The sequence below is a fragment of the Rhodococcus sp. 06-221-2 genome (assembly GCF_002258365.1).
Classification (GTDB): Bacteria; Actinomycetota; Actinomycetes; order Mycobacteriales; family Mycobacteriaceae; genus Rhodococcoides; species Rhodococcoides fascians.
Map to the genome: position 1 here is coordinate 1 of NZ_NOYJ01000031.1, position 49,133 is coordinate 49,133.

48 protein-coding genes are annotated in these 49,133 nt (G+C 65.0%); 23 read left to right on the forward strand and 25 right to left on the reverse strand.

Annotated elements, in window-relative coordinates:
• Positions 1-150: 150 nt before the first annotated feature.
• Positions 151-1,005: a universal stress protein gene (locus CH281_RS19030; RefSeq protein WP_027496427.1), complete on the reverse strand. Its 855-nt coding sequence runs from the start codon at positions 1,003-1,005 to the stop codon at positions 151-153.
• A gap of 19 nt (positions 1,006-1,024) precedes the next feature.
• On the reverse strand, positions 1,025-2,527 hold the full coding sequence (locus CH281_RS19035) for an APC family permease (protein ID WP_032383960.1): 1,503 nt from the start codon (positions 2,525-2,527) through the stop codon (positions 1,025-1,027).
• Between the two features lie 244 nt (positions 2,528-2,771).
• Here CH281_RS19035 and CH281_RS19040 point away from each other — a divergent pair, with 244 nt between their 5' ends.
• Positions 2,772-3,896 carry an adenosine deaminase gene (locus CH281_RS19040; RefSeq protein ID WP_052055112.1) on the forward strand — a complete coding sequence of 375 codons (1,125 nt, stop codon included), beginning with the start codon at positions 2,772-2,774 and terminating at the stop codon, positions 3,894-3,896.
• Between the two features lie 30 nt (positions 3,897-3,926).
• Here CH281_RS19040 and CH281_RS19045 read toward each other — a convergent pair whose 3' ends face one another.
• The 5 genes from CH281_RS19045 to CH281_RS19060 are packed head-to-tail and all read right to left on the reverse strand — an operon-like array spanning position 3,927 to position 7,387.
• Positions 3,927-5,207, reverse strand: coding sequence for a hypothetical protein (locus CH281_RS19045; RefSeq protein WP_032366669.1), 1,281 nt, complete (start codon positions 5,205-5,207; stop codon positions 3,927-3,929).
• A gap of 15 nt (positions 5,208-5,222) precedes the next feature.
• Entirely contained in the window at positions 5,223-5,549 is a 327-nt protein-coding gene (locus CH281_RS26965) for a YbaB/EbfC family nucleoid-associated protein (protein WP_052055111.1), read from the reverse strand.
• Positions 5,546-5,884 (reverse strand): hypothetical protein, encoded by a 339-nt coding sequence (locus tag CH281_RS19050; protein WP_032366668.1) that lies wholly within the window; start codon positions 5,882-5,884, stop codon positions 5,546-5,548. The genes CH281_RS26965 and CH281_RS19050 overlap by 4 nt, the downstream gene beginning before the upstream one ends.
• 42 nt (positions 5,885-5,926) lie before the next feature.
• The gene (locus CH281_RS19055; protein WP_032366667.1) at positions 5,927-7,048 is read right to left on the reverse strand and encodes a C40 family peptidase; all 1,122 of its coding nucleotides are present in this window, start codon (positions 7,046-7,048) and stop codon (positions 5,927-5,929) included.
• 6 nt (positions 7,049-7,054) lie between these two features.
• On the reverse strand, positions 7,055-7,387 hold the full coding sequence (locus CH281_RS19060; RefSeq protein WP_080730081.1) for a type VII secretion target: 333 nt from the start codon (positions 7,385-7,387) through the stop codon (positions 7,055-7,057).
• Between the two features lie 176 nt (positions 7,388-7,563).
• On the opposite strand from CH281_RS19060, the gene upp reads away from it, so the two are divergent.
• Entirely contained in the window at positions 7,564-8,187 is a 624-nt protein-coding gene (gene upp, locus CH281_RS19065; protein ID WP_032383959.1) for a uracil phosphoribosyltransferase, read from the forward strand.
• Between the two features lie 32 nt (positions 8,188-8,219).
• Positions 8,220-9,110 carry a DUF2797 domain-containing protein gene (locus tag CH281_RS19070; protein WP_256983795.1) on the forward strand — a complete coding sequence of 297 codons (891 nt, stop codon included), beginning with the start codon at positions 8,220-8,222 and terminating at the stop codon, positions 9,108-9,110.
• 1 nt (position 9,111) lies between these two features.
• Here the strand turns inward: CH281_RS19070 and CH281_RS19075 are convergent, their stop codons facing one another.
• Together CH281_RS19075 and CH281_RS19080 are read right to left on the reverse strand one after the other, a co-directional pair.
• Positions 9,112-10,713 carry a phospho-sugar mutase gene (locus CH281_RS19075; RefSeq protein WP_094695374.1) on the reverse strand — a complete coding sequence of 534 codons (1,602 nt, stop codon included), beginning with the start codon at positions 10,711-10,713 and terminating at the stop codon, positions 9,112-9,114.
• Positions 10,710-11,537 carry a purine-nucleoside phosphorylase gene (locus CH281_RS19080; protein WP_048319886.1) on the reverse strand — a complete coding sequence of 276 codons (828 nt, stop codon included), beginning with the start codon at positions 11,535-11,537 and terminating at the stop codon, positions 10,710-10,712. Before CH281_RS19080 ends, CH281_RS19075 begins: the two co-directional genes overlap by 4 nt.
• A gap of 85 nt (positions 11,538-11,622) precedes the next feature.
• On the opposite strand from CH281_RS19080, the gene CH281_RS19085 reads away from it, so the two are divergent.
• From CH281_RS19085 to CH281_RS19100, 4 genes are all read left to right on the forward strand, one after another.
• Entirely contained in the window at positions 11,623-12,327 is a 705-nt protein-coding gene (locus CH281_RS19085) for an enoyl-CoA hydratase-related protein (protein WP_032366665.1), read from the forward strand.
• A 104-nt stretch (positions 12,328-12,431) separates the two neighbouring features.
• Positions 12,432-13,607, forward strand: a complete 1,176-nt coding sequence (locus tag CH281_RS19090; protein ID WP_048319884.1) for a M20 family metallopeptidase — start codon at positions 12,432-12,434, stop codon at positions 13,605-13,607.
• Positions 13,608-13,663: 56 nt separating this feature from the next.
• On the forward strand, positions 13,664-14,827 hold the full coding sequence (locus CH281_RS19095) for a M20 family metallopeptidase (protein ID WP_027496439.1): 1,164 nt from the start codon (positions 13,664-13,666) through the stop codon (positions 14,825-14,827).
• Between the two features lie 13 nt (positions 14,828-14,840).
• Positions 14,841-15,305, forward strand: a complete 465-nt coding sequence (locus tag CH281_RS19100; protein WP_032366664.1) for a TrmO family methyltransferase domain-containing protein — start codon at positions 14,841-14,843, stop codon at positions 15,303-15,305.
• 13 nt (positions 15,306-15,318) lie between these two features.
• Here the strand turns inward: CH281_RS19100 and CH281_RS19105 are convergent, their stop codons facing one another.
• Positions 15,319-15,783, reverse strand: coding sequence for a gamma-glutamylcyclotransferase (locus tag CH281_RS19105; RefSeq protein WP_094695375.1), 465 nt, complete (start codon positions 15,781-15,783; stop codon positions 15,319-15,321).
• A gap of 181 nt (positions 15,784-15,964) precedes the next feature.
• On the opposite strand from CH281_RS19105, the gene CH281_RS19110 reads away from it, so the two are divergent.
• The 3 genes from CH281_RS19110 to CH281_RS19120 all read left to right on the forward strand — a co-directional run bounded on the left by CH281_RS19110 (position 15,965) and on the right by CH281_RS19120 (position 20,571).
• A complete protein-coding gene (locus CH281_RS19110) occupies positions 15,965-17,368 on the forward strand; it encodes an NAD(P)H-quinone dehydrogenase (RefSeq protein WP_027496441.1) in 1,404 nt (467 codons plus the stop codon).
• Positions 17,369-17,508: 140 nt separating this feature from the next.
• A complete protein-coding gene (locus CH281_RS19115) occupies positions 17,509-18,741 on the forward strand; it encodes an aminotransferase-like domain-containing protein (RefSeq protein WP_094695376.1) in 1,233 nt (410 codons plus the stop codon).
• 99 nt (positions 18,742-18,840) lie between these two features.
• Positions 18,841-20,571, forward strand: coding sequence for a glycerol-3-phosphate dehydrogenase/oxidase (locus tag CH281_RS19120; RefSeq protein WP_027496443.1), 1,731 nt, complete (start codon positions 18,841-18,843; stop codon positions 20,569-20,571).
• A 163-nt stretch (positions 20,572-20,734) separates the two neighbouring features.
• Here the strand turns inward: CH281_RS19120 and CH281_RS19125 are convergent, their stop codons facing one another.
• Both CH281_RS19125 and CH281_RS19130 read right to left on the reverse strand, forming a co-directional pair.
• Positions 20,735-21,508 carry a DNA-formamidopyrimidine glycosylase family protein gene (locus CH281_RS19125; RefSeq protein ID WP_027496444.1) on the reverse strand — a complete coding sequence of 258 codons (774 nt, stop codon included), beginning with the start codon at positions 21,506-21,508 and terminating at the stop codon, positions 20,735-20,737.
• A gap of 51 nt (positions 21,509-21,559) precedes the next feature.
• Positions 21,560-26,101, reverse strand: coding sequence for an ATP-dependent helicase (locus CH281_RS19130; protein WP_094695377.1), 4,542 nt, complete (start codon positions 26,099-26,101; stop codon positions 21,560-21,562).
• 95 nt (positions 26,102-26,196) lie between these two features.
• Between CH281_RS19130 and CH281_RS19135 the strand changes: the two genes are divergently transcribed.
• Together CH281_RS19135 and CH281_RS19140 are read left to right on the forward strand one after the other, a co-directional pair.
• Complete coding sequence (locus tag CH281_RS19135; protein WP_027496446.1) at positions 26,197-26,448, forward strand: hypothetical protein; 252 nt, start codon at positions 26,197-26,199, stop codon at positions 26,446-26,448.
• Between the two features lie 101 nt (positions 26,449-26,549).
• Positions 26,550-27,077 carry a J-domain-containing protein gene (locus CH281_RS19140; protein ID WP_027496447.1) on the forward strand — a complete coding sequence of 176 codons (528 nt, stop codon included), beginning with the start codon at positions 26,550-26,552 and terminating at the stop codon, positions 27,075-27,077.
• Here CH281_RS19140 and CH281_RS19145 read toward each other — a convergent pair.
• Together CH281_RS19145 and CH281_RS19150 are read right to left on the reverse strand one after the other, a co-directional pair.
• Positions 27,061-28,626, reverse strand: a complete 1,566-nt coding sequence (locus CH281_RS19145) for an NAD-dependent epimerase/dehydratase family protein (RefSeq protein WP_027496448.1) — start codon at positions 28,624-28,626, stop codon at positions 27,061-27,063. The two genes, CH281_RS19140 and CH281_RS19145, sit on opposite strands and share 17 nt — an antisense overlap.
• Positions 28,623-29,852 carry an aminotransferase class I/II-fold pyridoxal phosphate-dependent enzyme gene (locus CH281_RS19150; RefSeq protein WP_032366662.1) on the reverse strand — a complete coding sequence of 410 codons (1,230 nt, stop codon included), beginning with the start codon at positions 29,850-29,852 and terminating at the stop codon, positions 28,623-28,625. The genes CH281_RS19145 and CH281_RS19150 overlap by 4 nt, the downstream gene beginning before the upstream one ends.
• Before the next feature lie 377 nt (positions 29,853-30,229).
• On the opposite strand from CH281_RS19150, the gene CH281_RS19155 reads away from it, so the two are divergent.
• Positions 30,230-31,348, forward strand: coding sequence for an acyl-CoA dehydrogenase family protein (locus tag CH281_RS19155; RefSeq protein WP_032366661.1), 1,119 nt, complete (start codon positions 30,230-30,232; stop codon positions 31,346-31,348).
• Positions 31,349-31,351: 3 nt separating this feature from the next.
• Here the strand turns inward: CH281_RS19155 and CH281_RS19160 are convergent, their stop codons facing one another.
• Entirely contained in the window at positions 31,352-31,957 is a 606-nt protein-coding gene (locus tag CH281_RS19160; protein WP_094695378.1) for a ribulose 1,5-bisphosphate carboxylase large subunit, read from the reverse strand.
• Positions 31,958-32,011: 54 nt separating this feature from the next.
• Here CH281_RS19160 and CH281_RS19165 point away from each other — a divergent pair, with 54 nt between their 5' ends.
• The 3 genes from CH281_RS19165 to CH281_RS19175 all read left to right on the forward strand — a co-directional run bounded on the left by CH281_RS19165 (position 32,012) and on the right by CH281_RS19175 (position 34,407).
• On the forward strand, positions 32,012-33,196 hold the full coding sequence (locus CH281_RS19165) for an NAD(P)H-binding protein (protein ID WP_027496452.1): 1,185 nt from the start codon (positions 32,012-32,014) through the stop codon (positions 33,194-33,196).
• Positions 33,196-33,906 carry a CPBP family intramembrane glutamic endopeptidase gene (locus tag CH281_RS19170; RefSeq protein ID WP_094695379.1) on the forward strand — a complete coding sequence of 237 codons (711 nt, stop codon included), beginning with the start codon at positions 33,196-33,198 and terminating at the stop codon, positions 33,904-33,906. Before CH281_RS19165 ends, CH281_RS19170 begins: the two co-directional genes overlap by 1 nt.
• A 63-nt stretch (positions 33,907-33,969) precedes the next feature.
• A complete protein-coding gene (locus CH281_RS19175) occupies positions 33,970-34,407 on the forward strand; it encodes an Lrp/AsnC family transcriptional regulator (RefSeq protein ID WP_027496454.1) in 438 nt (145 codons plus the stop codon).
• On the opposite strand, the gene CH281_RS19180 is transcribed toward CH281_RS19175, so the two are convergent.
• A complete protein-coding gene (locus tag CH281_RS19180; RefSeq protein ID WP_094695380.1) occupies positions 34,379-37,093 on the reverse strand; it encodes a molybdopterin-dependent oxidoreductase in 2,715 nt (904 codons plus the stop codon). The genes CH281_RS19175 and CH281_RS19180 overlap by 29 nt on opposite strands.
• Entirely contained in the window at positions 37,090-37,902 is an 813-nt protein-coding gene (locus CH281_RS19185) for an FAD binding domain-containing protein (protein ID WP_032401223.1), read from the reverse strand. Before CH281_RS19185 ends, CH281_RS19180 begins: the two co-directional genes overlap by 4 nt.
• Before the next feature lie 179 nt (positions 37,903-38,081).
• On the opposite strand from CH281_RS19185, the gene CH281_RS19190 reads away from it, so the two are divergent.
• Together CH281_RS19190 and CH281_RS19195 are read left to right on the forward strand one after the other, a co-directional pair.
• Positions 38,082-39,650 (forward strand): PucR family transcriptional regulator, encoded by a 1,569-nt coding sequence (locus CH281_RS19190; RefSeq protein ID WP_027496457.1) that lies wholly within the window; start codon positions 38,082-38,084, stop codon positions 39,648-39,650.
• 7 nt (positions 39,651-39,657) lie between these two features.
• On the forward strand, positions 39,658-40,293 hold the full coding sequence (locus tag CH281_RS19195; RefSeq protein WP_032372722.1) for a DUF2461 domain-containing protein: 636 nt from the start codon (positions 39,658-39,660) through the stop codon (positions 40,291-40,293).
• 10 nt (positions 40,294-40,303) lie between these two features.
• Here the strand turns inward: CH281_RS19195 and pucL are convergent, their stop codons facing one another.
• From pucL to uraD (CH281_RS19215), 4 genes are read right to left on the reverse strand one after another with little or no spacing between them, the layout of a single operon-like run.
• Positions 40,304-41,224, reverse strand: a complete 921-nt coding sequence (gene pucL, locus CH281_RS19200; RefSeq protein ID WP_032408087.1) for a factor-independent urate hydroxylase — start codon at positions 41,222-41,224, stop codon at positions 40,304-40,306.
• A gap of 1 nt (position 41,225) precedes the next feature.
• Entirely contained in the window at positions 41,226-41,552 is a 327-nt protein-coding gene (uraH, locus tag CH281_RS19205; RefSeq protein WP_032372721.1) for a hydroxyisourate hydrolase, read from the reverse strand.
• Complete coding sequence (gene uraD / locus CH281_RS19210) at positions 41,549-42,052, reverse strand: 2-oxo-4-hydroxy-4-carboxy-5-ureidoimidazoline decarboxylase (protein ID WP_027496461.1); 504 nt, start codon at positions 42,050-42,052, stop codon at positions 41,549-41,551. The genes uraH and uraD (CH281_RS19210) overlap by 4 nt, the downstream gene beginning before the upstream one ends.
• 10 nt (positions 42,053-42,062) lie before the next feature.
• The gene (gene uraD / locus CH281_RS19215; protein ID WP_094695381.1) at positions 42,063-43,967 is read right to left on the reverse strand and encodes a 2-oxo-4-hydroxy-4-carboxy-5-ureidoimidazoline decarboxylase; all 1,905 of its coding nucleotides are present in this window, start codon (positions 43,965-43,967) and stop codon (positions 42,063-42,065) included.
• Positions 43,968-44,144: 177 nt separating this feature from the next.
• Between uraD (CH281_RS19215) and CH281_RS19220 the strand changes: the two genes are divergently transcribed.
• Positions 44,145-44,678 carry a nucleotidyltransferase family protein gene (locus tag CH281_RS19220; RefSeq protein ID WP_032387142.1) on the forward strand — a complete coding sequence of 178 codons (534 nt, stop codon included), beginning with the start codon at positions 44,145-44,147 and terminating at the stop codon, positions 44,676-44,678.
• Here CH281_RS19220 and CH281_RS19225 read toward each other — a convergent pair whose 3' ends face one another.
• Entirely contained in the window at positions 44,679-45,182 is a 504-nt protein-coding gene (locus CH281_RS19225) for an alpha/beta fold hydrolase (RefSeq protein WP_094695382.1), read from the reverse strand.
• Positions 45,183-45,350: 168 nt separating this feature from the next.
• Between CH281_RS19225 and CH281_RS19230 the strand changes: the two genes are divergently transcribed.
• The 4 genes from CH281_RS19230 to CH281_RS19245 are packed head-to-tail and all read left to right on the forward strand — an operon-like array spanning position 45,351 to position 47,839.
• Positions 45,351-45,752, forward strand: coding sequence for a VOC family protein (locus CH281_RS19230; protein WP_057474284.1), 402 nt, complete (start codon positions 45,351-45,353; stop codon positions 45,750-45,752).
• 5 nt (positions 45,753-45,757) lie between these two features.
• Positions 45,758-46,399 carry a class I SAM-dependent DNA methyltransferase gene (locus tag CH281_RS19235; RefSeq protein WP_256983803.1) on the forward strand — a complete coding sequence of 214 codons (642 nt, stop codon included), beginning with the start codon at positions 45,758-45,760 and terminating at the stop codon, positions 46,397-46,399.
• Between the two features lie 27 nt (positions 46,400-46,426).
• Positions 46,427-47,254 carry a hypothetical protein gene (locus CH281_RS19240; protein ID WP_094695383.1) on the forward strand — a complete coding sequence of 276 codons (828 nt, stop codon included), beginning with the start codon at positions 46,427-46,429 and terminating at the stop codon, positions 47,252-47,254.
• A gap of 15 nt (positions 47,255-47,269) precedes the next feature.
• A complete protein-coding gene (locus CH281_RS19245; protein ID WP_306427558.1) occupies positions 47,270-47,839 on the forward strand; it encodes an AAA family ATPase in 570 nt (189 codons plus the stop codon).
• A gap of 10 nt (positions 47,840-47,849) precedes the next feature.
• Here CH281_RS19245 and CH281_RS19250 read toward each other — a convergent pair whose 3' ends face one another.
• The 3 genes from CH281_RS19250 to CH281_RS26650 form a co-directional block, all read right to left on the reverse strand.
• Positions 47,850-48,536, reverse strand: coding sequence for a haloacid dehalogenase type II (locus CH281_RS19250; protein WP_094695384.1), 687 nt, complete (start codon positions 48,534-48,536; stop codon positions 47,850-47,852).
• The gene (locus CH281_RS19255; RefSeq protein WP_032390035.1) at positions 48,533-48,949 is read right to left on the reverse strand and encodes a DUF1707 SHOCT-like domain-containing protein; all 417 of its coding nucleotides are present in this window, start codon (positions 48,947-48,949) and stop codon (positions 48,533-48,535) included. The genes CH281_RS19250 and CH281_RS19255 overlap by 4 nt, the downstream gene beginning before the upstream one ends.
• An 83-nt stretch (positions 48,950-49,032) precedes the next feature.
• Positions 49,033-49,133, reverse strand: a 101-nt coding sequence (locus CH281_RS26650; protein WP_141214481.1) for a biotin/lipoyl-containing protein, incomplete at its 5' end; no start/stop codon positions are given.

The following is a 49,133-nucleotide window of genomic DNA, read 5'->3' on the forward strand; positions in this document are numbered from 1 at the left end:
AACAGGAAGCGGTGGCACACACGACGGTGCGTGCCACCGCTTCACCATGCCGTCGTTGACAGGCCGACCTCCATATGAGAGCGGCTGCGCCGCACGTGCGTGGAAACTCGGGCTCTGCTACGCATTTCCACTCACATGCGGCGAAGCCGCTCACTCGTGCGGAACGACGACCACCGGCACCGGGGCAGCACGCAGAATCTTGGCGGCACTCGAGCCCAGGAACACCCGCTTGGGGGTCGCCAGCCGACTCGAGCCGAGCAACAACACATCGCCCGGCTTCCACTCGAGGTTGCCCACGGCCTCGTCCAGTGTCGACCCGTCGGCCACCACGGATTCCAGGCCCTCGATGCCGGGGAGAGTGCGGGCCGCGAGTTCCAGATTCTCCTGTGCGGCAGCGACTTGCCGTCGACGCGTGTCCAGTGAAGTCTCGTCGCTCGGGGTTCCGGTCGATTCCAGAGAGACCAGCGAGACCAATCGAAGAGGCACGTGCGCAGCGCTGGCGAGAGTGAAAGCGAACGGCAACGGGTTCGGGGCGGATGACCGGGTGGGGACGGCGACGGTGAGATCGGTGATCGGTGCGCTGGAGAGCCGGTAGCCCCGAGGGGCAAGTGCCAACGGAACTTCCGAGGCGTGCAGAAGCTGACCGGCGACCGAGCCGATCGAATGTCGGTTCAGCAGGCCGTCACTGGCACCGCCGACAACGATCATGTCGGCATCGGAGTTCACGGCGAAGTCGATCAGGGCGCGGGCGAACGACTCGTGGCCGATCACGTGCGTGGTCACCTCGATACCCGACGGGACCTGGGCGGCCGCGTCGTCCACCCAGCCCTTTGCCTTGGCCTCGAGGATCTTTCGATACGGTCCACTGCCTTCCATGACAGGTTCGTCGACGGCCATGACCAGCACGATGTCGATGGACGCGTCGAGGGCGCGGGCGAGGGCGGTGGCCAGGGCTACGCCGTCGTCGCCGCTGGGGGTGGCGAGGTAGCCGACGGTGATCTTCATGAGTTTCGGTCCTTCTCTTCTAGTAAGTGTCCGGAACCTTGACTTCGGTGGACGCGGTGAGTGTCTTGCCCTGGAAGAAATCCTTGTTACCCACGAAGCAGAGCAGCATCAGTGGGATTCCGAGTACCAGCATTCCGACACCGAGGACGAACACTCCGCCGATCGGACCGTAGACGGTGTAACCGTAGTCGGGCTTGATCATGTCGACTGCGCTCTGCACGAACGCCCACGTCATGGACAGCCCGCCGAGAAGTGGAAAGATGCCGCGCATGAACAGGTTTCGGGCGGACGAGAACAGTGTCCGACGGAAGTACCACGTGCACGCGTATGCGGTGATGCCGTAGTAGAACGCGACCGCGAGCCCGAGCGATGCCACAGAATCCTGCAGCGCGTTGGCGCTGACGAAGGTGAGCACAAGGTAGAACATCAGGGCTGCGGCACCCATCACGAGCGTGCCGAAGCCGGGCGTCATGTACTTGGGGTGCACGCTGGCGAACCGCTTGGGGATTGCCTCGTACACGGCCATCGACAGTGTTCCGCGGGCCGTGGGCAGGATGGTCGTCTGTGTAGAGGACAGCGCCGAGATGGACACCGTCAACAGCAGCAGCGACGCGACGATCGAGCCGGCGACCGGATCGCCGAGAATGGTGAGCACATCGTCGACGTTGTCCGGGTTGTTCAGACCGATACCCGTCTCTCCGAACCCCGCGAACGACTGCACGGCGTATCCGACGAGCACGTAGGTCGCGACGAGAATCAGCGTCGTGATCACTGCGGCCCGTCCCGGCGTCTTCTCCGAGTCCTTCGTTTCCTCGCCGACGGCAAGGCAGGCATCCCATCCCCAGTAGATGAAGATGCACAGGATGATGGCCTGGGCCGCGTCGGACATCGTCACCCCGGTGGGCACCAACCAGCTCCATTGCGGCGTGATGGCCTGCGGACCGGCCGTACCTGTCCCCACCTTGACCAGTGCCGTCACCGACACTCCGATGAGTACGCCGAACTGGACGACCAGCAACACGTTCTGCATGCGTTCGCTGATGAGGATGCCGCGAAAACTGACGTAGGTCATCGCGACGATGAAGAACGAACCGAGGGCGACCTTGGCCGCGGTGGACTCCGCCAAGTCCGACAGGCCGAGGAACTCGAACAGGTAGATGGCTGCGATCTCGGCGACGTTGGCCAGCACGATGATCGCCGAGACGGCCAGCCCCCACCCGGCCATCCAACCGACCCAGGGCCCGAAGGCCTTGGTGCCCCAGGTGAACGACGTCCCGCAATCAGGTGTGTCGCGCCCGAGCTCGCGGTAGGCGAAGGCGGTGAGCAGCATCGGAACGAAGGCGATGAGAAACATCGACGGTGCTTTGTCGCCGACGGCCAGAACGACGTAGCCGAGGGTGGCGGCGAGACTGTAGGCCGGGGCCACCGCCGACAGTCCGATGACGATGTTGCCGACCAACCCGAGCGCGCCGGTGTTGAGTCCCTTGCCCGGAATGGTGTTGGGCGGTTCCGCAATCGACATAGGTCTCTCCGAGGTTCGAGTCGACCGAGGCGTCGGAAGGGGACCCGACAGAATCGGTCGCGTGTGATGGATGAACACTACGATTTCCGTCGCCGATTCGCTGTGTATCGACGGAATAGTTTTCATCGGAGTAACAATGCAACGAAATAGGTCGCGGAAGCGGCGGACGTCGGGGGAATCCGCGGACTCGCCGAGTGGCGATGACAGGCGCGCGTCTCCGCACGACGCGCGCTACCGTCGACACATGAGCACCGCGGAGAACACTCAGTCCTCGATCGGTGGCAGTGCGCCACTCGATCTCGCGTCCATCAGGTCGGCTCCGAAGGCGTTGCTCCACGATCATCTCGACGGCGGACTCCGACCGCAGACCGTGCTCGAACTGGCCGACGAATGCGGATACGACGGGTTACCCGCGACCGACGGTGCCGCTCTGGGGGAGTGGTTCCGCGACGCAGCGGACAGCGGATCGCTCGAGCGCTACCTCGAGACCTTCGCGCACACCGTGGCCGTCATGCAAACCCCCGAGGGGTTGTTCAGGGTGGCGCGCGAGTGCGCCGAGGATCTGGCCGACGACGGCGTCGTGTACGCCGAGGTGCGCTTCGCGCCGGAACAGCACCTCGAACGCGGGCTGACCCTCGATGAGGTCGTCACCCACACCCTCGCCGGTTTCGAGGCGGGCATTTCCGCAGCCAAGGTTCGGGGCAAGAACATCACCATAGGCACCCTGCTGACGGCCATGCGGCACGCCGCACGTTCACGAGAGATAGCGGAACTGACGGTGCGTTTCCGTGACCGCGGGGTGGTGGGCTTCGACATCGCCGGGGCCGAGGCGGGCTTTCCTCCCAGCCGCCATCTCGACGCCTTCGAATACATGCGAGCCAGCAACGCGCACTTCACTATTCACGCGGGCGAGGCCTTCGGTCTGCCGTCCATCCAGGAAGCAGTGGCGTTCTGCGGGACCGACCGGCTCGGACACGGAGTGCGGATCACCGACGACATCACCACGAACTCCGACGGCACGCCGTCACTCGGTCTGTTGGCCGCGTACGTCCGCGACACCAGGATGCCTCTGGAGTTGTGCCCCAGTTCCAACGTGCAGACCGGTGCCGTCGAATCGTTGGCGACGCACCCCTTCGATCTGCTCGCACGACTGCGGTTTCGCGTCACCGTGAACACCGACAACCGATTGATGAGCGACACCTCGATGAGCCAAGAAATGGTCAAACTGGTGGATACGTTCGGCTACGGGTGGAGTGACCTCGAGCGATTCACCATCAATGCGATGAAGTCCGCATTCCTGCCGTTCGACGAGCGATTGGCGTTGATCGACGACGTCATCAAGCCCGGCTACGCGGTGCTGATCGGCTGACGAGCGAGCGCGCGGCCGGACGGGAACGCCCTACTTCTTGCGGAGACGGCTCTCGAACTCCCGCTCGAGGGCGCGCCAGGCCTCGGCCTCGACGTCGAACGGTGCGCTCGGGGCCAGCCGATCGGGACTGGGCTCGAGGGTGTACGAGACGTACCAGCCCAACGGTGTGGACGTGGCGAGGGCCTCGTCCACCGAGCTGTCGCCGGCGAAATCGGCTGCATCGGTGAACAATTCGACGGCAAGATCGAGCTGGTCGACGTCCACCGCGGTGGGCCCGTCGGCAAGGTCGTCGGCGAGTCCGGGCAGTACGTAGACGTTGTCGTCGGTGATCGTGATGTCCAGGGAGCCGTCGATCGCGGCGGTCTGAACATCGGAGTAGGTGCTGACCTGCGCCAGATCGTGATCGTGATCGTCGGCGAGATAGCGAGCCAGCGACCGCTCGGACCCGAACACGCTGATGGCGCCACCGCGGCCGAGGAAGACGGGCTTGTCGCCGAGGTAGCACCGCAGGGTGTACAGCGTGTCGTCGGACGTGATGATGCGAATGGGATCGATACCGACGGTGGTCCAGAACGTCTCCTCCGCCGCGGCAGCGGCGATGGGATCTCGGTCGACGTCGTCCTCGTCGCTCTCTGCGTCGTCGCCGGACTCTTCGTCCTCGGTGTCGTCGTCGATGTCGTCCGTTGCGTCGTCTGCATCGACGGCGTTCTCCGCAGCCGCGGTGATCTCCGCGTCGGCGACGGCAACGGCGGCGCTGTCGACGTCGGGGGAGGTCACGATGGAATCGACTGCGTCGAGGACTTCGTCCCAATGCTTCGCCACTGCTGCGCCGATGCGGTCCCACAGCTCGGCACCTTCACGGCCGAGAAAGTTCTCGACGCCACCGGCCACCGCTCCAACGAACGGATTGGTTCCGAAAAAGCTTGTGACGGGCCGTAGTTCGCAGACATCACCGATGGACGAGACAATGTCGAAGGTGGCCTGCAGTTCGGCGAGAACGTCGGCTTCGGGGTCTGCAGCCACCAACTCGGGGACTGCGACGAGGTCGAACCGATGCAGCTCGTCGGGCTCGAGTTCGTAGGCCGCGAGAGCGGACACCACCGGCCACGACGGGTGGTCGACGAGGTCGTTGTCGTCGTCGGATCGGACGAATGCGGCGAGCTCGGCAACCGTGGCGAATCCGTAGAGATCTTCCTCGTGTCCGAGGAATGCCTCCCATTCGTCGTCGCCTTCTCGCCACTCCGGTGCCCACAGAGTCGAGAAGTCACCGGCGGTCAGACCGAGTTCGATCGGGATGATGTCTCCAGCCATGGCGCGAAGCCTATCTCAGGAGTCTGTGAACGAAGCCTGCAGACTTTGCAGGATGGTCTCGCGCAGGTCCAACGCTGCGGACGCCGCCTCGGCAGCTGTGAGAACGATGGTCGACGCGAGTTCGCGGGCAGTCACCGATCCGAGATCCTCCGCGAGATCGAGACCGACCATGGCCCCGGTACCGTCCGCGACGACGGTCACGAGCCCGTTGGGTGAGGCCACTCGAATCCTGATGTGGTCGACGCGCTCCTGTGTCTCACGCAATCCGTCGAGCCGGTGTCGGGCTTTGTCGATCACGTTGTCGATCACGGTGTCGAGATCGGTGGGGTGAGAGTGGGTCATACCGGTCGCAACCAACTCGTGGGTGCCGGTTCTTCGGCCAGATCGTCGTTCGCGTCGGCGGCCACTCGGGCGTCGGTCGGCAGACCCAGGCGGTCCAGGATGTCGGCGGGAACCCCGTCCTCGGCCAACCGGATTCGGCGCTGTGCCCGAGCGGCTGTGGTCGCCCGCGTGCATCGATCCAGGATCGTCGACGCCAATGCTGTTCCCCCGAAACGTAGTTCACCTTCGTCGATAGCGATTGCGATCGGCACTCCATGCTCGGTGGCGCGAACGGATACCGAGCCGGATCGAGTTGCCGATACCGCGCTGACGACGGTGGTGTTCGCGTCCGTCATCGACTTCCTCTCATTCGGTCTGCCTCTCGTTCGGTCCGACCGTTATTGGGTCGGACGGTAGAAGCCCTTGAATGCCATGTCGCTGTTGGTCGTTCTGATCGGTCCTACCTGCACCGGGTCTCCCGCCTCGACGAGCTGGCCGTTGCCGATGACCATCGCTACGTGGCCGTCCCACACCGCGAGATCGCCGGGCTGTACGTCACCGGCCGCGACCGACGAGCCGATGTCCTGTTCCTGCGCCAGCCGGGGGATGTCGACGCCCTGCTGTGCGTACGCCCATTGGGTCAACCCACTGCAGTCCAGTCCGGTGCCCGGCGTCGTACCGCCCCAGGCGTAGGGGACGCCCTGCTGCGTCAGCGCGCTGCGAACGGCACCTGCGGCTTCGGCGTTGGGGGCGGTGACGGTGCTCCCGTCGGGCAATCGCACCTCTACTCCTCGGTCGGCGTCCCCGGCGCCGGGCGAATCCATCGCCGAATTGCCCAAGAAGTGCTGTGCTCCACCGGCTCCGGGGGAGTCCGGCGTGCCGCCGGTTTGTGAGAGCGACTGCGCGAACGTCTTCGCCAGCTTCTCCCCGGTCTCGATCACCTGAGCCGTTGCAGGTGAGGTCATCAGGTTCGAGGGCGAGCCCGGCACCGCTGCCGGGCCGGAGTCGATGGGTGCGGGGACCGCGGGTGGGGAGGCCAGCTCGCCGGCTGTCGCAGCGTGCACGGCCAGTTCGGCGCGCACACGCGCGACCACCGCCAGGGCACGCTCGAGGTGCTCGATCGCGGCCGAGATCAGCATCGTCTGCCCGATCGGGGTGGCAATGATCGGTCCTGCGGAGAGGGCGATGCCCACGAACGACTGCACTATTGCCTGTAGTTCGACGAAACCCTGCTCGGTATCCCGACATGCCCGATCGACGACGGCGGCGATATCGTCCGCGTGATCGGCAAGGGCCAGAGCACTCGCATGAGCGTTCTCGGCGTACCGAAGTGCGGCGTCCGCGGCCTCGCCGTTCCAGGTCGAACCAAGTTCGGTGATCGCGATGCGGCCGATTCCTTGGGCGGCCTCGATCGCAGCCGACGACAGTCGCAACACATCCGCGGGGCCTCCGGAGGGAACGGTACCGCCGCCGAAGGCACCGAGCAGCTCGACGATGGGGCGAGAGAGTAGATCGATCATCGCCGCTTACCGAGCGTCCGGTGCGCGACCGGCAGAACGGGCCGTGACGGCCGCCCCGGTTGCGTCGTCGGTGCGGGCGTACGACACCGCAGCATCGGTGGCCGCAGAACCGAGGCTCGCCACAGCTCCCGCCAGGCGAACGACCGCATCGGTATGCGCCAGATGGGTTCCGGTCACGGTGGCCAGAAATTCCTGCCCGATCAGGCCGAACACCGGTGCCAACACGGCGGGCCCGCAGGCAGCGGCGGCAGCGCCGGCCGCCGCGATCTGCTCGGCCATGGTCGACGCCGCTGCGCCGTAGGCGAGCACCCCCTCGGTCTCGACGACGAGTTCGTCCATGAGTCCCCCTGAAATCGCGTGCGTTCGCGCAGTCGCCGAATGCGACGCCCAACTGGTTCGACGCGAGTGCGGGCACATCGGTTCCCACGACTTGCCGTTCGCCGTGCGTCTCGGCGATCTCCTCCGGTGGGGCTCATCGTGTGGGCCTCATGGTGCTGGGCCTTATCCTGTGAGACATGGATACACACGTGGTCGACCACCCACTGGCCGCCGCCCTGCTCACCACCATGCGGGACGAGCGGAGCGACAACGCCACGTTCCGAACTGCGCTCCGCCAGCTCACCCACATGCTGGTGTACGAGGCCACCAGGGACGCCGACATCGACACGTTCGAGGTACGTACTCCCGTCGCAGTCACCCAGGGCACCCGGTTGGCTCATCCGCCGCTGCTCGTGCCCGTACTGCGTGCCGGTCTCGGCATGGTGGAGAAGGCGAGCGGTCTGATTCCACAGTCTCGCGTCGGGTTCGTCGGGATGGCCAGGGACGAGCAGACGCATCAGCCGGTGCCCTACATGGAGTCCTTGCCCGACGACCTGTCCCAGACTCCGGTCTATGTGCTCGACCCCATGCTGGCGACCGGTGGATCGATGGTGCACACGATCGAGCTGCTCGTCGGACGCGGCGCAACCGATGTCACTGCCATCTGCGTCGTGGCCGCCCCCGAAGGTGTCGCAGCGCTCGAAGCATCGGGACTCCCGGTGCGACTCGTTGCCGCGAGCATCGACGACGGACTCAACGAGAATGCCTTCATCGTCCCGGGCCTCGGCGACGCGGGCGACCGTCAGTTCGGACCCCGCTGATTCGCTCCGGTGCAACCCTGCTCGCGCTCGGGGTGTCCTGGCCCTCCGCCGGGCCCGACACCCCGCGGTTGCGCCTGCTCGACATCGACACCGAGCAGGTCGAGTTCCAGGAGCTGGTGGGTAACACACTGAGCTACCGCGCTCTCGGCGGTGCGGCAGACCGATACTGCACGGGCCGAACGGCATTCACTGCGGACGGGCCGCCGCGGTACGTTCCGTGCCCGGGCCGGGAGCCGGCCGTCGGATCGAGCCAGTGTGCACGGTGCGCGGACAAGGACGTGTTTCGTTTCGTTCATACCGTGCACCGCAGCGGATTCGTCTCCCGCGATCTGGAAAAGCATGTCATGGCACCGCATTGGCTCTACCTGGCGGCATTTGCCAACGGCACATTCAAGATCGGGACAGCCGCGCAGACTCGCAAATGGGGTCGGCTGGCCGAGCAGGGGGCTATCTGTGCGCAGTACGTCGCGTACGCGGACGACGGCAAGGCCGTGCGTGTCGCCGAGGACCTGGTGACCGAAAGGCTCGGACTACGGCAGGCCGTACGGTCGGCGACGAAGGCAGCATCGCTCTGCGTGCCACTCGATCTCGACCGGTTGGAGGCAGGCACTGCCGCGCGTGCGGAGCAGGTCCGTCAGCTGTTGAGCGACGCCGCGATCGGTGGATGTCGGCCGATCGCGGAGCGGTGGACTCCGCCTGCAGGGCGGGAAACATTGAGCGAGAACGATACTCGGGTTGCCTACCCCGCCGATGTCGCAACCGGCTCTCATGGACTGCAGATCAGGACATGCGTCGGGCAGGCAGTGATCGCCTCGGTCGACGAGCAGACCTACGTCGCGGATCTAGCGGCATTGAAGGGTCGGCGCATCGAACTCGGTGCCTTCTCGTCCGATCTGCCTGCGGTGCAGTCGGCACTGTTCTGAGTTACAGCTCTTTTGCGAACGCGGAGAGCTGGGCCAGGAGTTCGTCCGCCGTCGCTCTCGCCCTCGCCAGATCCTGCCGGTCCGAGACGGGCTCGACGACCTCGAGGTACGCCTTGAGCTTGGGTTCGGTCCCGGACGGTCGCACGATGACCCGGAGTCCGGATCCCGCGATTTCGACTGCGTCGGTGCGCAACTCGTCGTCCCGGTCGGCGTAGTCCATGACAGTCACCGTGCGTCCGGCCAGCTCGGTCGGCGGCGTGCTGCGCAGTCGGCGCATCATGTCCCCGATGTCGGTGAGATCCTGCACTCGGCGCGAGACCTGCGCACCGCTGTGGACTCCGAATTCGACGGCGAGGTCGTCGAGTACGTCGAGTAGCGTGCGTCCGTCCTGCTTCAGCGCTGCCGCGAGGTCCGCCAGTACGACGGCGGCAGAAATCCCGTCCTTGTCTCGCACCACATTCGGATCTACGCAGTGACCGATCGCTTCTTCGTAGGCGTACACGAGGCCGTCTCCGGCGCGCACGAGCCATTTGAAACCCGTCAGTGTGCGGGCATAGCGCGCGCCGCGGGCCGTTGCCAGTGCCGAGAGCAGCTGCGAGGACACGATGGTGTTGGCCACCAGTGAGCCGGGCGGTGCGTCACGCAACAGGTAGTCGGCCAGCAGAGCGCCGGTTTCGTCCCCGGTCAGCATCCGCCAACCGTGAGCGTCTCGGACTCCGACTGCGCAGCGATCGGCATCGGGGTCGAGTGCCACGGCGAGGTCGGCGTCGGTCTCGGCCGCCAGCGCGAGAACCGCGTCCGCAGCACCCGGCTCTTCCGGGTTGGGGAAGGTCACCGTCGGGAAGGACGGGTCGGGCTCGAACTGCTCCTCGACCACCCGGATGTCGCGGAACCCAGCGCCGCGCAGTGCCGCCACGGCGAGTTCTCCGCCGACGCCGTGCAGTGCGGTCAGGGCGATACGAACATCGCGTGATCTCGAACGGGGCAGTCTCACAACCGAATCGAGGTAGCGCGACGCGATGTCCGAGCCGCTGGGCTCGACGGCTGTGCGAGGCACGTCGACTGCATCGGCGCTGGCCTCGATGAGCGCCTCGATCTGGGCATCGCTCGGCGGAACCAACTGCGACCCGCCCCGCAGGTACACCTTGTACCCGTTGTCGGCGGCGGGGTTGTGCGATGCGGTGATCTGCACCCCCAGCTCGGCATCGAGCGCCCGTACGGCGAAGGCGACAACGGGCGTGGGGAGTGGTCGAGGCAGAAGGACCACCGAAAATCCCTGCGCGGCCAACGTTTCCGCCGCTGCGAAGGCGAACTGTTCCGAACCGGTGCGCGCGTCACGGCCCACCACGACGGTGGATCCGCCGAGGCCCTGCCCGAGCAGCCACGCTGCGATGCCGGCGGTTGCTCGCACGACCACGGCGACGTTCATGCCGTTCGGGCCGGCGCGCACCGGCCCTCGGAGGCCGGCGGTGCCGAAGGTCAACGGACCGCTGAATCGGTCCGCGAGTTCGGAATCGGAGAGGCCGTCGAGTTCGTCGCGGCTCGCCGGATCGGGATCTCCCGCGATCCAGCGTTGCACACGCTCGGTGAGATCCTCGATCACAGTCGGGTGACCAACTCGTGCAGCAGAGCGCCCATCCGAGCTGCCGAATCCTTGCCCGCAGCGAGCACTTCGGAGTGATCGAGGTGTTCTCCGGTCATACCGGCAGCGAGGTTGGTGACCAACGAAATTCCCAGCACGCGAGCACCCTTTGCACGGGCGGCGATCGTCTCGTGCACCGTCGACATGCCCACCAGATCTGCACCGAACGTGCGCAGCATCTTGATTTCGGCAGGCGTCTCGTAGTGAGGGCCCGGCAGTCCCGCGTAGACGCCGTCCTCGAGAGACGGATCGATCTCGGCCGCGAGAGCGCGGAGTTCGGGTGAGTAGGCACCTACGAGATCGACGAATTCGGCGCCGACGAGCGGCGAACGGGCGGTCAGGTTGAGGTGATCGGAAATCAGAACCGGTTGGCCGACGCTCATGCCTTCACGGATGCCGCCGGCGGCGTTGGTGAGGACGACGGTCGTCGCGCCTGCCGCGATCGCGGTGCGGACCGGGTGCACGACGCGTCGGAGGTCGTGGCCCTCGTAGGCGTGCGTACGGCCCTGAAGTAACAGAGTGTGGGTTCCGCCCACGTCCACCGAGGTGATCGTGCCGGAGTGGCCCGACGCGGACGGCGGTGCGAAGCCGGGGAGATCGGCCATGCGCACGGTCGCGGTGGGGGAGCCGAAGACATCTGCGGCCGCCTGCCAGCCGGAGCCGAGGACGATGGCGACGGTATGGGTGTCGATGCCGGTCGCTGCAGCGAGAGCATCGGCGGCGGTGCGCGCCGCCGCATCGGGATCGGTCACGGGATCGGTTGCTCGTGCGTCGGAAGTTGCCACGATGAACAACAGTATGAGATCGCTGCGATGGATGTGGAACCGAGACGGTGCGACCGGGAAGTTACCGCCGAGTAGTATCCGCTGCATGCCTTATCTCGAACGCGACGGTGATGTCCACATCTTGTTCCTCGGTGCCCAGGAGGGCGCGGGCAATCCAGAGAACAGGTTCCACCCCGACTGGATAGATGCTGTCCATGCACTGCTCGACGAGGTCGAGGCATCGACCGGTCCGGCCGCGCTGGTCACCACCTCGGCAGGCAAGTTCTACAGCAACGGACTCGATACCGATTGGCTGTTCGCGAACCTGGACCGGATCACCTGGTACCTCGACCGCGTGCACACGCTCTACACGCGGCTGCTGGCGTTCCCGATGCCCACGGTCGCAGCGGTGCAGGGCCATGCGTTCGGTGCCGGCGCGATGTTCGCAACATCGCAGGATTTCCGCATCCAGCGCGCAGACCGAGGCTTCTACTGCCTGCCGGAGGTCAACCTCAACATGCCGTTCACCGTCGGCATGTCTGCCCTGATCAACTCCAGGCTGCCCAAGCAGACCGCCGTCGAGGCGATGCTGACCGGCCGTCGTTACGGCGGGGCCGATGCGGTGGCCGCAGGAATCGTCGAGGCCACCGCGTCCGAGGAATCGGTGGTCTCCGACGCCGTTGCCAAGGCGGCGGCGCTGACCAGCACCCGGGGAGCGAACCTGGCCGGCATCAAGAGTCGGATGCACGTGGACCTGCTCGCTGCGCTGACGACGCCGACGGACGACAGCAACTTCAGCTTCGGCAACTAGCCCGTCCGGCACTGTTCGGGCTCGGAGTCGGCACAGCCGTTCCGACACGCCGCCGCGCTAGTGACACACTGTCTCTCGTGATCGACGAACCGAACAGTGCCGCCGTGGGCGAGGAGATCGGCCGCGCGCTCGCTCACGCAACCGACGAACTGGTTGCGCTGTCGCACTCGATTCACGCAGAACCGGAACTGGCGTTCGAGGAATATCGCAGCGTTGCGAAGGTCCTCGACACGCTTCGCGCCCACCATTTCGAGATCGAATCCGGGGTCGCCGGCATCGACACCGCATTCACCGCGTCGGTGGGTAGCGGCGAGCTCGTGATCGGAATCTGCGCGGAGTACGACGCGTTGCCCGAGATCGGTCATGCCTGCGGCCACAACATCATCGCCGCGTCTGCGGTGGGTGCCGCCCTGGCGCTCGCGCCGGTGGCCGATGCTCTCGGGATCACGGTCCGAGTGCTCGGCACCCCTGCCGAGGAAACCGGCGGCGGCAAGGTGCTGATGCTCGAGCGCGGCGTCTTCGACGACATCGGCGCCGCACTGATGGTGCATCCGGGCCCGTTCGACATCGTGGGCGCGACGTCGCTGGCATTGGCCGACGTTGCCGTCAAATTCACCGGCCGCGCTGCCCATGCGTCGGCCGCCCCCGAGTGGGGAATCAACGCGGGCGATGCCGTCACCGTCGCACAGGTGGCGCTCGGGCTCATTCGGCAGCACCTCTCGCCCGGCCAGCAACTGCACGGCATCGTCAGCGACGGCGGCGTCGCGCCGAACATCGTGCCCGGACATGCCGAGCTGCTCTACTATCTTCGCGCGAACAGCACCGAGTCACTCGAGGCGCTGACGAAGAAGACGTTCGCCTGTTTCGAGGCGGGTGCCATTGCCACCGGATGCACACACGAAATCCGCACGGTGTCGCCGACGTACGCGGCCCTGACCCCGGATTCGTGGCTGGTGGCGGCATTTCGTCAGGAAATCGAATCATTGGGACGGTCGCCCTTGGCACCGGATTTGGAAGGATTTCGCCCGTTGGGCAGCACTGACATGGGAAACGTGACGAATGTTCTACCCGGAATCCACCCCGTCGTCGGCCTCGATGCCGGAGGGGCGGTGACGCATCAACCGGAGTTCGCCGCAGCGTGTGTCACCGAGTCCGCCGATCGTGCACTGCTCGACGGTGCTCTCGCCCTCGCCGGAACGGCCGCTCGCGCCGCAGCCGATCCACAGACCCGGGCGCGTCTGCTCGACGGTGTGAACGCTCGATCGGCGGTGCAGCGATGAGCGCAGGCGAAGAGGCAGAAGTTCGGATGAGCGCAGGCGAAGAGGCAGAAGTTCGGATGAGTTCACGTGAAGCCGCGATCGATCGGTGGATTCAGGCTCACACAGAAGATCTGTCCCTGTGGCGTCGGCACATTCACGCCCATCCGGAACTGGCCCGTCGTGAATTCGCTACGACGGCGTTCGTCATGGAGCAGCTCTCGGCGGCAGGCCTGTCACCCAAACCTCTGCCCGGCGGGACGGGCTTGATCTGCGATATCGGTCCCGACGGCCCGCGCGTCGCGCTGCGCGCGGACATGGACGCGTTGCCGCTGCAGGAGATCACCGGTGCGCCGTACACGTCGACGGTTCCCGGCGTGTCCCACGCGTGCGGGCACGATGCGCACACCACGGTGCTGCTGGCGACCGGACTCGCGCTGGCGTCGCTGCCGGACCTGCAGTACGGGGTTCGGCTGATTTTCCAGCCTGCCGAGGAGGTCATGCCGGGCGGTGCACTCGACGCCGTTGCCGCGGGTGCGCTCGACGGGGTGTCGAAGATTTTCGCGTTGCACTGCGATCCGCGGCTCGAGGTGGGGCAGGTGGGAGTGCGTGTCGGGGCCATCACCTCCGCCGCCGACACCGTCGAATTGCGTCTGGACTCGCCGGGCGGGCACACGTCGAGGCCGCATCTGACGACCGATCTGGTCTACGCGTTGGGGACCGTCATCACCGGGCTGCCGGGCATGTTGAGCAGACGAATCGATCCGCGAACCAGCACGGTCATGGTCTGGGGCGCGGTCGTGGCGGGGCAGGCCCCCAACGCCATTCCGCAGACCGGCATGCTCACCGGAACAGTACGGACCGGCGACCACGAAACGTGGGCACTGCTCGAGCCGCTCGTTTCCGAGATCGTCACCGGTCTGCTGGCACCGACCGGGGTGCGCTTCGAGCTGCACTACCGTCGCGGCGTACCGCCTGTGGTGAACGACCCGGCGTCCACGGCCACCTTCGAGAAGGCCATCGGCCGAGTCGGTCCGACAGCATTGGCCGACACGGCGCAGTCCGGTGGCGGCGAGGACTTCTCGTGGTACCTGGAGAACGTGCCGGGAGCGATGGCCCGACTGGGCGTGTGGTCGGGGACCGGTCCGCAACTCGACATCCATCAGCCGACATTCGACCTCGACGAGCGAGCCTTGGCCGTGGGTGTGAAGGTGATGACCGGAATCGCATTGGACCCGAACTAGCGGAGGGGTAACCGTGGATTTCGCGGTCTCACCGATCGGGGTCGTTCGCTCCGATCGCGCAGAGGTGGTGGACGACAACTGGGGTGCAGTCGTGTCCGTGATCGAACTGGACGAGACCGTGCTGGACGCCGATGCGACTCTCGGGCTCGAGGAGTTCTCTCACCTCGAGGTCGTCTATCGGTTCCACCTGTGCGATCCGGACTCGACGACACTCGGCTCGCGCCACCCCCGCGGTGATACGACGCTCCGTCGGGTTGGCGTCTTGGCGCAACGCGTCAAGGACCGGCCGAATCACCTCGGAGTGTCGCGGTGCGAGATCGTCGAGGTCCAAGGTCTGCGCATCCGGGTCCGCGGTCTCGACGCGATCGACGGGTCACCGATATTCGACGTCAAGCCGTTCCTTCAGTCCATGGTTCCGACACGTGAAGACGTGACCGAGCCGGCCTGGGTGGCGTCGGTGATGAAGAACTACTTCTGATCTGTCCTTCTGGCTACGAGGTTGTACCGGGCCCTACGTTGCGGCTGTTCCTGGTGCGCAGGTCGCGCACGTATTCGGCTGGGGCACCGGCAATTTCGGCGGCCTCGGCCATGACTCCGAGGTAGCGTGCCGACGGTAGGCCACCCTCGTAGGCGTCGAGAACGTAGAGCCACGCCAGGACCGGCTCGCCTCCGGTCTCGATGCGCAGCCGGATCTTGCGGTGGATGCCGAGCTCCGAGCCCTCCCACCGATCCAGGCTCTCCTCGTCCTCGTCGGAGACGTCGTAGAGCACCACGAAGACCTGTGAGTCCGGCTCCTCGACGATCGTGGCGAGCGCGCCCTCCCAGCCGATGTCGCCACCGCCGAAGGTCAAGCGCCACCCGTGCAGCCACCCGGTTCCCGACAGCGGTGAGTGGGGGCAACGCTGCAACATCTGCTCCGGATGCATGTTCGATCCGTAGGCGGCATAAATTGGCACGTCGGCCAGCCTAAACCGTATCGCCGCCCGTTGACGCCCCGTGGTGGTGTTTCGGTGCGTCGTCGCAGGTACGCCGAGCGACGGGTGGAGTGAAGCTAGCCTTACCGACGCGCGGAACCGGACACTGCAATACCGTTGACGTGACACAGTACAAAGATTTCAGCACGCGAGAAGAGGATCAATGACCCGGATTGTGATCATCGGTGGTGGTCCGGCAGGGTACGAAGCAGCATTGGTGGCGGCGCAGCACGGCGGACAGGTGACGCTCGTCGATTCCGACGGCATCGGTGGCGCCTGCGTTCTGTGGGACTGCGTGCCGTCGAAGACGTTCATCGCCTCGACCGGCATTCGCACCGAGATGCGTCGCGCGAGCGACCTCGGAATCTCACTCGACCCATCACAGGCAGCGGTCGCGCTGCCCCAGATTCATTCGCGAGTGAAGAGCCTCGCGCAGGCGCAGTCCACCGACATCGCGCACCGGGTCACCTCGGTGGGCGTCGAAATACTGGCCGGTCGCGCCGAGATGATCGACACGCACGTCGGATTGGCCTCGCACCAGATCAAGGCGGTGTTGGCCGACGGCGAGGAGCGAATTCTCGACGCCGATGTCGTCCTCGTCGCCACCGGAGCGCGCCCCCGCGTCGTCAAGGGTGCCGAGCCGGACGGCGAACGCATTCTCAACTGGCGGCAGTTGTACGACCTCGAAGCACTGCCAGAACACCTTGTCGTCGTGGGATCCGGTGTGACCGGTGCCGAGTTCGTCTCGGCCTACACCGAGATGGGCGTCAAGGTCACCGCGGTATCGAGCCGCGATCGCGTCCTCCCGCACGAGGACGAGGACGCTGCCCTTGTGCTCGAAGACGCGTTCAACGAACGTGGCGTCACCCTCGTCAAGCATGCCCGCGCAGACTCGGTCGTCCGCACCGACGACGGTATCGTCGTCACGCTGTCCGACGGGCGCACCGTCGAGGGCAGCCACGCGCTGATGACCGTCGGTTCCGTTCCAAACACCTCCGGTCTCGGACTCGAAAAGGTGGGCATCGAACTCGACAAGGGTGGATACCTGCGTGTCGACCGCGTGTCTCGTACTGCGGTCGCGGGCATCTACGCGGCGGGTGACTGCACGGGTCTGCTGCCGTTGGCGTCGGTGGCCGCGATGCAGGGACGCATCGCGATGTACCACGCCCTGGGCCAGGCCGTCAGTCCCATCAAGCTCAAGACCGTGGCGTCGGCGGTGTTCACGCGGCCCGAGATCGCATCGGTCGGCGTCGCACAGTCCGCGATCGATGCAGGCGACGTACCGGCACGCACGGTGATGTTGCCGTTGACGACCAACCCGCGAGCGAAGATGAGTGGTCTCAAGCGTGGTTTCGTCAAGATTTTCTGTCGCCCCGCCACCGGTGTGGTCATCGGTGGCGTGGTGGTTGCTCCGAGCGCATCGGAGTTGATTCTTCCGATCGCGATGGCCGTGCAGAACAATCTGTCGGTGAACGACCTGGCCAACACGTTCTCGGTCTATCCGTCGCTGTCGGGTTCGGTCATCGAGGCCGCGCGTCAGTTGATGGCGCACGACGACCTGGACTGATTTCACAATGTGAGAAGTGCGTTTCATATTCCGGACGCACATGACATAGTCGAGAGAGCGGACACACCCGTCCGCTATCTCTTCGACTCTGCGGATCCGCGGGCCGTTCTTCCCGTCCCTGCTGCCCTGGAGTCTCTTTCGTGTCTTCGATTCATCCGCCTGCCGGCTTGGCCCGACGCACCGCAACACTCGACAGCTCGGCCATCCGCGACCTTCTGGCCCTGACCGCTCGCGACGAGATCATCAGCCTGGCCGGCGGTTTACCGGCCGCAGATCTCATACCGGTCGACCGCATCGCTGCCGCAGCGGACGCAGTGCTGCGACACTCCGACGCAGTGCAGTACTGCGAGACCTCCGGCCACCGAGCCCTGCGCCGCGTCATTGCAGCCAGGGAAACCCTCGCACGCGAAGGGGGTACCGTTCCGGTGGAATCCGTCGTCGTGACGCACGGATCGCAGCAGGCCCTGACACTGCTCGCGCAGGCGCTGATCGACCCGGGTGCCGTCGTGGTGGTCGACGAACCGGCGTATACCGGAGCGCTGCAGGTGTTTTCGATTGCCGAGGCACAGATCGAATCCATCCCCATCACCGATGGCGGGATGGATGTCGACGAGCTCGAAGCGCGGCTGCTCGCCGGCCTGCGGCCCGCGGTGGTCCATACGGTCGCCAACTTCCACAACCCCCGCGGCGTGACGATGACCGAGGCTCGCCGTCGCCGACTCGCGGCCCTGGCCGACCGGTACGGATTCTGGATCATCGAGGACGATCCGTACGGCGAGATCTGGTTCGACACAATCGAATCCGGACCGCCCCCGTTGCCGATCGCGTGTCACAGCGATCGGGTCGTCACGTTGTCGAGCGCGTCGAAGATCCTGGCACCGACTCTGCGCGTGGGATGGTTCGTTGCCCCGCCCCGAGTGTGCGCGGCGGTGGAACTGCTCAAACAGGGTGCCGATCTGTGCGGTTCCTCGCTGACACAGCTGATGGCAGCGGACATGCTGGGCGACACCGGGTGGCTGGCGGACCACCTGACCGATCTTCGGCGTGAGTACGGTTGTCGCGCAGACGCATTGACGAGCGTTCTGTCCGGGGAATTCGGTTCGGCGCTGGACGTCTCGCGACCCACAGGTGGAATGTTCGCATGGGCGACCTTTCGCGACGGGACCGATACCACCGAGCTGCTCGCTGCGGCGCTCGCGCACGGCGTCGCGTTCGTGCCGGGTAGCGCGTTCGTGCGCGCTGCAACGTCCACGTCGGCCGAGTACTTCCGCCACTCGCTGAGGTTGAGCTTCGCCGGCTCCACACCGGAGGTGCTGAACGAGGCAGTGCGGCGGCTGAGCGCGGCACATACGTCGATGACACGGCGAAGCTGAACCGCGACCAGCCTGCGCTGGTTCTGCGCTCGGCCGACCTGGGGCGGTAGCCTGACGTGGGAGATATCGTGAGGAATTTTCGAGGACAGGGAGCGCCCAGTGAGCAACCGATCGAACACGAAGTTCCTCGGACCCACCCAACGGGTGGAGGCGTGGGACCAGCTCGGACGCGAACAATTCGACGTCGTGGTCGTCGGCGGTGGCGTCGTGGGTTCGGGTGCCGCGCTCGACGCCGCAACACGAGGCCTGAAGGTAGCGCTCGTGGAGGCGCGTGACTACGCGTCGGGCACGTCCTCTCGCTCGTCCAAGATGTTCCACGGTGGCCTTCGCTACCTCGAACAACTCGAGTTCGGACTCGTCCGTGAGGCGCTGCACGAACGTGAACTCTCGCTCTCCACACTCGCGCCGCATCTGGTCAAACCGCTGAAATTCCTGTTCCCCCTCACCCATCGGGGGTGGGAGCGCCCGTACATCGCGGCGGGTATCTTTCTGTACGACCGGATGGGCGGTGCCAAATCGGTTCCGCAACAGAAGCATCTGACCCGTTCGGGTGCCCTGCGGATGTCGCCCGGCCTCAAACGGAAATCGCTGATCGGCGGAATTCGGTACTACGACACCGTCGTCGACGACGCGCGGCACACGATGACCGTCGCCAGAACGGCAGCCCACTACGGCGCGGTGGTGCGTACATCCACTCAGGTCGTGGGGTTCCTCCGTGAAGCCGACCGTGTTTCCGGTGTGCGAGTACGAGATTCGGAGACCGGGGCCACCACCGAGGTGCGTGCGCACGTGGTGATCAACGCCACGGGCGTGTGGACCGACGAAATACAGTCGCTGTCGAACATGCGTGGTCGCTTCCGAGTACGGGCCTCGAAGGGTGTGCACATCGTGGTGCCGCGCGATCGCATCGTCAGCGAAGCCGCGATCATTCTGCGCACCGAGAAGTCCGTGCTGTTCATCATTCCGTGGGGCGCGCACTGGATCATCGGGACCACCGATACCGACTGGAACCTCGATCTCGCGCACCCCGCCGCGACCAAAGCCGATATCGACTACATCCTCGGCGAAGTCAACGGGGTGCTCGTCACGCCGCTCACGCACGACGACATCGACGGCGTCTACGCGGGATTGCGGCCGCTACTGGCGGGTGAAAGCGACGAGACGTCCAAGCTGTCCCGTGAGCACGCGGTGGCGCGGGTGGCACCGGGACTCATTGCCATCGCAGGTGGCAAGTACACGACCTACCGGGTGATGGCCGAGGACGCAGTGGATCTCGCGGCCGAGGACATCCCGGCGCGGGTGGCGTCGTCGATCACCGAGAAGGTGCCGCTCGTCGGCGCGGACGGTTACTTCGCCCTGGTCAATCAGGCCCCGCACCTGGGTGAAGTACACGGGCTGCATCCGCACCGAGTGACTCATCTGCTGGACCGATACGGCTCGCTGATCGACGAGGTGCTGGCCATGGCGGACGGCAAACCCGAACTGCTGCAACCGTTGACCGACGCGCCCGCTTATCTGCAGGTCGAGGTGGTCTATGCCGCTGCGGCCGAGGGCGCACTGCACCTCGAGGACGTGCTGTCGCGGCGCACCCGGATTTCCATCGAGTACTCGCATCGTGGGATGAACTGCGCGGGTCAGGTCGCCGCACTCATCGCCCCGATCCTGGGGTGGGACGAGGCCACGGTCGACCGTGAGGTCGACACGTACCGGGCTCGGGTCGAGGCCGAGATCGCGTCGCAGCGTCAGCCGGACGACGAATCTGCCGACGCCCTGCGCGTCGTCGCCCCCGAAGCGCGTCAGGAAATTCTCGAACCCGTCCGGACCCTCTGAGTCACGGAACCCGAACCAGCGTCCGCGGTGCGCGAGCAGCCGTCGCGCCGGAGACAGCCATGACCAGCAGGGTGAGTATCGCAAGTGTCAACATACGATCCATGGTGATCGGCGAAGCTGTGAGCAGGCTTGGTCTCACCTGACGAAGCTCTGTGAAGGCCGGTCATCTCTGGCAGTGCGGGCAGTAGTAGATCTGCCGTTCTTCGAGTGGGTTGTCGCCGATCAGTCCGAACTCGATGGTGGTACCGCACCGCCTGCACGGCTTGTTCTCACGGCCGTACACCCAGAAATGACGGCCCGCGCGACGATCCCCGGTGGTGACGCGTTGATTGCGATTCTTGTTGGCGGTGATGGTGCGGAAGGACAGGTCGATCATCTTCTTCAGGTCTCCGGAGTCCTCGACCGGCGTGCGGGGATCGACTCCGCGAAGGAAGCAGATCTCGTTGCGGTAGACATTGCCGAGTCCGGCTATGTTGCGCTGATCGAGCAGGGCCAGGCCGATCGGTCGGCCGGGGTCCGACTCCAGATTGGTCAGGGCGACACCTGGGTCCCAGTCGGGTCCGAGTAGATCCGGTCCGAGATAGCCGACAGCGTCGTCCTCGTTCTCGAGGATCTCCAGCACGCCCAGCTCGAATCCGATGGCCTGCGCCTTCTCGGTGTTCAGAATGATCCGAGCTTGGAAGGCCGGACGACGCCAGCGAGCCCCCAGTGCATAGACGTGCCAGGTGCCTTCCATCTTCAGGTGCGAGTGGATCGAGTAGCCGCCCACTCTGATCAGCAGGTGTTTGCCCCTCGACGCGACGGACTCGACCGTTTCGCCGGTGAAGTCGACTGTGGCGTAACGGGGTACACGAATGTCGCAGGCAGTGAGCTGCTGGCCCTCGAGCGCTGCCCGCAGAGTGTTGGCGGCGCGCCAGACGGTATCGCCCTCGGGCATCTACGTCCTCTCTCGTTCTTCGGTTCTCTTCTTCGTCAGTGGTGCGGTGCCTCAGCGCCGCAGGCGTAGTCCGCGGGGAGTCGCCGAGAAACCGGCCGCGGTCAACGTCTTGGAGAAGTCCGTGCCGTGGATGTCGTGACCGTTGATCCGTTCGACCAGTAACTTGTCCACCCCGCCGCGCTTGACCGTGGTCGCCAATGCCGTTGCTGCAGAAGCGATGTCCTCGGTGTTGTCGCCGAAGGTCAGCACCGACTTTCCGCCACGTTCGACGAACATCGTCAACTCCCCACGAACGAGTACGACCAGCGCTCCCGCCTTGCGACCCGGCCGGTGCTTCGTCGTGTCGTCGGTGTCTTCGCCGCCGGCCTTCGGCCAGGGCAGTGCACCGCCGTACGGGTTCGCCGGATCGCAGGACGCGAGCACCACGGCAGTGGCGTTCTTCTTCGGTTCGTCGTAGCTGCGCAAACGGTCGACGACGTCGGAGGTGGAGAACTGAGCGCCGCCGAGCGAATCGACGAAGTATCCGCGTCGGCAGCGACCGGAATCCTCGAACCCCGTCAGCACCTTGTACATCGTGGCGAACCCGCCGGGGACACCTTCGTTCATGACCGAACCACGCGTCACCACGCCGTAGCGTTCGAGGAGTACGTCTGCGGTCGCGTGAGCGCGGACGGTGAGGTCCGGTTCGAGTTCGGGCAACCGCGACCACCGACCGCCGGCCGTCGGTGGGCCGGTGCGGGTGGGCAGGGACGGCCGCTCGAATTGACGGTAGGAACGCAGGCGCGGGGTTCGACGCGGTGATCGATGACTCGGGGCGGAGCGGGTGGCCGTCGAGTTCAACAGAGCCCGCAGTGGCGCGAACGTGTCGTTGCTGAGCCGTCCGGCCCACACCAGCTCCCAGAGCGCAGCCTGCAGAGCGGTGTCGTCGGTGCTGCCGACGGTGTCCGAGAGCTGCCGGAAGAAGTACGCACCGCCGCCCGCGACGGCGTCCTGAATTCGAATCTGCAACTCCGACAGGTCGGATTCGGCGGCAGGCACCAGGGTCAGTGGCGCGGTATCGGCCATATGCAGGCTCACCCAGCCGTCTTTGGACGAGATTGCACCGTGCCCCGCCCACAACACCTCGCCGGTCGAGGTCAACTCGTCGAGCATGGCGGGGCTGTAGTCGCTCACCCGGGAGGCGAGCACGAGAGATTCCCACGCCGACGCCGGAACGGGCACGCCCGCAAGCTGTTCGATGACCGTTGCGACACCGTCGATGCCGCTCAACCGGCGACTGTCCACGTGCTGCCACGCCGGCAGGAAGCGGCCGAGCGTGGCGGTGGACACGGGTTCGACTTCCTGCCGTGCCGCCGCCAAAGATCGCCGCCGCAATCGCCGAAGAACCTCGGCGTCGCACCATTCACTGCCCGTTGCACCGGGACGGAATTCGCCCTCGACGACGCGTTTGTCCACGGCCAGTCGGCGCAGGACGTCACGCACCACGGCGGTACCGACGCCGAACCGCGCGGCTGCGTCGTCGAGGGTGAACGGACCGTGGGTTCGGGCGTACCGGCTGATCAGGTCGACGAGTGGGTCGTCGACGGGCTCGATGAACGCGGCGGGAGTGCCGATCGGTAGCGGAACACCGAGTGCGTCGCGCAAGCGAGCCGCGTCCTCGATGGCCGTCCACCAGTTCTGGCCGGCGAACGAAACTTCCATTGCCCGCTTTGCATCGGCCAACTCGGCGAGCCACTGCGGATATTCGTCGCCGTTGGTGCGCTGTCCGACTTCCGCGGCGGTCAGCGGACCGAGCAGCCGCAGCAGATCCGCAACACCCTCGATGTCCTTGGCGTGTCTGTCCTCGGGCAGTCGCTGCAACTCGAGCTCGGTGGTGGTGATGACGCTGTCGTCCAGCAACTCTCGCAGCTCGACGCGTCCCAGCAACTCGGCCAGCAGCGCCGAATCGAGAGACAGTGCGGCGGCCCGCCGTTCGGCGAGCGGGCTGTCGCCCTCGTACATGAAAGCGCCGACGTAGTTGAACAGCAACGAATTCGCGAACGGTGACGGTGACGGCGTCTCGACGTCGACGATCCTGATCTGGCGTCGGCCGATGCGGGCCAGGATGTCCTCGAGGGCGGGGAGGTCGTAGACGTCTTGCAGGCATTCGCGCACGGTTTCGAGCAGGATCGGGAACGTGGGGTATTTGCGAGCCACGTCGAGCAGCTGTGCCGAACGCTGCCGTTGTTGCCACAGCGGTGCCCGCTTGCCGGGGTTGCGGCGGGGCAGAAGCAGTGCGCGAGCCGCACATTCGCGAAATCTCGACGCGAACAATGCCGATCCGCCGACCTGCTCGGTGACGATGTCGGCGATCTCGTCACGCTCGAACACGAACAGTTCCGCGCCGGGCGGCTGGTCGTCGGTATCGGGAAGCCGGACGATGATGCCGTCGTCGGATGCGGTGGGGGCGGCGTCGATGCCGTATCGCTCGATCAGCCTCGCGCCGACCGCGAGGGCCCACGGCGCGTGTACCTGCTGACCGTAGGTGGAGTGCAGCACCAATCGCCAGTCGCCGAGTTCGTCGCGAAATCGCTCGACGATCATCGTCTTGTCGGTGGGGAGCTGGCCGGTGGCCTCGAGTTGTTCGTCGAGCAAAGCGATCAGGTTGTTGACTGCGTTGGCGTCGAGACCGTCGGTGCTCAGCCGCTCGGCCAGGTTGCTGCGGTCGGTGGTGCTCCGCAGAAACTCGCCCAGGGCCCGGCCCAATTCGGCCGGTCGACCGAGGCCGTCGCCGTGCCAGAACGGCAGCCTGCCCGGTTGGCCGTATGCGGGACTGACCAACACCCGGTCGTGTGTGATCTCTTCGATGCGCCAGCTGGTGGCACCGAGTGCGAACACGTCGCCCACTCGCGATTCGTAGACCATCTCCTCGTCGAGTTCGCCTACCCGAGACTGCTTTTCGCCCACCATGTAGACGGTGAACAAACCGCGGTCGGGGATGGTGCCGCCGGACGTGACGGCCAGTCGCTGCGACCCGGGACGGCCGGTGAGAGTGTTGGCGTCGCGGTCCCACACGAGCCGTGGCCGTAGTTCGGCGAACTCGTCCGACGGGTAACGGCCCGAGAGCAGGTCGAGTGTCGACTCGTAGGCAGACCTGGGCAGGGTGGCGAAACTGCCGGTGCGACGGACGGATTCGAACCAGTCCTCGGCGTCGATGGGTTCGAGTGCGCACGCCGCGACGGTCTGCTGGGCGAGGACGTCGAGGGGATTGGCCGGGACGAAGAGGGCCTCGATCTTGCCCGACATCATGCGTTCGACGGTGACCGCGCAATGGATGAGATCGGTGCGGTGCTTGGGGAACAGCACGCCCTTGGAGATCTCGCCCACCTGGTGGCCGGCGCGACCGACGCGCTGCAGGCCACTGGCCACCGACGGCGGTGCCTCGACCTGGACCACCAGATCGACTGCGCCCATGTCGATTCCGAGCTCCAGGCTGCTGGTGGCCACAACGCAGCGCAGACGACCGGTCTTCAGATCGTCTTCGATCAGCGCGCGCTGATCCTTGCTGACGCTGCCGTGGTGGGCCCGTGCCAGCAGAGGATCGGCACCGTGGTTGACGTCGGATGCGGTGCCCACCTGAGATGGTGGTTTGTGCTCGGTATCGACTCCGCCGCCGATACGTTCGGCGTACACCTCGTTGAGCCGCGCGGTGAGTCGTTCCGCGAGCCGGCGCGAGTTGGCGAAGACGATGCACGATTTGTGCTCGAGGATGAGATCGACCATCTTCTCCTCGACGTGCGGCCAGATCGATCCCTGAGCCGGGGGAGCGGCGGAGGTGTCCGCATTCGGGTCGGTGACGCCGAGTTCGGTCATGTCCTCCACGGGCACCTGAACCGTCAGGTCGAAAGTCTTCGGTGCGGGTGGGGCGACGATCTCGATGGGGGCGGCACCGGCGAGGAATCGGCCCACTTCCTCGTGGGGGCGCACCGTCGCGGACAGGCCGATGCGTTGCGCGGGCTTGTCCAGCATCGCGTCGAGGCGCTCGAGGGACACCGCGAGGTGCGCGCCACGCTTCGTGCCTGCCACGGCGTGCACCTCGTCGACGATCACCGTATCGACCTCGGCCAGGATGTCCCGCGCCGCAGAGGTGAGCATGAGGAACAGAGACTCGGGAGTGGTGATCAGAATGTCCGGCGGAGTCTTGATCATGGTCCGGCGATCGGCAGCGCTGGTGTCGCCCGAGCGGACTCCGACGGAAATCTCCGGCGGGTTCAGACCGAGACGCTTGGCTGTCTGGGTGATGCCGACCAACGGAGCTCGCAGGTTGCGCTCGACGTCCACTGCCAGAGCCTTGAGCGGCGATATGTAGAGCACCTTGGTCTTGCGGGTGCTGTCCGCACCCAGCTGGGCCAGCTCGTCGAGGGCCCACAGGAACGCCGACAGCGTTTTGCCCGAGCCGGTCGGCGCGACCACCAGGGTGTGCGATCCGCTGGAAATGGACGACCACGCACCGAGCTGCGCCGACGTGGGAGCCGGAAATGCGCCGTTGAACCACTCGCGAGTCGGCCGCGACAGCTTCTCCATGATGTCGGTGCCGATACTGTGCGTGGCCATCCCACCATCATGCCCCGAGGCACCGACAGGTAACCCCGGAGCGCGAAGCTCGTGCGCTGCGGTGTCGTTTCGCCCGATTCGGGTACCCGGTGGCCATGACCGACGACCAAGAGATCATGCAGAAGATTTCCGCGAAACTCGACGCACTGCTCGGCAGCAAGACGAACGGCCTGCAGAACGAGGTGCCGCCGGGTGCAAGCATCCAATCGGACGAGGACGACGCCGAGCACGGTCCACTCGGCCGGGATTACCACCTGGCGAGCAAGTACGCCCAGGCGCTGGCCATCAACGAGCCTCAGGTGATCGACCGTGACGAGTTCGACCGCTTGGTCGCCGAATACGGCTGAGCCGACGCATTTGAGCGAGCCCCGACCCCTGCATGGGATCGGGGCTCGCTCGTCTCGGGCGCACCTGGCGAACACCCGGGGCCGGTTCTACAGTCGATGGAGTGACCGAACGCAAGAAGCCAGGAGTCACGTTCGAGTCCTGGGTCGACAAACAGATCCGCGAGGCGCAGGACGCCGGTGCATTCGAAGGACTCGACGGCACCGGCAAACCCATCCCGATGGGCGATCCCGACGACGAACTGTGGTGGGTTCGCGGCTATCTGAGGCGAGAGAACCTGCCGGTCGATGCGCTCTTGCCCACGGCGTTGGCCCTGCGCAAAGAGATCGAGCGGCTGCCCTCTACGTTGATCGGTCTCCGGCGCGAGGAGTCCGTACGAGACGTGTTGGACGAGCTCAACGCTCGCATCGTCGAGTGGATTCGCTTTCCTACCCCGCCGATCGTGCCGCTCGGCCCCGTGGATGTCGAGACATGGGTGTCCCGGTGGCGTACCAATCGAACCGAGGTCGACCGATTGGAAAGACAGCACGACGCGGAGTCGGCTGTGACGTCGGGCCGGCCCTCGGCGGCGGACCACGACGGTGCATCGTGGTTCGCGCGCGTTCGCAGCAGGTTCAGCTGGTGGCGCTGAGTCCGATCGTCCTGGCGCAGTAGGCCAGAGCGTCCGCCGCAGTGGACACGAACGGAAGCGCAGCTGTACCGTCCACGCGAACTCGAGAAGGCAACAGCCCGTCGGGGCACATCGGTTCCTCCAGTGTCGTCCACCCGGTTGCGCGCCGGCGCACGCCGCCGACCACGGTGTCGGTCGCGTGCCGGACTCCGCTGCGGAGCGCCACCGGGGCGGTGTCGAGGTGCGTGCGAGCGAAGCGCAGTGCGGCGTCGACAGCGTCGACGGTCTGGGTGGCCGATGATCGGCCGCGCAGCCCGGTGCTCAGGCCGTGGCCGGGGAGATCCAATACCACTACGTCGACGCCTGCCCGTGCGATCTCTTCGGCCAGGGGTGTCAGGTAGCGGGCATGCAGACCGGTATCGGCAACCAGCACCACCGACTGGTCGGTGGCTGTCGCCGATCGGTGTACTTCGATGTGCACTCGCCCGCCGGCGATGTCGAGCTGCCGGTGCACGATATCGAGGCCGGCGACGTCTGCGCGGGCGAGCGCGACCGCGTCGGAGGCCGGCCGCAACGCTGCCTCGCAGGCGAGGTCGCGTTCGAGGGCGTCCTGACTCCTCAGCAGCGACTTGCCCTGCAGCAGAATCATCACGGCGGCAGCCTCATGGGAGGTGAGGGTGGGTGCCCAACCGGTGGCAGCACCGAGCGCGGTCGAATCGACGATGGGCTCTCCGGGCGTGACCCACTGCCCGGAGAACGGCGTGAGGCCGAGGGCGAAGGCGATGTTCGCGATACGCGTCGCCGCTTTCTGTGGAACGTCGAACATCAACTGGCCCTGCATCGCAGCGAGTTCGCGCACGCCGACCCAGTCCACCGGACCCAGGTTGTACGGACCGACGAGGTCGGTCTTGGCCGCGCGGTGGAAGGCGTCGGCCATGTCGTCCTGGAACAAGAATTGATACGAGGCCCGATCCGCTTCCGGGAACGCGCCGATCGGCCCGGTGAACTGGTCGATCCCGTCGTTGGCGAAGTCGGGTCCGACGATGTACGTGCACCGCAACATGGAGATGGTCATCTCACCGGGGTGCCTACGCAGCCACCACTCCGCGTAATGTTCCACCTCGGCTTTGTCGTAGAAGTAATAGCGATTGGGATCGCCTGCTGGATAACTGTTCTCGGTGAGCGGCTCCGGAGCGATGTCGGCACCGTACGCATTGATGCTCGAGGCGATCACCACGCGTGACACCCCCGCTCGGTATGCGGAATCGATGACGTTGCGTGACCCGCGCAGGTTGATGTCGTGGGTCTCGGTCTTGTCTTTGAGCTCCTCGACCACGAACGCCAAGTGCAGCACGACGTCGCACTCGGCGAACGTCTCCTCGAGGTCGGGAGAGCGAATGTCCGAGCGGAGCGAGGTGAACTTCGGGTGCGTGATTCGGGCTGGGCGACGGGCTATCCCGACGACCGCGTCCACCTCGGGATCCTCGAACAGCCTCGGGAGAATCGCGGCCGCGAAGTCACTGGTGGCTCCTGTGACCGCGATACGCACGCCGCGGTGGCGCTCACTCATGAGGGCAGCTCCGCTACGGCCTCGATGATCTGTTCCGTGGCGGTCGACAGGTGTTGTTCGGTGTGCGTTGCCATCACGCACAGGCGAAGTATGGCACCGGATTTCGGCACGGCGGGATGCAAGGCAGCGCTGGTGAAGATGCCACGGTCGTAGAGGTTCTTCCACAGACTCATGGCCACGAGGTCGTCGCCGATGTGGAGTGAGACGATGGGGGCGGCCGTATCGCCGTGGGGTGTGGACGAGCGACCTGCCACGTCGAGGCCGGCCGATTGCAGTCCGCCGCGCAGGATCTCGGCGTTGTCGAGTACGCGCCGAGCCCGATCCTTGCCCTCGTCGCTTCGGATCAGGCGGACGGAAGCCAATGCGGCACCCACCGCAGCAGGCACACCGGAGGTCGTGAACAGGAAGGCGCGGGCCTTGACCCGGAGGGTGTCGATCAAGTCGCTCGAGCCGGTCACGAACCCGCCGGTGGAACTGGGGCTCTTCGACAGTGACGCCATCGTGACGTCGACGTCCTTGGTGATGCCGAACAGCTCTGCCGCTCCGGTGAGTTCGGGCCCGTAGACACCGAGGCTGTGGGCTTCGTCGACCATCAGCGCTGCGTGATAGCGGATACACAGCTCGGAGACGACGTCGAGCGGTGCCAGGTCGCCCTCCATGGAGTACAGACCGTCGACGATCACCAGCACGGCTCCGTCGTCGACGACGGGTTGCTGGAGTTTGGCTTCGAGATCGGCCATGTCGTTGTGCTTGAACTTGACCACCGACGCGCCCGAGAGAGTGCTGCCGTCGCGGATCGATGCGTGGGCCGCCGAATCGACGATCACCGTGTCACCGGGGCCGACGATCGCACTGATCGTTCCGAGGTTCGTCTGGTAGCCCGTGGTGAAGACGAGTGCGTCGTCCGTTCCGTGCCACTGGGCGATCTCGTGCTCGAGTTCGAGGTGGAGGTCCAGAGTGCCGTTGAGCAAACGACTCCCAGTGACTGCGCTGCCGAATGTGTCGAGCGCGTGCTGGGCACCCTCGACAACCTTGGGATGGTCGGCAATGCCGAGGTAATTGTTGGATCCGAGCATGATTTTGTCCCGGCCCTCGACGCGAACGACCGGGGCAACGGCCGATTCCATCTTGCGGAAGTACGGGACCACATCGGCGTCTCGAACAGCGCGCAGCAAATCCACGCGCTCGTCTCCGCCGAGTCGTTTCATCAATCTGTTGACAACCATCGTGTACCAGAACTCCTCACAGAGTCGATTGTGGATTGTCGCGAATTCATGAGTTCATTCGGAGCGGGCGGCGCTGGCGATTGGTATTCGGCAGAAGAATATTCAGCGTTTCAAAAGATGCTCGTGCGACGGAAATCGGTTGGTAAATACGCCCCGAAAAATAACTTCGGTTTCTTTCGATGGGCAAACTTTACGAGACCTTTAGTTTATCGCCGCAGGTGGCGGGGTATTGTCGGGGTCCAGCGCGAATTCACCTGCTTTACCGCTGTCCATGCTGATATTCGACTGATTTGTCCAGGTCGACTGATGGTACAAATTGGACGACGCCCCAATCAATCAGTGACACACAATCGATTAGTGACACAAGGAGATGAACAGTGACTGGATTAATGGTGCGCGAAAGAGAAACGCTCGAGAAGTACATGCCGGGTTTGCTGCAGTATCTGGACACAACCCCACTGGACCGACTGGAATCCCGCGATTCGGACGCGATCGACAAGTTTCGGGAATTCGGCGGTACCGGCTTGGTGGTCCCGGGCGAACTGGGTGGTCTCGGTGCTCCGGCCATCGACGCGGTTCGGGCGCAAAGGGCCATCGGGTCTCGCTCACCCTCTCTGGGCGCGGGAACCACGATGCACCATCTCTCACTCGCGTCCCTGACCGAATTCGCTCGTGGTGCCACCGACGACGACCGAGCATTGATCAAGGGATTGGTCGACCAGAAGGCGATCGTCGCTTCCGGGTTCTCCGAGGGCGTCACCGGCGGGAGTGTGTTCATTCCGACGATGACCGCCGTGAAGAAGGGCGACAACTACATCGTCAACGGAAGCAAGAAGCCGTGCAGTCTGGCACGTTCGATGGATTTGCTGACCTGCAGCGTCGAGATCGACTCCGGTGACCGCGCCGTCGCGCTGATTCCGGCCGGCCTTCCGGGTATGAGTGTGAAGCCGTTCTGGACCACCGACATTCTGGCCGGCGCGCAGAGCGAGGAAGTGTTGCTCGAAGACGTCGAAGTACCGGCAAGCCTCGTCCTACCCAACAAGGACGACGATCCCGATGGCGTGCACGAGATGACCGGCTACCTCTGGTTCGGGATGCTGATCTCCGCCAACTACATCGGCGCCGCGACCTCTCTGCTCGAGCGGATGATCGAGCAGGACAAGGGTGACTACGAAGGCTACGTTCGAGCGGCGGCCGAACTCGAGGTGTCCATGGCGGCAATCGAGAACGTGGCCCGTGCCTTCGACGAAGGTGAACGCGGACAGGACATCTCGGTGAAGTTGCTGTTCAACCGCATCGCGATTCGTGACGCACTGGTGCGCAGCAGTGCGGCTGCCATCGAATCGCTGGGCGGGATCGGCTTCATCAAGTCACCCGAAATCGCCTACGTCGCAGCAGCATTGCACGCGTTCGCATTTCATCCGCCATCACGGCGGTCCATTTCGGAGACCCTGGCCCGTTTCCACGCAGGTGAAGATTTCGCGTTCGTCAAATAGCGACTACCGCTGTTCGTCTTCCATCTCGTCGTTCAACTTGTCCTCGCCCCGGTTGCGGAAGAACTTGAATCCGGGGATGCCGATGACGGCGCGCCTGACGTCCTTCGTCACTCCGAGAAGCTCGTGGATCTCGGGGGAGACCGTATCGAGGGTCGCGAGGATGGGGAGTAGAGCTTCCATGTGGTCGAGGAGTCCGGGAAGCTGATCGACCATGGCGATCGCTGCGTCGACCTCGGCGTCGGACAGGTTGTCGACGAAGCGTCGCGCCATGGGCTCGGACTTCTTGGCGATGGGATCGAACATCTCGATGAGCTCCAACGCCGTATGCGAGGCGGCCGATGCCGACGCGACCACGGTGTCCGCGGCACCGGTCGTCCGTTGTACATGAGCAACCACGGCATCGGCCGAATCGATGACATGGTCGATTCGTGTCATCAATGTCTCTATACGGCTCAGCAGTGCTTCGATTCTGCCGGGCAGGGTAAGCGCGAAATCGGCCGTGGTGAACATCCAGCTCGCACCGGCCCGCGCCACTGCGGCTCCTCGCCGAAGCACCGTTTCGGTACCGAGAGGGTCGGGGAGGACCACACCTGCCAACACGAGAGCCATAGGAGCGACAATGCCATACCGACGCAACGCCCCGACTGCCGTTAGCCTCGACGCATGAGAGTCCTCGTCACCGGTGCCAGCGGGTACATCGGGTCTCGGCTGGTGGCGGCCCTGTTGGCAGACGACACGGACGTCGTCGTCGGGTCTCGGACTCCGAAGAACCTGCGCACTTTCGACTTCTACGATTCCGTGACCGCGGTGTCGCTCGACGTCACTGACGAACAATCCTGTGCCGCGGCCTTCGCAGAGTCGGGCGACATCGATGTCGCCTACTACCTCGTCCACGCGATCGGCGAAGCCGACTACCGTGCCCAGGACCGGACGTCCGCCGAGCAGTTCGCCGCGGCCGCCGCACGAGCGGGAGTGCGTCGAATCGTGTACCTGGGCGGCTTCGTCCCCGACGACGCCCACCTGTCGGAGCACCTGGCCAGTCGCGCCGACGTCGGTGAGGCGCTGACGGTGGACGGTATCGATCTGGTGTGGTTGCGAGCGGCGATCGTCATGGGTGCCGGCTCCACGTCGTACGAGATGCTGCGCTATCTGGCGGACCGCCTGCCGGTGCTGCCGTTGCCGAGCTGGCTCGCCGAGCCCGTTCAACCGATAGCAGTCGACGACGTACTGCACTACCTGGTGGCGTCGGCCGATACCGACACCGTCCCAGCAGGTTCCTACGACATCGGCGGCCCCGACGTGGTGCCGTACCGCGACCTGGTGTTCGCCTACGTCGAAGCCGCCGGGCTGCAGCGCATCGGGATACCGGTACCGCTCGTTCCGACGTCACTCGCCGGCAAGGTGATCGGAAAGATCATTCCTGTGCCCGCCGGGCTCGCCGAGGATCTGGTCGGTTCACTGCACAACACGATGACCACGTCGGAGAGCCGGATTCGGGATCTCGTCCCTGATCCGCCCCGTGGTCTGACCACCATCGCAGACGCCATGGCCCGTAGCGTGCGAGGAACCGTGGGCGAGCCGCCCGGGGTCTGTGCACTGAAGGACCCGCTGCGACTGGCGAACACCGACGCAGCATGGAGCGGCGGAGATGCGCTCGGCGTCCGGCGGCACGGCGTGGCAGCGTCCTCGGACCGCACCTGGGGTCTGGTCGAGGCTCTGGGCGGCCGTCGACTGCTGGCATCGAAGCCCGTGGCAGCAGCAGTGCGTACCAACCTCGATGTGGCTGCGAGTGTGAACCGACGCGCGAAGTCGGTCGTGCGCCGACTGACCGATACCGAGGAGGCATGATGGCAACGTGGTCGACGACCGCGCTGAACGTGATGAAGTCCGCTCTGGTCGATCCTGTCGAGCGAGACCACCGGGAGTCCGACGCGGCGTTCAGGAAACGGCGCATCATCGTGCTGATCACACTGGTGATCGGGGCGACGGTGCTGTATTTATCGCTCAAGGTGGAACCGGGTGACCCGTCGTTCTACGCATTGACGCTCGTGTTGGCCGCAGTGTGGATCATCGGTGGATGTCTGTCGGGGCCGCTGCACCTCGGACGGATCAAGGTGGGCGGGTCCATCCGGCGGCCGATCGTCACCCCCATCCTCATCGGTCTCGCCGTCGGTGGCGTGTTCATGCTCGGCGGCCTCGTCGTCCGTCAGATTCCGCCGCTCGCCGATTTCACCGAGAACGTGCTCGCACACGCCCGAGTGGGGTCGCTGGTACTGATCGTGTTCATCGCGTTGCTCAACGGTGTCGCCGAGGAGATCTTCTTCCGAGGAGCCTTGTACTCAGCCATCGGAGTCAAACATCCGGTGATCATCTCGACAGTCGTCTACACCATCGCCACCCTCGCGTCCGGCAACCCGATGCTCGGCTTCGCCGCCGTGCTGCTCGGTTACGTGATGGGGCTGCAACGTCGGGCATCGGGCGGAATTCTGGCACCGATCCTGACGCATGTCAGCTGGTCGGCGGTCATGGTTCTGGCGCTGCCCCCGCTGTTCGTGTGAGCAGAGGGTCATGTCTCGTGCGGGCAGAGGGGCATCGGCGGGGATCTGAGCTAGATTGCGCACGTGAGTGAAAACCTCGATCGCGTCGACCGCCTGATCGTCGACGAATTGATCTCGGACGGCCGCGCGACGTTGGCGACGTTGGCAGAGAAGGCGTCTCTGTCCGTGTCGGCTGTTCAGTCGCGAGTTCGACGCCTGGAGTCGCGACGAGTCATTCGCGGTTATACGGCGCAGGTCGATCCCGAAGCTCTGGGGCGTCCGTTGTCGGCGTTCGTCGCGATCACTCCGATCGATCCGGCTCGGCCGGACGACGCCCCCGCACGACTGAAGCATCTGACCGCCATCGAGTCGTGTCACTCGGTTGCCGGCGAGGAGAGCTACGTCCTGATGGTGCGCGTCGAGTCGCCGCGCGCCCTCGAACATCTACTGCAGGAAATTCGCGCCACGGCGCACGTGCAGACGCGCAGCACGATCATTCTGCAGACGTTCTACGATCGTTGACCGCTCGCCAGACGCGGTCCGAGGACATGGGCAAGTGGTGCAAGCGCACTCCCACCGCGTCACGGATCGCGTTGGCCAGTGCGGGGGCGACGGGGTTGTACGGTGACTCGCTCATCGACTTCGCGCCGAACGGGCCCAATCGGTCGTAGGTGTCCGCGAACAGCACCTGGGTTCGTGGAATGTCCGCGAACTGGGGGACGTGATAACTCCGAATGGAGTCGGTGGTGATCCGCCCCGCACCGTCGGTGCGCATCTCCTCGTACAGTGCGCTGCCGATGGCCTGCGCGACACCGCCTTCGACCTGGCCCCGGCACTGCTGCGGGTTCATCACGGTGCCTGCGTCGGCGCTCTGCACCGACTGGAGGATCGCGACCGTACCGGTCGCTTCGTCGACCGCCACCCGAAATGCCTGCACGTTGAACGCCAGTGATCGCGGGAGTCCGCCGCTGTTGCCGCTTGCCGTCAACGTGCCGCCCGCCGATGCCAGTACGTCGTCCAACGGGACGAAGCGATCTCCGCACCGCACCCCCTCGGGCCCCAACGTGCAGTTCGAAGGGCGGTGCCCGGTCGCGGTGGCAGCGACCTCGACGATGCGGGCCGACAACCCGCGCACCGCCGCGTAGAGCGCCTTGCCTGCGACGACGGTCCCCGCCGAGCCGAACGCACCGGTGTCGTAGGTGACCGACTCGGTATCGGACTGCACGACGCGGATGCGGTCGACCGACGTGCACAGCTCGCTGGCCGCGATCTGGGTGTGGACGGTGGTGGTCCCGTTTCCGAACTCCGCTGTTCCGACGCGTATCTCGTAGCCGCCCTCGGGCAGCAGCGACGCGGTGGCCTCGGCGCGGTGGCCACGGGGCGGAATGGTGGCGATCATGGCCACCGCCATTCCTTCACCGATCTTCCAGCCGGGCGGCGCAGGCTCGCCGTTGCCTTGCCTGATGGCGTTCTCGGCGAGGTCGATGCACTGATCGAGACCGTAGCTGCCGAATTGCAGGTCGTCGCCTTCGCGGTGCGCGGCGACGATCTCGTCGCCGGGAACGATGACATTGCGGCGGCGGAACTCGAACGGGTCGATATCGAGCTCTCGGGCGAGATCGTCGAGGGCCGATTCGATCGCGAACATGACCTGCCCCAGTCCGTAGCCGCGGAAGGCACCCGATGGAATGTTGTTGGTGTACACGGTCTTCGCGTCGACCCGCTTGTTGGCGCACCGGTAGATCGCCACCGATTCGCCGCACCCGTGAAACATCACTCCGGCACTGTGATTGCCGTACGCCCCGGCGTCGGTCAGCACGTCGATCGACAGTGCGGTCAACACGCCGTCGGCGCTCGCGGCGGCGGTGACGTCGACGCGAAACGGGTGTCGGCACGGTGCGACCGTGAACTCGTCCGTGCGGGTGAACTCGAACTGCACCGGCCGACCGGTCCGCAGAACGGCCAGCGCGACGACGTCCTCGGTCAGTAGTTCCTGTTTGCCGCCGAAGCCGCCACCCACCCGTGCGGTGAACACGCGGACACGATCCCGGGGGAGGCCGAAGATCTCGCATATTTCGTCGCGCACCAGGTAGGGAACCTGGGTGCTGGTGCGCAGATGAAGCCGGCCGTCGGCGTCCAGCCAACCGATGGTGCCATGAGTTTCCAAGTGCACGTGCTGAATTCGCTGAGTCGTCCATCGCCCGGTGGCCACCGCTGCTGCAACACGTACTGCAGCGTCGACGTCACCGGTGCTGCCGTGCAGTTCGGCCACCAGGTTTCGGGACGGGTCGGCGATCCGAGCCGCTGCATCCTTGTCGCCGTGGATCTTCGGTGCGTCCGGGGCGAGTGCCGACTCGGGGTCGAACACGGCGGGTAGCACCTCGTACTCGACGATGAGGGCGCGGCAGCCCTCCTGCGCGGCGGCGATCGACTCCGCGACCACGATCGCCACACGTTGGCCGATGAACCGGACGACGGTGTCGAGTACCCGGGTGTCGTCGGGGTCGTCGACGCGGCTGTCGTGTCTGGCTGTGGAAAATGCCACCGCCGGGCTGTCTTTCGAGGTGAGCACCAGCTGCACGCCCGGCACCTGTTCCGCGGCCGTGGTATCGATGGAGACGATCCGCGCGTGGGCATGCGGACTTCCGAGAACGCTGGCGTGCAGCAGCCCGGGCGGGGAGTGATCGAGCGTGTACGGCTCGGTTCCGGTGACTACCCGTGTGCTCGCGGGGGCTTCGAGCGAACGCCCGCATGCCGGACCGTCTGCCCCCTTCTCGGTGTTGACCACCCCGCACACGGCATCGGAGATGGCGCGATACCCGGTGCAGCGACACAGGTTTCCCTTCAGTCTCGAGGGCAGCTCGTCCCTGTCGTCCGCGGTCAGGGTCGACGCGGTCACGACCATCCCGGCCGTACAGAACCCGCATTGGAATCCGGCGGCCTCGACGAACCGGCGCTGCATCGGGTGCAGATCCTCCGGGGTGCCGAGCCCGGCCACGGTGGTGACGGACCTGTCGGCCGCGCGGTAGGCGGGAAATATGCACGAGTGCACCGGTTCTCCGTCGACGAGGACCGTGCATGCGCCGCAGTCACCGGCGTCGCAGCCCTTCTTGACCTCGAAACGGTCGTGTTCGCGGAGCAAAGTGCGCAGACATTGACCCGGTCGCGCGGCAACCTCGGTCGGTACGCCGTTGATGTCGACGATCATGACAGCTCCTCACGAATGGACTGCGCCGCAGCGCAACTGATGTGTCGACGCCAATCCGGCGCACCATGGGGATCGTCGTACCAGTGCTGCGGACCGATAGTGTCGGCAAGGGCGTCGTCGAGCTCGTGCGCCGTCGGTACAGCCGAAAACCGAAGTACGAACGGACGAACGGTCGACGCGGTGACGGTCAACACGAATGTGCCGTCGGGGTCGACGCGGCCGATCACCACCGCCGCCGATCGGCCGAGAGGTGAGAGCGACAGCGTGCGCATCGCCGTTCTCGACTCGAGGGCGTGCCGCGGAACGTCGATGCTGCGCAGCACATCCCCGGGTCGGAGCACCGTGGTCTGGGGGCCGACGACCAGCTGGTCGATCGGCAGACGGTAGTCGTGCTCGGGGCCGTGTGCCGACCACACCTCTGCGACGCCGTCGAGGGCGGCAGTCAACGAAATCATGGCTCCTGCAGGCAGGGCGAGCGCTACGTTTCCGCCGACAGTGGCGGTCTTCCAGATCTTGAACGAGGCCAGCAGGGCGGCTGCACACCGAGGGAACAAGGTGGTTGCGGGGAAGGCGGACTCGAATCGAGCCAGAGTCTCGATCGTGCACGTCGCTGCGATCCCGAGTCCGTTCTCGTCGACGATCAACGGCTCCCATCCCAGGGCCGTGATGTCGATCAGGGTGGTCAGGTGGTCCTGTTTCTCCGAGAACAGCCACGTGCCGCCCGCAACTACCGCGGCGTCCGCGCTGCCCGGCGGCAGATCCGCACGCGAGCGGGGAAGCAGAACACGATCGACAGTGCCGAGATCCATGGCTTCGTTCACCTCATTCTCGCCGGCCCGGATTCACCGCCCGGTGCGCCTTCTCGAACTGTAGTGACTTTCTGTTACCGATCTCGGTGCTCACGCGATACGCCCGAAACTCGGCGGAAACAACCCGCGCTTATCTTTGCCTCCGGCACGGCCGAACACACGAGGCGGGAGGTTCAACGATGTACGTCGGAGACCTACTCGATGCCTCGCACCTGGGCATCCGATTGCTCACCTCCGATCGCGACGCCCTCGGACGTACCCTGCGGTGGACGTTCACCACCGACCTACCCGACCCGTCCCGATACATCGCGGGCGGCGAGTTGGTCATCACCGGACTCGTATGGCGGCGCACGCCCGACGACAGCGAAGTGTTCGTTCGATCGGTGGCCGAATCCGGTGCGACGGCATTGGCCGCGGGGGAGGGGTTGCTCGGACACATTCCGCTCGATCTCGTCGACGCATGCGAGCGACACGGTCTGCCGCTCCTCGCTGTTCCCGACACGGTGTCGTTCGGTGAGGTCACCGAATTTCTCGTCGGCCGGGTCACCGGTGATCGGATTGCTTCGCTGAACAATTCGCTCGTGCGCCAACGCCAGTTGCTCACCGCGGTCGCCGACGGCAGAGCCCTCGACGAACTGGCACTGCACATCTCCAGAGAAACGGGAATGGCGTGTCTGATCTACACCGCCACCGGGCGTCGGTTGGTCACCGAGGCATCTGCGTTGTCCGACGCAGATGTCGACACCTTGACGCACGCGGCACTCTCGTCCGAAACGCTTCCTACGACAACCGTTCTCGCTGATGGATCGACCTACAGTGTCTTCGGCGTCGGGCCATCGCTCGTACAGCGCACCACGCGATGGTTCCTGGCTGTGGCCGGAGACATGGATTCGTTCTCTCCCGACGTCTCCGAGGCGTTCGGGCAACTCGCAGCCATCGCCGCGCTCGATCGTGCCCGGCGTGAAGAAGGACGGCTGGTGCGGCGTGAGATCGCAGATCAGGCGGTGGCGTTGATCGAACACGACAGCACCGGATTCGAGGCACTGACGAGGCTGCGCCAGGCAGGAGTCGACCCCGACAGGCCGCTCGTCGTCGTCAGAGTTGCCCACAGCGGTCGCGTCGACCTGCGAGAGATGCTCCGATCCGTCGTCGGTGACACCCTGACCTCGTTCGGCGGTGGGTGTGTCGGATGCAGCGCACACGGCGACATCGTCGCAGTCGTCAATACCGACGACACACTGTTCGCGCAGACCATCCGCATTCGGCTGTCCCGGTTGCGCTCTGGAATCGGACCCAGCCGAATACATGTGGGCGTGAGCGCCGTGGCCACCGGGCTGACCATCGACGGCGCACTGAGGTCGGCTCGGCACGCTCTCGAACTCAGCAGGCAGGGATCCGCGGCGGTGACGGTCACCGCAGGCACCAAGCCGACCTCGGCAGTATCGATGATGTCGGCGCTTCCCGACGACGTACGAAAATCGTTCGTCGAGCACGTCCTCGCGCCGCTGCTCGAGCACGACCGACGCACCGACGCCGACCTGACCGACACGCTGCGGGAGTTTCTGGCCAACGGAGGGTCCTGGCATCGAACCGCAGAGTCGATGCACGTCCATCTCAACACCGTCCGATATCGCATCAAACGCGTGGAGGAACTGTTGGGGCGAGATCTCGGCTCCACTGCGGACAGACTGGATGTCTACCTCGCCCTGCAATCCATGCCTCGGGCGTCGGCCCACGGCGCTGCATAATGGGGAAATGACTGCAGGCTTCACCGGAATCCCCTTCACCGCCCTGGACTTCTACGAAGACCTCGAAGCCGACAACAGCAAACTCTGGTGGAACGAACACAAGGACGTCTACGACAGTGCCGTCAAGGCACCGATGACCGCGTTGCTGGCGTACCTGGAACCCGAATTCGGTAGCGCCAAACTGTTTCGGCCGTACCGGGACGTTCGATTCTCGAAAGACAAGACCCCGTACAAGAGTCACCAGGGCGGGTTCGTCGCACGGGGCGACAGCCTCGGCTACTACGTCCAGATCGATCCCGCCGGATTGTTCGTCGCAGGCGGCTTCTACAACAGCTCCCCGGACTCGATCGCGCGTTTCCGCAAGACCGTCGACGACGACGTACGCGGAGCCGAACTCGAGGCGCTACTGGCCACGCTGACGAAATCCGGGTTCGAGATCGGCGGCGACACGCTCAAGACCAAGCCGCGGGGCTACGAGGTCGACCATCCGCGCATCGATCTGCTGCGGCACAAGACGTTGACTGCCGGCAAACATTTCGGCTCACCCGCGTGGCTCGAAAGCCCCAAGGCAGCAACGAAAGTACGCGACGCCTGGCGTGCTCTGAGCCCCCTGGTGGAATGGTCCGCGGCACTGCACACGTGAGCACAATGTGTTACCCGACGACGGAGTATGTGCGCCAAGCACTTCCGGCGTCCGGAGCGTCCTCTCGTTCGACCGTTGCCTGAATCAGACCGTAGGGCCGATCGTCGGCGTTGAACACCTCCAGGTTGTTCTCGATGCCGAACTTGCCCAAGTCGTAGACGAAGTGGTGCTTGTTGGGGGCCGACATCGAGATCTCGGCAATGAACGGATACTTCTCCAGTGCCGCCTCGCCCATGGCGTACAGGGTCTGCTGAAGAGCCAGCGACTGCAGGTTGGCGAATCGCTCGATCATCGCGGCCTTGACGCCCGCGTACACCGCATCCCACTCGACATCGGTTGTGGTGTAGCGCCACTGCGCTGTCAGCGACGTCGCCATCACTCGGTCGGTCGTGGGCTCGAGAATCGTCAGATCGTCCTCGAGGAAGCCGTGGAACTCCGAACCCGTCGACTTGAGAATCACCATCTCCTTGAAACCGCTGACGACCCAGGTTCGCTGCGCCTCGCCCTTACCCTCGACCGTGACGGCCGAGGTGCGAATTTCCTCGCCCTTGCGGGTCCACGTGTGGTCGTGCTCGACGCCGTCGACGACCGCACGCGCCCAGGCGTACTCCTCGAGTTCGATACGGGCACCGTCGACGGGCTCGACGTCGTCGACGTAGTGACGCGCGAGGTCGAGCCCGTAGCTCTCCAGGTGGAGCAGACCCTTGGTCTTGGCATACGCGTACGCGGTCTGCTTCTGGGTGTCGGTGGGCAGAACGGCGGACTGATCGCCGGCCAGGTGTGCGGCAGAGAAATCGCCACGCAGCGCACTCGATACGTTGATGTCGTGGATCTCGTGCCGCGGAGAATCTCGATAGATCCGCACCACCCGGTTCTCGGCTTTGCCGTACTGATTCGCTCCCAGAACGATCTTTCCGGTCAGGTCGGTCATGTCAGCTCCCGCGATAGGTCGAATATGCGAAGGGGGACAACAACAACGGCACGTGATAGTGGGCGTCGGGGTCGATGACGGTGAAGGAGACGGACACCTCGGGGTAGAAGCTCGGGGTCGAGGTCGCCTCGAAATACGATTCCGTGTCGAACGAGAGCCGGTACACGCCCGGTTCGACAGGTCCGGGAATCACCTCACCGATGCGGCCGTCTCCGTCGGTGGTGGCTGTCGATATCTCGCCCTGTTCGGAATGGAACAGCCGCACGCGCATGCCGACCGCCGGTGTGCCGGCCGTGGCGTCGAGCACGTGCGTGGACAGCCCGGTCACTGCGTCGGTCCCAGCACGCGGCCGAGGCGAATTCGGTTGATCTTGGCCAGTTCCACGCGGAGCACCCGTCTTTCGGTTTCGGCATCGTTGTCGAGCCTCTCCTCGAGGATAGCGAGCAACTCCTCGGCCGACCTGCCGGTCGCGCACACCAGATACACGTGCCCGAACTTGTCCTCGTACGCGCGGTTTCCCGCCGCCAACTTCTCGCGTACTTCGGTGCCCGCAGTGGTCACTGCGGCCTGCTCACGCTTCGACGACGGGTTGTCCGCAGTGCCCCCGATCCGGGGATGGCCGTCGAGTGCATGATCTATCTCGGCCTCCGGCAGCTCGGCAAGTACCCGATCTGCTCTGTCCAACAAAGAGTCTCGGCTGGCGAACGGTCTACCCTGGGCGACTCGACGGGCCCAGATCGAGGACGCGCAGCACTCGAACAGTGCATGCATCGCCTGTCGATCGGAGAGCTTGTTGAACCCGTCGAGTCCTATCCATTCGTGCAGCACATCTCGCTCGCTATCTGAAGTCGTTGATCCGGCCGAACCGCGCGGCCGCTATGGGGTTGGCGTCCGCAACCAGATCGTCGAACCGATAGTTCGCGATCTTGGCGATTTCGATCATCGCGAAAGATCGCTCCGCCGACGGCGCATTCTCCACCCGCGACCATCCGTTGGCCAGAACTCGATCGTACCGTTCGGTCTCTCGGGCGCAGATCACCAACGGGAATCCGAAGTGTCGCCGATACTCGGCGGCGAGCTGAACGATGTTCTCGTGTTCGTCCTCCTCGAGGTTGGACAGTCCGACGTGATCGGCAGCGTTGAGGGTGCCCATCGCATCCTCGCTGCCGAGGTCGGGGTAGCTGTTGATCAGCTCGATCTGTTCCTCGGTGGTACCGGCCAACAGTGCTTCCTGGAATGCCTCACGTAGACCGTGGGCGTCGGCGAACGGGCGCTGCTGATACGCACGCTCGACGACCCACGGGGTGCCCTGCACCAGACCGCCGAACGTGGCGGCGAACTCCTCGGCCGACATCTCGTTGACCCGGTCGAGGGTGATACCTGCACCCGGACCGCCGGCCACGGCCTGACCACGATTTCCGATGTGGAAGAACAGGATGTTGAGGACGATGGCAGAGACGGCGCCCAGGACGATTCCGCTGCCGAACAGCATCTCGAGCCAATCCGGTACGCCCTGCGAAACGGTGGGTTGGATGGTGACGAGCATCGCCAGTCCGAGACTGGTGGCGACGATGATCAAGTTGCGATGGTCGGTGAAGTCCACCTTCGACAGAGTCTGGATTCCGACGACGGCGACCGTCGCGAACAGGGCCAGTGCGGCACCGCCCAGTACCGGTGGCGGGATGGAGGCGACGACGGCCGCCGTCTTCGGCAGCAGACCGAGCAGAATCATGATGCCGCCCGCGCTGGCGACCACCCACCGACTACGCACACCGGTCAGTCGGACCAGGCCGACGTTCTCCGAGAATGCCGTGTACGGGAACGAGTTGAACGTGCCGCCGATGACGGTGGCGACTCCATCGGCCCGCAGCGTGGCAGCGATGTCGTCCTTCTTGATGCGCTTGCCGACGATCTCACCCGTCGCATAGACACTGCCGGTGGTTTCGACCGCGATGATGAGCATGACGACGATCATCGAAATGATGGCGACGACACTGAATTTGGGCACACCGAACAGGAAGGGCTGGGTGAATCCGACCCACGATGCTTCCGCGGTGCCGTCGAAGTTCATGTCGCCCAACACGAATGCGACGGCACTGCCGATGACCAGACCGAGCAAGACGGCGATGGTGGCCATGAAGCCCTTGAAGAACCGTTGGATCAGCACGATGATCAGCAGCGTGCCGATCGCGTACGCCATCCATCGACCGTTGGTCGGATCCTGTTCGTGTGTCGCAGGATTGGTCACCGCATCGTTGACCGCTACCGGCAGCAACGCGACGCCGATGATCGTGATGACGGTTCCGGTCACCACCGGTGGGAAGAAGCGCAGCAGCCTACTGAAGTACGGTGCCATGAAGAACGTGACCAGACCGGCGACGATGACGGCACCGTAGACGTACAGCAACCCCTCGGTGCCGCCGCCGTTGGCCAGTGCGATCGCGATCACCGGCGACACACCGGCAAACGTGACGCCCTGCAGAAGTGGAAGCCGGACACCGATCTTCCAGAACCCGACCGACTGAATGATCGACGCGATACCGCAGGTGAACAGGTCCGCGTTGATGAGATGGATCAGCTGTTCGTTGGTCAGCCCGATTGCACTGCCGATGATGATCGGTACGAGAACGGCACCGGCGTAGAACGCGACCACGTGTTGAAACCCGTACGCGGCCAATTTGGGAACAGGAAGCACTTCGTCGACGGGATGGACGCGCTTGCGTGTGATGGGCTTGACGGACATCGGTGGGCACCTCGCGGACGCAACAGGGTGGATTCCTGCGACGCTGCAGGAGAAGTGCACCAAGAATCGGTCATTGCGACCGCTGCCGCCAGTCGAGCGAGCACAAAGTTTCCGCCGCGCTCGAGGCGCGTGTTGTGCGATCATCCAAGACTCGGCAGAACGACTGAAGGAGTGACGATGTCCGACGCTGTCGTGGGAGTGGTCCTGGCTGCAGGTGCCGGAACGCGATACGGATCGCCCAAAGTGCTCGCTCACGACGGGTTGTGGCTTCGCACGGCCGTGCAGGCACTGACCGATGGTGGTTGTGACCAGGTGATCGTTGTGCTGGGCGCGGCCGACGTCACCGTGCCCGATGGCGCGACCGCAGTACACGCTCCCCATTGGGAGCAGGGAATGAGCGCATCTTTCACCGCCGGCTTGGCGGCCGCATCGGACGCGGAGTACGTGGTGGTTCACGTGGTCGACACACCCGACGTCGGACCGGAGGTCGTCCACGCCGTTCTCGACGCCGCACCCCGGACGGGTCTGGCCAGGGCAGTGTTCGACGGCCGCCCAGGTCATCCGGTCGTTCTGGCGCGTCGACACCTCGAGGCAGCTGCGGCATCGGCGTCGGGAGACTCGGGGGCGCGGGACTTCCTGCGGGGAAGGGACGACGTGATCGCCGTCGAATGTTCGCAGTGGGCAACGGGAATCGACCACGACTACCGGTAGCTACCGAATGTCGGCAACGATCGTCTCGGTCACGCCGTCGAACTGGTGACCACCGGTCGGCAACTCGATCACTGTCGCGGACGGTAGGGCGGCCGAGTTCAGCGCCAGATGCGACACAGGGACGACCTCGTCGTCTCGGCAGTGCAGCAACGTCAGGTCGGTCCGCGGTTCGCCGGTGAGCGCGTACTGCGCCACGCCCCAGCCCTGCGGACTCCAGTCCGGCATGGCCAGCAGCGTGGCTTGCTCCGGATGGGCGCGCATCGCTTCGGCCAGGACCCGAACCACGATCGTGGCTCCGAAAGAATGCGCAACAACGCGGTCCGCAGGTCCTGCGTCGTCGAGGAGCTTCCGAACCGGCACAGCCCAGGCCTCGTAGCCCATATCGCTGTCGGACAGTTCCGGCATGACGAGGTCGAGGCGCAGCGCCTCAGCCAACCCCTGCGCCAGCTCGGTGTCGTCGACGAAGCCGCCGGCACCGTGAACGAACAGAAGTCGGCCGACCATGCTGGGATCCTCTCCTCGACAACGCTGTCGTAGAAGGAGACCGAATCGCGGCCGTGAATTCACCGGTTGACTCGGATTCGGGGACCGTGCGAGCATCGACGGCAGCGTCGCGTGTCGATGACGGACTGCGTCAGGCATGGAGGCGTCGTACTGCCCAGGAGGCAGCGCATGTCCGTTTCGTTCGATCACACCATCATTGCTGCGAAGAACAGTTCTGCGTCGGCGGCGTTCTTTCGCGAACTGTTCGACCTGCCGGAGGCACCCTCGTGGGGCCCGTTCGTCAACGTACAACTCACCGACGGGACGTTGATTCAGTTCGCCGAACCACCGATGGATGACATTCAATTCCAGCACTACGCATTCAGAGTCACCGACGACCTCTTCGACGCCGCCTACACACGGCTCGTCGGTATGGGCGTCGAACACTGGGCCGATCCACGGATGACTCGGCCCGGGGTAATCAACACCGATCATGGCGGTCGAGGGGTGTACTTTCGCGACCCCACCGGCCACTTCTTCGAGATGCTGACGCGCTCGTACCTGGCCGAACCGGGCGAGTCTGTACCGTGACGGTTGTGGCCGAACAGCAGCACGTTTCGATGACGAGGGCGGCATACGACACCGTCGCAGAAAGCTACGCGGACCTGGTTCGCGACGAGCTGGACGGCAAGCATCTGGAAAAGGCGCTGCTGGCCACATTCGCCGAGCGTGTCGACGCTGGGGTCGTAGTCGACGTGGGATGCGGATCGGGGCGCATCGCGGGCCATCTACGATGCCTGGGTCTGGCCATGACCGGAATCGATCTGTCGCCCAGCATGATCGACGTTGCGCGTCGTGAATTTCCGGACGTGCGTTTCGTCGTCGGCGCGATGCAGTCGCTCGACATGGGCTACTGCACCGTCTCGGGAATCGTCGCCTGGTATTCGATCATCCACACCCCGCCGGCCCAGCTGCCGCAGGTGTTCGCCGAACTGCATCGGGTGCTGCGTCCGGATGGACTGCTGCTGTTGGCATTTCAATCCGGGGACGAGCGGGTGCGACTGGAACAGGTGTACGGACACTCCGTCTCGTACGACGCGTATCGACTCGACCCGGTCGCGGTCGCGGGCATGCTCGTCGAGGCGAACTTCGAGGTGGACGTCCGCGTGCATCGAGCTCCGATGGGATACGAGTCGACATCGCAGGCATTTCTGATGGCGCGCAAGCGAACATCGTGACATCTCGAGACCGGTAGGATCTGCCCGATGTGCGCACCCCGTCCACGCGTTCTGTTCGTGACCGACTTGGCGTATCTGTCTAAGGGCCGACGCTACTGCGACGAAGACATCTTCTTGTCTTCGCAGCTCCGTGAGTGGGTCGACATCGCGCTGTGTCACCCGCTCGATGCGCTGGCACTGATGGATGGCTTCGATGCTGTCGTCGTCCGGAACTCCGGACCTGTGCTGGGATACCAGGACGCGTTCGACGCGTTTGCTCGCCATGCGCGCGAGAACGGCACGAAGGTTTTCACCCAGCTGACCGGCAAAGGCGACCAGAGAGGCAAGCAGTACCTGGTCGATCTTTTCGCAGATGGTTTTCCGGTCATACCTACCGTCGACGATCCGCGGGGCGTCTCGCGCTTACCCGAGGTGAATACCTATGTGGTGAAACCGAAATGGGGTGCCGACTCGATCGGCATGCGTCAGATCGGACGCGCCGAACTGTCGGAAGTCGAGCCGGGCAGATTGATTCAGCCGCGGATCGATTTTGTCTACGAAGTGTCGTTCTACTTCATCGGCCGCACAGTGCAATACGCCCTGTACGCTCCGGACCCCGGCCGACGTTGGGAGTTGGAGCCGTACTCGAGTACTGCTCAGGACGAAGAGTTCGCGCAACGTTTCGTCGACTGGAACGACATCGACCACGGAATCACGCGGGTGGACGCATGCCGCACCGTCGACGGAACGCTGCTGTTGGTCGAGCTCGAAGACCTGAACCCGTACCTCTCACTGGATCGGCTGCCCGAAACGGCGCGTCGACACTTCGTGAAGAACATGGCGGACGCGATCGTAGCGCTCTGTGCCCAACCGTAGCGGGCGAAAAAAGTCGTGATTCTCGGACCGAACGACGCGGTATCGCGTCGCCCCTCGCGAATCGTGGTGGCAGGGACATCAGGTTCCGGTAAGACCACGTTGTCGGCTCGTCTCGGATCGGTTCTGGGAATCGAACACATCGAGATCGACGCACTGTTTCACGGTGAGAATTGGACGCCCCGTGTCACGTTCGAGCAGGACGTGGACGAGTTCATCGCCCGCCCGGCCTGGGTCACCGAGTGGCAGTACAGCGTGGTGCGGGATCGACTCGCCGATCGGGCCGACCTCTGCCTGTGGCTCGATCTGCCTCGTCGAACGGTGATGCGGCAGATCGTCTTCCGCACGCTCCGTCGTCGGGTCGGTCGAACAGTGCTGTGGAACGGCAACTTCGAGCCACCGCTGCATCGCATATTTTTCGATCGCGAGCACGTCGTCCGGTGGGCCTGGAACACACATCGTCTGACTGCCGAGCGAGTACGGCGACTGAACATGCGCCGACCGGACCTGACGATCGTGCGATTCCGATCGCACGCTGAAGTGAACAGGTGGCTGGCCGATCGACTGGTTCCGGCGGCGAGATTCTGAACTGCGTCTGTCAGCAGTTGAGTCGGTCGGCAAGGGACTCGATCGAGTCTGCGCTGTAGGTCCACTCGGCTTCGGGAGCAAGGTCGAACGTCTGCGTCGGGCCGTGTTCCAGCGGGCGGGCGACGAATGCGGTGGCGAAGCCACACTCGGCTGCGGCGGCGAGGTCGCTGTTGTGTGCGGCAACCATCATGCACTCGTCGGGACGCAGCCCGAGGACGTCTGCGGTACGTAGGTAGGCGTCGGGCATGGGCTTGTACGCCTGCACCGGTTCCGCGCCCAGGATGGCGTCCCAGGGAAGGCCGGCATTCTTGGCCATGTCCAGCAGCAGCGAGATGTTGCCGTTCGAGAGCGGTGCTACGACGAACTCGGTGCGCAGCCGCGTGAGCCCGGGAACGGAATCGGGCCACGGCTCCAGTCGATGCCACGCGAAATTGAGTGCGGTCGTGGCGTCCGCATCCAGGTCGATCTCGAACTCGGAGAGCACCGTTCGCAGGGACTCCAGGTGCAGTACGTCCAACCGAGTGAAAGGTCGTTCACCGGACCGCACCTGTTCCATGGCCGGTTGATAGAGGCTCCGCCACCGATCGGCAAACCGATAGCTGTCGACTCCCGGACCGCAGATTTCGGAGACCTCGCGGGCAATGCTCGTGCGCCAATCGACGACGGTGCCGAAGACGTCGAACAGCAGCGCTTTCAACGCTTCTTCTTCTTTTTCTTCTTGTCCGCCGGATGTCCTACCGCAGACAGGATGGCTCCGGCCAGCGGAATGAGAAGGAAGAAAAGCCACTTTTGGTCGAAATCGGTGAGAAAGAACAGAGCAAGTGATCCGAAGATGACGATCGGCATCACTACTGCAGCCCAATCGATTCCGCGGTCCTTCACGGCCGGTGCGTCGGCGTCGGATCGTGCGAGCGACGCAGTGCCGGACGCGGTGGGGAGGTCGACGAATACCGATTCGAGCTGTCCACGCGTCGTCGCGGAAGCGATTGTGGCACTGCGCTCGTCGAATTCGGGAACCGTCAGGCGGCCCTCGCTGAAGTGCTGACCCAGCACATCGAGGGCCTTCTCCCGATCAGCGGTACCGATACGTATTTCCGGAAGCTCGGACATTGCTACAGGGTAGCGCTATCCGCGCCGCCGTTCGATGCCGAAAGTCGCCCGGGGGTCGATCCGTTCGGCATCGAACGTCGGTGTCACTTGATTTCTGCGAGGACGGTGCCTTGGGTGATGGCGTCGCCTGCGGTGACGCTCAGGCCGGTGATGGTGCCTGCTTTGTGGGCGGTGACGGGGTTTT

Coding starts and splice junctions, on each gene's coding strand:
- CH281_RS19095 (WP_027496439.1), top strand. CDS start 13,664: ATGAGTTCACGTGAAGCCGCGATCGATCGGTGGATTCAGGCTCACACA.
- CH281_RS19195 (WP_032372722.1), top strand. CDS start 39,658: ATGACTGCAGGCTTCACCGGAATCCCCTTCACCGCCCTGGACTTCTAC.
- CH281_RS19180 (WP_094695380.1), bottom strand. CDS start 37,093: ATGATCGTCGACATCAACGGCGTACCGACCGAGGTTGCCGCGCGACCG.
- CH281_RS19225 (WP_094695382.1), bottom strand. CDS start 45,182: ATGGTCGGCCGACTTCTGTTCGTTCACGGTGCCGGCGGCTTCGTCGAC.
- CH281_RS19185 (WP_032401223.1), bottom strand. CDS start 37,902: ATGGATCTCGGCACTGTCGATCGTGTTCTGCTTCCCCGCTCGCGTGCG.
- CH281_RS19220 (WP_032387142.1), top strand. CDS start 44,145: ATGTCCGACGCTGTCGTGGGAGTGGTCCTGGCTGCAGGTGCCGGAACG.
- CH281_RS19145 (WP_027496448.1), bottom strand. CDS start 28,626: ATGAGTGAGCGCCACCGCGGCGTGCGTATCGCGGTCACAGGAGCCACC.
- CH281_RS26965 (WP_052055111.1), bottom strand. CDS start 5,549: ATGACCCACTCTCACCCCACCGATCTCGACACCGTGATCGACAACGTG.
- CH281_RS19060 (WP_080730081.1), bottom strand. CDS start 7,387: ATGGACGAACTCGTCGTCGAGACCGAGGGGGTGCTCGCCTACGGCGCA.
- CH281_RS19190 (WP_027496457.1), top strand. CDS start 38,082: ATGTACGTCGGAGACCTACTCGATGCCTCGCACCTGGGCATCCGATTG.
- CH281_RS19035 (WP_032383960.1), bottom strand. CDS start 2,527: ATGTCGATTGCGGAACCGCCCAACACCATTCCGGGCAAGGGACTCAAC.
- pucL (WP_032408087.1), bottom strand. CDS start 41,224: ATGACCGACCTGACCGGAAAGATCGTTCTGGGAGCGAATCAGTACGGC.
- CH281_RS19130 (WP_094695377.1), bottom strand. CDS start 26,101: ATGGCCACGCACAGTATCGGCACCGACATCATGGAGAAGCTGTCGCGG.
- CH281_RS19030 (WP_027496427.1), bottom strand. CDS start 1,005: ATGAAGATCACCGTCGGCTACCTCGCCACCCCCAGCGGCGACGACGGC.
- CH281_RS19165 (WP_027496452.1), top strand. CDS start 32,012: ATGAGAGTCCTCGTCACCGGTGCCAGCGGGTACATCGGGTCTCGGCTG.
- CH281_RS19055 (WP_032366667.1), bottom strand. CDS start 7,048: ATGATCGATCTACTCTCTCGCCCCATCGTCGAGCTGCTCGGTGCCTTC.
- CH281_RS19040 (WP_052055112.1), top strand. CDS start 2,772: ATGAGCACCGCGGAGAACACTCAGTCCTCGATCGGTGGCAGTGCGCCA.
- CH281_RS19135 (WP_027496446.1), top strand. CDS start 26,197: ATGACCGACGACCAAGAGATCATGCAGAAGATTTCCGCGAAACTCGAC.
- CH281_RS19240 (WP_094695383.1), top strand. CDS start 46,427: ATGTGCGCACCCCGTCCACGCGTTCTGTTCGTGACCGACTTGGCGTAT.
- CH281_RS19150 (WP_032366662.1), bottom strand. CDS start 29,852: ATGGTTGTCAACAGATTGATGAAACGACTCGGCGGAGACGAGCGCGTG.
- CH281_RS19230 (WP_057474284.1), top strand. CDS start 45,351: ATGTCCGTTTCGTTCGATCACACCATCATTGCTGCGAAGAACAGTTCT.
- CH281_RS19160 (WP_094695378.1), bottom strand. CDS start 31,957: ATGGCTCTCGTGTTGGCAGGTGTGGTCCTCCCCGACCCTCTCGGTACC.
- upp (WP_032383959.1), top strand. CDS start 7,564: ATGGATACACACGTGGTCGACCACCCACTGGCCGCCGCCCTGCTCACC.
- CH281_RS19255 (WP_032390035.1), bottom strand. CDS start 48,949: ATGTCCGAGCTTCCGGAAATACGTATCGGTACCGCTGATCGGGAGAAG.
- CH281_RS19050 (WP_032366668.1), bottom strand. CDS start 5,884: ATGACGGACGCGAACACCACCGTCGTCAGCGCGGTATCGGCAACTCGA.
- CH281_RS19125 (WP_027496444.1), bottom strand. CDS start 21,508: ATGCCCGAGGGCGATACCGTCTGGCGCGCCGCCAACACTCTGCGGGCA.
- CH281_RS19170 (WP_094695379.1), top strand. CDS start 33,196: ATGGCAACGTGGTCGACGACCGCGCTGAACGTGATGAAGTCCGCTCTG.
- uraD (WP_094695381.1), bottom strand. CDS start 43,967: ATGTCCGTCAAGCCCATCACACGCAAGCGCGTCCATCCCGTCGACGAA.
- CH281_RS19045 (WP_032366669.1), bottom strand. CDS start 5,207: ATGGCTGGAGACATCATCCCGATCGAACTCGGTCTGACCGCCGGTGAC.
- CH281_RS19085 (WP_032366665.1), top strand. CDS start 11,623: ATGCCTTATCTCGAACGCGACGGTGATGTCCACATCTTGTTCCTCGGT.
- CH281_RS19110 (WP_027496441.1), top strand. CDS start 15,965: ATGACCCGGATTGTGATCATCGGTGGTGGTCCGGCAGGGTACGAAGCA.